Source organism: Rhodococcus sp. NPDC058639, assembly GCF_042717545.1.
Lineage (GTDB): Bacteria > Actinomycetota > Actinomycetes > Mycobacteriales > Mycobacteriaceae > Rhodococcus.
In genome coordinates this window covers 113,706-170,769 of the sequence record NZ_JBHXRF010000002.1, presented here as the reverse complement: position 1 = coordinate 170,769, position 57,064 = coordinate 113,706, and the positions used below count along the sequence as shown (strand labels likewise).

Here is a 57,064-nt window from a genome sequence, read left to right as displayed (position 1 = left end):
GCGTACGAGTCCCATGAACTCGGTCATGACGTTGCGGTGGAAATGCGGTGGCCGGAAGGTACGCTCCGCGACCACCCACCGGTCGGGGAAGACACAGAAATCGACGTTCGCCTGACCGGGTATCGGCGTCGGGGAAGTGAGCACGGTGAAGATCGACGGGTCGGGATGGTCCCAGCCCGCGGTGGTCATCGCATTGAACATGCCGAGGTCGTACTTGTAGGCACCGTGCGTGCCGTGCCAGGCGACCACGTCGAGTGGGGAATGATCCAGCTCGGTCGCCCAGAGCTGCCCACCGAACTTGTTCACGAGTTCGACAGGTCCGTTCCGATCCTCGTACCAGGCGGTGGGATAGAGGAAGTCGCGTGCGTGTGCGAGACCGTTCGCTCCGATGGGGCCGAGTTCGGGCAGCGCATAGGCAGACCCGTAATTCTCACAGACGTATCCCGACGCCCGTTCCCCCAGCAGCTCGACGCGGAACCGCACGCCACGACCGATCACCGCGATCTCACCGGGGCCGACCGCGAGGCGACCGAACTCAGTGCAGAGCAGCAGTTCACCGTCCTGCGGGACGAACAGCAGTTCCCCGTCGGAGTCGACGAAGTACCGGTCGGTCATCGACGACGAGATCGAATAGAGGTGTACGGCTATGCCGGTGCGGGCGTGGACGTCGCCGTTGACGGCGTAGGTCGTGATCCCCTCCACGAAATCCGTCCCGGGTGCCGGTGGAGGCAGCGGATCCCACCGAATCCGGTTGGGGGTGAGCACACCCCCGGCTGCCGGCGCCGACACCCAGCCACGATTGTCGACGCGCTCGAACGGGCCGTGCGCGGCAGACGGCATGATTCGGTATGTCCATGTTCTGCGGTTGTGTTCGCGCGGTTCGGTGAACGCGGTCGCCGAGTGCTGCTCGGCGTACAAACCGTACGGCGCGCGTTGGGGGGAATTCTGCCCCCACGGCAGCGCCCCCTCGACGGCCTCACTGTGATGCTCGTTGCCGAATCCCCGCAGATAGGAAAGACCGAGCGGATCATCGACCTCCACGCGACCGTCACTGCCTCCACTCACGTGAGCGCGACCATCTCGTGCAGTGTGGTCCCCGTACGGACGTACTCCTCGCCGTCGACCGTGACCGTCATCGTGAAATCCGACCGGAATCGGAAGTACCCCGGGCGGCCGATGAGTCGATTGACGATCGGCTTCACCAGCGCGCTCGAGGCGAGCGGTACGTCTTCGAGAAGATTGTGGGCGTGCACGATGTCGCGGACGGTGAGCTTCAGATCGAGTGAGCCCGGAACACGGATCTGCAGCCACGACGGATAGGTGCGATCGGCGACCGGGTCGAAGACCGCGGGACCCTCGGTCATCTCGACCTCGCCGTTACTGAGCACGATCCGGTCGTCCCGGGCGATCATCACCGGCTGTGACCAATGCGCTCCGTATTTCTTCTGGGTGTGCACCATCGCGTACACCAGGGAGAAGTCGTCGGTGTACAACCGGCCCCAGTACCACTTGTCGATGACGTGCTTCATGTCACCGACACCCCAGTTGTGGTCGTGGTAGCCGCGACCGGTGACCTCGGTGGTGACGCCGTCGACCGTGACGGTGCCGGCAACAGAGGCGCGAGGCGCCCCCACGACCCAGGCGAAGAACTCGCGGTCGTTGTAGCTCGTCCGGCCCCTTCCCGGCATCCACGGCGGAATCAGGGCGGTGAACGTCAGATCGAATCCGAGGCCGCCTTCGGAGACGGCGACACGGTAGATCGGCTTGCCGTCGTCCTCTCCGACGAGACGTGCCGTGTTGTGGGCGACCCGCACGTCGCAGTGTTCCTCCGACACCGTGAGGTCCGAGTCACGGTACTGCCGGATCTCCTCCCTGCGCTGTCCGTCGGGCGAGTAGACGTGGATCTCCACTCCGGGTCTGCGGTGCACCAGTTCCCGCGTCTGCACCATCGCGACGACGATCCGGCCGTCGTCGAGATGCGCGTCGAAATACCAGTGTTCGAAGGCGTGCTTCTCGCTGGAAGGATGAGCGGCATTGTCTTTCGGTCCGACGACGGTGATCTCACCGTCGCGGCGTCCCGGTCCGTTCCAGGCTTCGACGATCTGTAGAGCGGGCATGGGTTGTCTCCAAGAGTTCGAGTGTCGGCGGCGTACTTGTCACACTGTGCGATCGAGCCGCCCGCTCGATCGCATTTCCGATCAACGACGCAGCGCGCCGCTGGCGTCGAATTGCGCTTCGCGGCCGTCCATTTGGGCTCGGTACCAGTTCTCCCGATGGACGACCATGATCTTCTCGTGCAGCGTGCTCACCCCCGGCACGAACCGCCGGGCGAGTTCCATGAGCGTGATCAGCGGGAACCGCACGACCGGGATGAGCATCCACGGCAATACCTTCGGCATCGAGTATTTCCGCCGGGTGCCGGGTGACATGAACATCGCGGAGTACACCGAGTTGATGCGGAAATTATATTTCGCACGGAGCAGGGCGAGACCGCGTTGCCCGTCTCGCGGAGCGAACGCCTGCGGGTACGACTCGATGAGTTCCTTGCCGTACTCCCCCGAGTCGTACGACCGCGACACAACGGTGGTGAGCAGCGTCCGCACGCTGTCGCCGATCGTCTCGGGGTACCAGGTCGTCCGCACGCCGAGGAGATAGCCCATGTATTTCTGGAAGTGGATGAGCGCCCGTATTTCTCGCGGTGTTGTGTGGTAGCCGAGAGTCCACAGTGCCAGGCCCGGAGTCACGCTGCCCGCGATGAGTGTGAGCAGCATGTAGGTCTGGCTGATGGGAAGTCCCCATTTGGCGGCGTCCCACTCGGGGTGCCCGGCCACGCGGGCACGTACGGAGACATGCATGATCCGCACCTTCAGCGCCGTAGCCCGGCCGCGCGATCCGGGGGTGAGAAGCGCGCCGGGCTCGGACACGTCGATCCAGAACCGCGAGGTTTCGAGGAATCGGCGCAGGGCGTTGTCGCCCGCGTAACCGCCCGCGAGCGAGAGCGGTGTCGCGACAGCGGATTCCGTATAGATTTCGAGAGTTTCCGCACCGGCGAAGCTGAACAGCATCGTGCCCCAGCGCCGCCAGATTTCGGCGCCCTGTTCCACGAGTTCCGGTTGCACCCATTCGGGGACCGTCTCGAACTCGTCGAACAACGCCTTCATCGCGTCGGGTGCCTCGGGAACGGAGTCGATGCCCTCCGCCAGGGCCCGATCGAGCAGTGCGCGGGCCTCCTGTGGGCCGAGGTCACCGTGGTAGACCTCAGCGACGAAGCGCTCCGCGGTGGGGTCGCCACTGTAGAGGTCGTTGCACAGTGCGCGGGCCTGCTCGTCGGTGGGAAGGATGTCGAAACCCGTCACCGAACGGATCAAGCCCCGTACCCGCCGGACACCGGGCCGGGCCTTCGCGTTCCAGTAGGGGAACGCGCTCGGGCAGCGGTCCGGGGTATCCGATTTCCCGGATGCGAGTGTTTCCAGTGTTCCGGTCATGCCGATGCCTCCTCGGCTCGGTCGTCTGTCACCGTGCGGCGGATCCATCCGGTCAGACGGCTCACGACATCGTGAAGGCCCCCCGGTTGGTCCACCAGGTAATGGTTGAGGTTGCGCATCTCGATCAGTTCCGCCTCGCCCGGCAGGGCATCGCGCATCAGCCGGGAGTCCTCGGCGAAAGCGGCCTGGTCGCCGAGCAGGCTCATCACCAGAGTCGGTGCGGTGACGTTGTTCAGATCGGTCAGTGCGTCGGCGTTGGTGTGGTCCACGCTCCACGTGCTGAGCCAACTGCGCACCGTCACGAATCGGGCGAGCCCTCCGGCGGCGGTGTTCGCCGCAGCCGGATCGCCGTACATGCTGCCGGCTTCCCGGTCCGAGGGGTCGAGGGTGGTATCCACGAACCGCGGATCTCCGACGGTGCGATGCACCACGAACCCACGGTCGGACGCGCCCACCCGGTTCAGCTCGTCGAGTTGCCCGAGAGCCCACGCGTCGATGCGGCGCATCCGGGCGAGTTGCGCGTCGCGGTAGCGGGCGACCCACTCCCGGTCGAGCGGTACCGTCCGGCCCGGCGCGTACAGGTCGAGGTCGGGATCGGTCGCATACGGGTCGGCCTCGTCGACGACGGCGCCGTCGATCCAGTGCCGCAGCACCCGCGCGCGTCCCGGATGCGCTCCGACGAGTAGCAGCGCATCGGCCGGGCGCAGATTCGCGTCGGCGAACGGGGCGGGATCCCCGGCGGGGGTCTGCGTGACCGTGGGGTTCTCCGCCTGCGACTGGTAGAACGATGCCAGCGAACCCCCGCCGCTGAACCCGAGCAACACCACCTTCTCGAAACCGAGTTCGTCCGTCATCCATCGCACGCCGGTACCGAGGTCGAACGCGGCGCGCTCCATGATGAGCGCGGGTTCGTTGGACGCATACCGGGTGTTGAGGCCCATCGCCGGGATGCCGGCGCCGGCGAACGCGCGGAGCAGGAAGTGGCTGAGGAAGTTCGACGCCGGATGACACATGATCACGCCGACCTCGCGTGAGTATCCGGGTGCCGCTACGAGGTTGCCGTGCAGCGTCGGATAGTGGCGGCTGAGACCGGAGTGCATCTCGATGCGGCCGTCCGTCGCCGGTTGGTAGGGAATGCGCTGGAAGTGGTCGCGCGGTTCATTGCCTGTCGTGGGGTTCATCGCACCGTCCGATACTGGAGCATCATGTCGTGGTCTTCGTGGTCGAGGACGTGGCAGTGCCACACGTAGCCCTGCAAGCGGTGGGCGTCCTGGTGCCCGGTGTGCCCGTGGTGACCGGCACTCTCGGTCGCAGCGGTGCCGACTGCCGCCGGGAACGTCGCGTCGGGATCGAAACCCAGTTCGTCGGCGGTCGGGAAGTACGCGACGATGCGGGTCACCGAATTCGGATCACAGATCACGGTGTCCTTGTATCCGGTCTCCCACGGCTCGGGACCGCGCAGCGGTTCCACGACGAACGGATCGGCGTCGGGGGTCCACTTGGTGCCGATCGGCGGCTGTGGTTGCCGCGCGCACATCGCGAGGGTGTCGATCGCTTGGCGTCCCACGACTCGAAAGTGCACGAGGTGCAGGTGAATCGGGTGCGGGTCGGGTGTGGCGTTGACGATGTTCCACTGCTCGACGGTGCCCTGCCGGGGCATCTCGATGTCCTCGCTGTGGAACCTGAGATTGTTGAGCGACATGATCGATGGGGGTAGCCGCACGTCCGACGGCTGACTCAGCGACACGTGGCGAATGTGCGCAGGTTCCGGGGTGGCTCCCACGATCGGGGGTTGCCCGGTACCGCCGCGCAGTCGGTCCGGTACCGGTCCGGTGAAGCCGCGCGCGGCCTCGGCCCGGAAACGCAGGAACACCGGCATGTGCACAGCACCGATCTGCGCGGCTTGCGGTGCGGCCGATTCGGTATTGCGGAGTTCGACGGTGGCGCCGGGCTCGAGAGTGCCGAAGTCGACCAGGAGGTCCACACGTTCGCCCGGTGCGAGCCGTACGTGGGTGGTCGGTGCGGGAGCGTCGAGCAGTCCGCCTTCCATCCCGATGACCCAGAACGGCATGCCGTTGGAAAAACGCAGATCCCACACGCTGAAGGACGCGGCATTGAACAGCCGAATTCGGTAGAGGCCCCGTGCTACCCGGGCCTCGGGCCAGATCTTGCCGTTGACGACGCCAACGTCGCCGACCGCGCCGCCTTCCCATCTGCCCTGGGGAACGATCGGGGTGGAGCGGATGCTCTGCCGTCCGTCTCCGTGGACGATCTTCTCTTGCAGCACCAGTTCGAGTTCGAACTCCCCGGCCGGCAATCCGAGCGGGTTGCCGCGTTCTCCGGTGTCGTAGTCGTCGCGGAGCAGGTACACACCTGCGAGCCCGGCATAGACGTTCAGGCGCGTAACGGCCATGGCGTGGTCGTGGTACCACAGCCCGGCGGCATCCTGCCTGTTCGGGAACCGGTACGTCGATCCCTCTCCCGGTCGCGCGATCTTCTGAGGGTGACCGTCGAATTCGGGTGGCGTCACGCCGCCGTGCAGGTGCATCGATGTGGGTACGTCGGTGCGGTCCCGCTCGCTCAGTCCGTGCAGGGTGGTGTCGACGTCGGCAGCGAACGGATGCACCGTGATCCGGTTCCGGTATTCGATCGTCGTTTCCTGTCCGCGGTGCGCGGTGATCACCGGACCGAGATACGTGCTGTTTCCGTAGGCCAGGGTCGGACCGGGCGCGAGGTCGCGATGGAAGCTGTGGGTCGCGCTCACCGCATCGATCCTCAGCGACGAGCCCTCGAGCCTCGGGAGGACGGGGAGGTCGTCGACGAAGGGCGTCAGCCGGGGCGACGGGAAAAGCATGGGACGGGGCAGGTCGGGGCTGTCGGCGAACGCGCGCCCGCCGACCAGCGCACTTGCGCCGGCGCCGGCCGCGATTCCGGCGAGAAGAGTTCTGCGACTGATATTCCGCATGGACCAGGCTTCCGTTTCACGCGACCGCAGCCGAAGTGGGAGCACATTCCGTGATCGCCATCACAATACCATACGGTATGGTGTGGTCGAACGTTCCACCCTCGCCGCGATCGCTTAGTAGACATGATGATCTGTATTGCATTGTGCTGGAACGCTGTTCGATCCCCGCTCGCGTTCCGCGGTATCGCCGGCCCACATTCTCGTATCCGGTGACATGTAGGCTCGACGCGTACAGCGAGAGACAAGAGGTGACGACCCCGTGGCGCAGCAACCTACGAAGGACGGCTCGCGGTCCGGCCGGCGCCCCCGGCTTTCCCTCGACGACTGGACCGCGGCCGGGTTGCAGTTGCTCGTCACCGAAGGCCGCAATGCCGTCAAGATCTCCCGCTTGTGCGACGAACTCGGTGTCACCAAGGGCAGTTTCTATTGGCACTTCACCGACATCGACGACCTGATGAAGGCCATCGCCACCCGGTACACCTCACAAGACAACGACGCCGCCCGCGGCCTGACGAGCGTGGAAGAACTACCCGTCCGGGAACGGCTGACACGCATGGGCACGATGCTCGTCGACGACCGCGCGTGGGAGGCCGAGGTGGCGGTACGCGAGTGGGCGCGGAGCGACCCGCAGGTCGCCGAATCCGTGCGCGCCCTCGACCAGAGAATCATGACGGTGATCGAGAACGCATTCCTCGAACTCGGTTTCGACAAGGACGAGGCCCGGGTCCGGGCCGGGACACTGGTGTACGCGGGCATCGGATTCGTGTACGGCCGCGACGGATTGCCCTCCCCCACGGTCGAGCAGATTCAGGCACTGCTCACGATTCTGGTCCGCAAGTAGACGACTGTACCCGGGAGGATTCACCTCCCGGGCACAGTGCCACCCCCCGGACTATCGGGCTTCGTTCAGACGATCGACCGCCTGGTCGTAGCCGGTGACAAGTTCGTTCATGATGTCGGCGACGGGACGGATGTCGTTCATCCGGCCCACCACCTGGCCCACCGGCATTGCGACGACCTCGGGATCGTCCGCGGCCGAAATACGCTGGTGCGCTTCGCTGACGAGAATGTTCTGCAGCGGCATGGGCAGAGGCGCCGGTGCGTCCGGTCGGGACCACGCCTCCGTCCATTTGGTCTTGAGCAGTCGCGCCGGCTTGCCCGAATAGATGCGCGACCGCACCGTGTCGGACGACGTCGCACCGAGCAGTGCCCGCTGGATCGACGACGGGCCGTCGGCCGCGGAACCGAGTTTGTATTCCGCGGCGGTGAGCCAGTACGAGCCCATCCAGACTCCTTCGGCACCCAGCGCCAGTGCGGCCGCAACCTGCCTGCCGGACCCGACGCCTCCCGCGGCAAGTACCGATGCGGAATCACCGACGGCGTCGACGATTTCGGGCCAGAGCACCATCGACGCCACCTCGCCGGTGTGTCCCCCGGCCTCGTATCCCTGGGCGATCACGATGTCGACACCGTTCTCGACGTGCCGGCGCGCGTGCTCCACCGCCCCCGCCAGTGCCGCGACCGGCACCCCCTTCTCATGAGCGAGGTCGATGACATCCTTCGGGGGCGAACCCAGAGCATTCGCGATCAGCGAAATCCTGTGCCCCAGAGCGATGTCGACATGGGAGCGCGCCACCGAGTGCAGCCAGCCGAGTACACCGCTCGCCTGCTCGACGTCATCGGACAGCGGAGGAACACCGAGTTCGGCGAGGGTCCGGTCGACGAACGCACGGTGTTCCGCCGGGATCAGTTTGTCGAGATCGAGCGCGGTGCCCTCGGTGGGCACCTTGGCCGGCATCACGATGTCCACGCCGTACGGCTTGCCGTCGGTGTTCTCGTCCATCCAGGTCAGGACGGCGTCGAGTTCGTCCGCGTCGTTGAAGCGCACGCATCCGAGGACACCGAGTCCGCCGGCGCGGCTGATGGCCGCGGCGACGTGTTCGGAGGGAGTGAACCCGAAGATCGGATAGTCGATTCCGAACTTCCGGCCGAGGCTGGTCTGCATGTCCCTGCCTCTCAGCCCACCGCGCCGGAAGCGCTCGTGGTGAAATGCTCGTCGGCGGGGCGCGCTTCGGTCTGCTCGTGGGCCCACCGGTAGTCCGGCTTGCCCGCCGGCGAGCGCTTGATCTCGTCGACGAACCATGCGCTGCGCGGCACCTTGTATCCCGCGATCTTGGTGCGGGCGCTCGCGACCAGTTCCTCGAGAGTCGCGGTGTGGCCCTCCCGAAGTGCCATCACCGCGGCGACCCGTTCGCCGAATCGCTCGTCGGGCACGCCGACCACGAGCACGTCGAACACCGCCGGGTGCAGCTTGAGCGCGCCCTCGACCTCTTCCGGATAGATCTTCTCGCCGCCGCTGTTGATCGAGACCGAACCGCGCCCGAGCATCGTGACCGTGCCGTCCTCCTCGACCCGGGCGTAGTCACCGGGGATCGAGTACCGGACGCCGTTGTACTCGCGGAACGTCGCCTTCGTCTTCTCTTCGTCCTTGTAGTAGCCCAAGGGGATGTTTCCCTTGCGCGCGATCAGCCCGACCTGCCCCGAACCCGGAGCGATGGGGTTGCCGTCTTCGTCGAGCACCGTGGTCGACTCGTCGATCTTCACCGTCGGGCCGCCGCCGCGGGTCTTGCCCTTCTCCACGATTCCGAGACCGCCGAACCCGCTCTCGGACGAGCCGATCGAGTCGGTGAGCACCTTGCCGGGAAGCAGTTCCAGGAAGCGGTCCTTGAGGGAAGGCGAGAACAGCGCGGCACTCGACGCCATCGCGTAGAGGGTCGAAAGGTCGTACGGCCGACCGGTCTTCGGGTTGCCCTCTTCGAGTGCGTCCAGCATGGGGCGGCCCATCGCGTCACCGGTGATGAAGATGACGTTGACCTTGTGTTCGTCGATGATCCGCCATACTTCGTGGCCCGAGAACTCGGGGTGCATGATGACCTTGCCGCCGCTGAACAGCGACTGGAACAGCGCCCACTGCGCGCCGCCGTGGATCATGGGGGGAATCGGATACCGCACGAGCCCGGGGTTCTCGGCACCCTGCCTCGCGAGTTCCCATTCGTCTTTCACCCACTCGCCGGTCATGAAATTGATGCCGCCACCGAGCACGCGCCAGACATCCTCGTGGCGCCACATGACGCCCTTGGGATGGCCGGTGGTGCCACCGGTGTAGAGCATGTACAGGTCGTCGGGGCTGCGCTCACCGAAGTTGCGCTCGGCCGAACTCCCGGCGAGCGCGGTCTCGTAGTCGACCCCTCCGTACGACGAGAAGTCGCCGTCGGTGCCGTCCTCGATCACCACGACGGTCTGGACCAGCGGAGTGGAGGGCAGAACGTTGGCGACCTTGTCCGAGTAACGGCGCTCGTGAATGAGCGCGACCGTATCGGAATTGTCGAACAAGTACTGCAACTCGTTCTCGACATACCGGTAATTGATGTTGACCATGACGGCCCGGATCTTGAACACCGCAACCATCGCCTCGACGGCCTCGATGGTGTTACGGGAGTAGATCCCGACTTTGTCACCTGGCTTCACACCCTGTTCGGCCAGGTAGTTGGCGAGTCGGTTGGCTCGTTCCTCCAATTGTCCGTAGGTGACCTCTCTCCCGTCCGAGGCCAGTGCGACACGGTCGGGAACGAGGTCGATTGCGTGCTCGACGAGGTCTGCGATGTTAAGGGGCACGCCACAAAAGTAGAACGTGTTACCGTTATTGACAAGGCTTTACTGAGACCTATTTCACAACACCCGCCAGGAGTCCTCCAGTGTCCTCTCCCGCAGCCCCCGGCGCAGCCGATTCGGACATTTCGTCCCGCGCTCCCCACTGCCTCGTGGAGCAACGCGGTCACGTTCTCATCGTGACGCTCAACAGGCCGGAGGCACGCAACGCGTTGTCGGGCGAAATGATGGCGATCATGTCCGACGCCTGGGATCGAGTCGACAACGATCCCGAGATCCGCGTCGCGATCCTCACCGGCGCCGGCGGCGCGTTCTGCGCAGGCGCCGACCTCAAGGCCATGAACCAGTCGGCACCGGGCGACAAGTTCGAAGGCGGCGGCTGGGACCTGTCCCGCTTGCCCGCCCTCCTCAAAGGCCGGCGACTGACCAAGCCTCTCATTGCCGCGATCGAAGGCGCGGCCATCGCGGGTGGCACCGAAATCCTGCAGGGCACCGACATCCGGGTCGCCGGGGAAAGCGCCAAATTCGGTGTTTCCGAAGCGAAGTGGGGACTGTTCCCCCTCGGCGGCTCCGCGGTGCGTCTCGTCCGCCAGATTCCGTACACGATCGCAGCGGACATTCTGCTCACCGGCCGGCACATCAAGGCGGCCGAAGCCAAGGAGATCGGACTCATCGGTTACGTGGTCCCCGACGGCACCGCACTCGACAAGGCACTCGAGATCGCGGAGACCATCGCGAACAACGGGCCGGTCGCCGTCCAGGCCATCCTGCGCACGATTCGCGACTCCGAGGGCCTCCACGAGGAAGAGGCGTTCCGGATCGACGCCGAACTCGGTGCCGCGGTCTTCAAGAGTGCCGACGCAAAAGAAGGTCCCCGTGCCTTCGCCGAGAAGCGCCCCCCGAAGTTCACCGGAGCCTGACTCCCGCACCGACCCAGCGACGCGCCCGCGCACCCGTGCGCGGGCGCGCCCATGCGTGCAGCACTACACACCTGTGAGACCTGGGCCACATCGAAACCCCAGGCTCTGTTACCTTCCGTTGTGATCCAGGACACAGACCTGCACTGTTGGTGCAGGCGGTAAGGAGCCCCATGTACCCCGGCGTCCACGCGCGCACCACACCCGACAAAGTCGCTGTCGTTCTCGCCGACAGCGACCGCAGCCTGACCTATCGCGAATTGGACGACCATTCGGCGGCACTGGCACGGGTACTGCACGACGCGGGACTCCGGCCGGGCGACGTCGTCGCATTGCTCACGGACAACCGGGTCGAAGCCTTCGAGGTCTTCTGGGCAGCGCTGCGTTCGGGGCTCTACATCACGGCGGTCAACAGCCATCTCACTGCCGGTGAAGTCGCCTACATCGTCGAGGACAGCGGCGCGAAGGCGCTCGTCGTCTCGGCGACTCTCGGCGACCTGGCCGAACACGTCGGAGATACGGTTGCCGCCCGGTCGGCCCGGCTCGCCTTCGGCGGCGCGGTCCGCGGCTTCGAGTCGTACGAGGATGCGATCGCGAGCGCCGGACCACGACTCGACGAAGAACCGTCCGGCGCGATCATGCTCTACTCGTCGGGCACCACCGGATTCCCCAAGGGGATCCAGCCGCCGTTGCCCGACCGCCGCGTGGACGAACCCGGTGAATCGCTGGTGATGGTGGCGCAGTACATGTTCGGTATCAGCGACGCCGACGTCTACTACTCCCCCGCACCGATCTACCATGCCGCGCCCCTACGTTGGGGTGCGGCGGTCCACGCACTCGGCGGAACAGTGGTGCTCGCGGCGAAGTTCGACCCCGAGACCGCGCTGCGCCATATCGAGGAGTACTCCGTGACCGCGGGCCAGATGGTCCCGACGATGTTCGTGCGCATGCTCAAACTCGACCCGCAGATCCGAGCCCGCCACGACCTCTCGAGCCTGCGGGTGCTCATCCATGCCGCAGCGCCGTGCCCACCCGACGTCAAGCGCGCCATGATCGACTGGCTCGGCCCCGTGATCTACGAGTACTACAGCTCGACCGAAGCGAACGGCATCACGTTCATCAACAGCCAGGAATGGCTCGACCATCCCGGCTCGGTGGGCAAGAGCGTCATCGGCCCTGCCCACATCTGCGACGATGCCGGCACGGTGCTGTCAGCCGGGGAGATCGGAACGATCTATTTCGAAGCCGATCACGTGCCCTTCACCTATCACAACGATCCCGAGAAGACCTCGACCGCACAGCATCCCGAGCATCCCACGTGGACGACGGTGGGCGATCTCGGGTACCTCGACGAGGACGGGTTCCTGTACCTGACCGACCGCAAGTCCTTCACCATCATCTCCGGCGGCGTGAACATCTATCCGCAGGAGATCGAGAACGTCCTCGCGCTCCACCCGGCCATCGACGACGTCGCCGTCATCGGCGTCCCGCACCCGGAGATGGGCGAGGAGGTCAAGGCGGTGGTGGAACTGTCGCCGGAGGCCACCGGATCCCCGGAGCTCGCCGAGGAACTGCTCTCCTACGTTCGAGAGCGGGTCGCGCACTTCAAGGTGCCGAGGTCGGTGGACTTCGTCGACCGGCTTCCCCGCACTCCCACGGGCAAGCTCGTGAAAGGGAAGCTGAAGGCGGCCTACACCTCCTGAGGTGCGAGCGACAGCCGCCCGGTCACTGCAGCACGGCCGAGGCCAGCTCCTTGATCTGGGCGGCGTCGCGGCACGAGACGAGCAACATGGTGACGCCGGCGTCCTCCCACCTGCGCACCCCGTCGCGCACCTCCGCCAGGTCACCGACAATCATCGTCTCGGTCACCATCTCGTCCGGAATCGCCGCGGCTGCTTCGTCTTTGCGGCCGGCACGGAAGAGTTCGGTGACCTCGTCGACGACGTCGCCGTACCCCATGCGCCGGTACACCTGCGCGTGAAAGTTCAGCTCGGGTGCTCCCATCCCTCCGACATACAACGCCGTCACCGGTTTCATCGCGGCGACCGTGCCCTCACGGTCGTCGGTCACCACGACCTGGCACGTCGCGGCGATCTCGAAGTCCTCGCGCGTGTGACGTGCCCCGGCACGGGCGAACCCTTCGTCGAGCCATTCGTTGTACATCGGCGCGAGCCGCGGCGTGTAGTAGATGGCGAGCCACCCGTCGGCGATCTCCGCGGTGAGTGCGACATTCTTGGGACCCTCGGCGCCCAGCCAGATGGGTATGTCCGAACGCAGCGGGTGGGTGATGGGCTTGAGCGGTTTCCCGAGTCCGGTGGCACCGGCTCCGGTGTACGGGAGCGGATAGTGCGGCCCCGGGCTCGTGACCGGCGCTTCACGGGCCAGCACCTGACGGATGACCGAGACGTACTCCCTGGTTCTCGCGAGCGGCTTCTCGAACGGCGCGCCGTACCAGCCTTCGACGACCTGCGGACCGGATACACCGAGACCGAGGATGTGCCGGCCGCCCGACAGGTGATCGAGGGTCAGCGCGTGCATCGCGCAACTGGTCGGCGTGCGTGCCGAGATCTGGACGACGGAGGTGCCCAGCCGCACCCGGTCGGTCGACGACCCCCACCACGCGAGCGGGGTGAACGCATCCGAACCCCACGACTCGGCCGCGAACACCGCATCGAACCCCTCGGCTTCGGCTGCTGCAACGAGTTCCGGTCCGTTGCCCGGGGGTTGCGCACCCCAGTATCCCAGTTGCAGTCCCAGTTTCATTGCACGCCTTTCGGGTCGAACCAAGCGCGGCAAGGTGCAGATCACACGGTACCCTTGCCAGCAACACTAGAACCTGTTCTACTCGAACTTGTGAGCCTGGGAAAGAGTGCGGTCGCCGAGCCACCGCTGAATGCACCGCTGAATCTGAAGTTCGACTACACACGATCCACCGGGCCGACCGTCGGCGCGTTCGTCACCGGACTGCGCGACGGACGCATCGTCGGTGCGCGCGGATCCGACGGCAGGATCTTCGTCCCGCCCCCGGAATACGACCCCGTTACTCATGAACCGCTCACCGATTTCGTCGAGGTGGGCCTGACGGGAACCGTCGTCAGCTGGACGTGGAACGCGGACCCGCTGCCGGGCCAACCCTTCGACCGGCCTTTCGCATGGGCCCTCATCCGCCTCGACGGTGCCGATACCTCGATGCTCCACGCAGTGGACGTCGCGTCCCCCGACGACATCGACACCGGAATGCGCGTCCGGGTCCGCTGGGCGTCCGAGCGCACCGGCGGAATCCACGACATCGCGGCCTTCGAGCCCGGAGAAGCGACCACGGACACACCGTCAGAGCCCGGCGAGCCCGTCTCGATGATCACCACTCCCGTCGACCTGCACTACCGGCACAGCGCGTCGCCCGAAGAATCCTGGTACCTCCGAGGATTGAAGGAAGGCAAGATCATCGGTGGCCGCACGGGCCCCGGTGAGAAGGTGTACGTGCCGCCGCGCGGTGCGAGCCCCACCGACGGCGTCCCCACCAAGGAACCGGTCGAGTTGCCCGACAAGGGCACCGTGACGACGTTCTGCATCGTCAACGTGCCGTTCATGGGCCAGCAGATCAAGCCTCCCTACGTCGCCGCATATGTGCTGCTCGACGGTGCCGACATCCCGTTCCTCCACCTCATCCTCGAGTGCGACGCCTCCGAAGTGCGCATGGGAATGCGGGTCGAGGCCAAGTGGCGCCCGCGGGAAGAGTGGGACCACACCCTGCGCAACATCGAATACTTCCGCCCGACCGGCGAGCCCGACGCCGAGTTCGACACCTTCAAACACCACCTCTAGGAGCGTCGAGCACCATGACAGACATTGCAGTCGTCGGCTTCACGCACGCCCCCCACGTGCGCGAGACATTCGGCACCACCAACGGTGTGGAAATGCTCGTCCCCTGTTTCCAGGAGCTCTACGACACGCTCGGCATCACGAAGTCCGACATCGGCTTCTGGTGCTCCGGTTCGTCGGATTACCTGGCCGGGCGCGCCTTCTCGTTCATTTCGGCCATCGACGCCATCGGCGCCGTCCCGCCCATCAACGAGTCGCACGTCGAGATGGACGCCGCATGGGCGCTCTACGAGGCGTGGGTCAAACTCATCACCGGCGAAGTGGACACCGCCCTGGTCTACGGCTTCGGCAAGTCGTCGGCCGGCACGCTGCGGCGGACACTCTCGCTGCAACTCGATCCTTATCTGGTCGCGCCGCTCGGCGTCGACTCCGTCTCTCTCGCCGGACTGCAGGCCCGGATGGGTCTCGAATCCGGGAAGTGGACCGATCGGGAGATGGCCGAAGTTGCCGTGCGCTCTCTCGCCGCAGCGAAGAACAACCCGAAGGCCCAGCTCTCCGGAGACCTCGACATCGACGAACTCCTGTCCCGCCCGTACATCGCCGACCCGCTCCGGAAGCACGACTGCGCTCCCGTCACCGACGGTGCCGCCGCGATCGTTCTGGCAACGGGAGACCGCGCACGCGAACTGTGTGAGAACCCCGCCTGGATCACCGGAATCGAGCATCGGATCGACTCGCCGAACTTCGGCGCCGCCGACCTCACCACCGCACCGTCCGCGCGTGCCGCGGCGCGCGCCGTGACGGGCGGCGACACCGCGTTCGACGTCGCGGAACTGCACGCCCCGTTCACCCACCAGGAACTGATCCTGCGTGAGGAGATCGGACTCGGCGACGACACCGTCGTCAATCCGTCGGGCGGTCCGCTCAGCGGCAACGCGATGTTCTCCGGCGGCCTCGAGCGAATCGGTTACGCCGCACAAACGATCATGAACGGGACAGCGGGTCGTGCGCTGGCCCACGCGACGAGTGGCGCACTGCTGCAACAGAATCTGGTAGCTGTTCTGGAGGGACGTAACTGATGGCCAAGCAACCCGCAGCTGTCCTGGGCACCGGGCAGACCCATTACGTCGCCAAGCGTCACGACGTATCGATGTCCGGCCTGGTGCGCGAGGCGATCGACCGCGCCATGCTCGACGCCCAGGTGGGCTGGGACGACATCGACGCCGTCATCATCGGCAAGGCGCCCGACCTGTTCGAGGGCGTCATGATGCCCGAGTTGTCGATGGTCGACGCGATCGGCGCCACCGGCAAACCGATGCTGCGCGTACACACGGCGGGATCGGTGGGAGGGTCCACCGCCAACGTCGCGGCGAGCATGGTGCAGTCCGGCGTCCACCGCCGAGTTCTCGCGGTGGCGTGGGAGAAGCAGTCCGAATCCAACGCGATGTGGGCGCTGTCGACACCGGTGCCGTTCACGATGCCGGTCGGTGCGGGCGCGGGCGGTTACTTCGCCCCACACGTCCGCTCCTACATCCGCAGGTCCGGCGCCCCTGAGCACGTGGGTGCGATGGTGGCGGTCAAAGACCGGCTCAACGGTGCGAAGAACCCCTACGCACACCTCAAACAGCCCGACATCACGCTGGAGAAGGTCCAGGCATCGCAGATGCTGTGGGACCCCATTCGTTACGACGAAACCTGCCCGTCGTCGGACGGCGCGTGTGCCGTGGTGATCGGTGACGCCGACAGCGCCGCTGCGGCAGAGGCCGCCGGGCGCCCTGTGGCATGGATCCACGCCACCGCGATGCGGACCGAACCCACGACGTACGCGGGCCGCGACCAGGTCGACCCCCAGGCGGGCCGGGACGCAGCAGCAGCATTGTGGAAGCAGGCGGGCATCACCGATCCGCTCACCGAAATCGACTGCGCCGAAATCTACGTCCCCTTTTCCTGGTTCGAGCCGATGTGGCTCGAGAACCTCGGCTTCACGCCGCAGGGATCGGGATGGAAGCTGACCGAGTCCGGCGAAACCGCCATCGGGGGACAACTGCCGATCAACATGTCCGGCGGGGTCCTGTGCTCCAACCCCATCGGCGCGTCCGGCATGATCCGTTTCGCCGAGGCCGCGATCCAGGTGATGGGCAAGGCCGGCGACCACCAGGTCGACGGTGCCCGCAAAGCACTCGGCCACGCCTACGGCGGTGGTTCGCAGTACTTCTCGATGTGGGTGGTCTCTTCCGATCGGCCGACGAACTAGGAGCGTCACATGGTGGATTTCACCGTCGGGGTCGCGATGACGCCGCTCGATCAGTTGAGCGGTATCGCGCGCACCGCCGAGGAGTGCGGGTTCTCGTCGATCGCCCTTCCCGACTCACTGTTCTTCATGGAGAAGCAGACCGTCGACTATCCGTACACCCCGGACGGGTCTCGGATGTGGACAGCGGACACGCCGTGGGTGGATCCGCTGATCGCCGCCGCCGCGATGGGCGCGGCGACCTCGACCATCCGGTTCTATACCCAGGTGTTGAAGTTGGGGTCGCGCAACCCTGTACTGCTGGCTCGCCAAGTCGGCTCCGTCGCCAATCTGACGGGAGACCGGTTCGGTCTCGGAGTCGGCATCGGCTGGGCACCGGAAGAATTCGAGTGGTGCGGCGTCCCGTACGCCCGGCGCGGCAAGCGCGTCGACGAGATGATCGATGTGCTGAAGCTGATTCTCGGTGGGGGCATGGTCGAGCATCACGGGGAGTTCTTCGATTTCGACCGGCTCCAGATGAGTCCGGCTCCGACTACCCCGGTGCCGCTCTACGTCGGTGGACACACCGATGTCGCGCTGCGTCGGGCCGCACGGGTCGGTGACGGCTGGACGTCGGCCATGATCGGGTTCGACGACCTGGTGGCGGTCATCGACCGACTGCGGGTCCTGCGCGACGAATACGGGCGGGCCGACGTGCCGTTCGAGATCCAGGCTGTGTGCGTCGATCGGTTCGGTTCGTCCGGTTACGCCGAGCTCGCCGACGCGGGCGTCACCGACATCATCGTGGTGCCGTGGATCTTCGACGGCCACGGGTTCGACTCGCCCCTCGAGGCGAAACAGGAGTCGCTGCGGAAGTTCGCAGACAAGTACATCCACGGAAAGGATGCGGCATGAGCGAGGAACACCCCGCACGGGTGGCGGCGCGCGCGTCGCAAACGGCCGCCAGCGGCAAACGCAAGGACGAGTGGCTCGCAGTCTTCGCGGAGGACGCGTGCGTCGAAGACCCCGTGGGACCCTCGGGATTCGACCCGGAAGGCAAGGGGCACACGGGCCGCGATGCCATCGCCGCGTTCTACGACATGACGATCGCCAACACCGACAAGCTCGAATTCCTCATCGACGACGTGCTGGTGTGCGGTGACGAGTGCGTCAATATCGGCACCATTCGCACCACGATGGCCGGGAACATCATCGATGCCGAGGGGGCCTTCGTCTACCGGGTGAACGGCGACGGCAAGATCGTGTCCCTGCGGGCATTCTGGGAGATGGACCGAGCCATGAAGACGGTACGTCCGGCCCCGTAGGGCCGGTCCCTCGTAGAGTCGGGGGATGAGCACCGCCGGAATCGTTCTCGCAGCAGGGGACGGCTCGCGATTGGGTGGGCGCGCGAAAGCGCTCCTGCGCCACCGCGGCCGTCCCCTGCTGCATACCGTGACCACCGCGCTCGCCGACGGCGGGTGCGACGAGGTGATCGTGGTGCTCGGCGCCTACGCAGACGAGGTCGCCGCAGCGTGTCCGCCGGACGTCACCGTGGTGGTCAATCCGGAGTGGATCGCTGGGATGTCGACCTCGTTGCGCAGTGGCGTCGATGCTGCTGTCGGTCACGCCACGGTGGCGCTCACCGTCGTGGATTTTCCCGGCATCACCGCCGAACTGGTCCGGCACGTACTGGCCGAACACCACGGCGGAACGGTGACGGTGCCGGTGTTCGGCGACCGGCCCGGTCATCCGGTCGTGTTCGACCACGCCGACGCCATCGCTGCGGCCCAGCAGGCCACCGCAGACGAGGGCGCCCGCAGTTACCTTGCAGACCATCGGGACCGGGTGCGGCGTCTGGACTGCACCGCCCTCGCGGATGCGGCAGACGTCGACACGGTGGACGATCTGCGCCGGCTCGAGCCCTGAACACCCGACGGCCGCTGGACATTCCCGTCTCCGACCACCGCGCCCTGACCATCCCGCCAGGTGTCCCGAACGACGCTGACCCCCGCACCCGAAGGTGCGGGGGTCAGCGATACTGCCGTGCGTCAGTGCTTCACCGGGCATCCACCCGACGTCTTGTAGTCCACCTCGAAGTCCTTGATTCCGTTGAGCCACCCGGACCGCAGGCGACGCGGATCACCGATCTTCGTGATGTCGGGGATGTGGTCGGCGATCGCTCCGAAGATCAGATCGACCTCCATGCGTGCGAGGTTCGCGCCGAGGCAGTAGTGGGCGCCTGTGCCACCGAACGCGAGATGCGGGTTGGGGTCACGCAGAATATCGAACTCACGCGGCTTCTCGAAGACTTCTTCGTCGTTGTTGGCCGACGCGTACAGCATCACGACGCGGTCGCCCTTACGGATCGCCTGGCCGCCGAGTTCGGTGTCCTCGAGCGCGGTGCGCTGGAAGGACGTCACCGGCGTAGCCCAGCGAATGATCTCGTCGGCAGCGGTCTTCGGGCGGTCGCGCTTGAAGATCTCCCACTGCTCGGGATGGTCGAGGAAAGCCGCCATGCCGTGCGTGATCGCGTTGCGGGTGGTCTCGTTGCCGGCCACAGCAAGCACGATGAAGAAGAAGCCGAACTCCTCGGGAGCGAGTTCGTCGCCGTCGATGTCGGCCTCGATCAAGGCGGTGACGATGTCGTCCGCCGGGTTCGCCTTGCGGTCGGCCGCCATCTGGTAGGCGTAGCCGAGCACCTCCATCGACGCCGCCGCCGGGTCTGCGGTGTTGTCGGGATCGTCGTAGCCCGTCATCTGGTTGGACCATTCGAAGATCTTCGAGCGGTCCTCCTGCGGCACACCGATGAGGTCGGCGATGGCCTGGAGCGGCAGTTCCGCTGCGATCTGGGTGACGAAGTCGCCCTGGCCGGCCGTGCACGCATCCTGGACGATGGACTTCGCCCGGCGGTCGAGTTCGTCGCGCAGACCGTTGATGGCGCGCGGGGTGAAACCACGGGCGACGAGTTTGCGGAGCTTGGTGTGCTCGGGCGCGTCCTTGTTCAGCAGGACGTGACGCTGCAGTTCGATAGCCTCTCGGGGCATGTCGTCGCTGAACCGCGGAATCGCGGTGTTCTCCCAGTTGGAGAACACGTCGCTCCGGCGGGAGACCTCACGGACCTCCTCGTGCCGGGAAACCACCCAGAAACCGTCGTCGTGGAATCCCCCCTTGTCGGGCGACTTCTTGTTCCACCACACCGGTGCCGTCTTCCGGAGTTCGGCGAACTCTTCGAACGGCATGCGGTCTGCATACAAATCGGGATCGGTGAAGTCGATGCCTTCGGGGATGTTCGGCTGCGCCACTTATCTCTCCTGCCTGGCGAGTACCGCTCGCGTGATGTGTAACACGTTCTAAATCCATTCAAACACAGGCTCGGCTCGTGACCAAGAGAGCAGCACGTCCCGACCGATTCGCACGCTTGCCGCCACCGACGGAAACCTGTTCTACTTTGCAGAGGTCATTAGAGTGCAGTGAACTGCAGAGAAAGGAGCCCGCCGTGGGCACCCCAGTCATCGTCGAGGCCGTCCGCACCCCGATCGGAAAGCGGGGTGGATGGCTCGCGGGCCTGCACGCTGCAGAAATCCTCGGTGCCGCCCAGAGCGGGCTCGTCGAGCGCGCCGGGATCGATCCGACCCTCGTCGAACAGGTCATCGGCGGTTGCGTCACCCAGGCCGGCGCCCAATCCAACAACATCACGCGCACCGCATGGCTGAACGCCGGCCTGCCCTGGCAGGTGGGCGCCACGACCATCGACTGCCAGTGCGGCTCGGCGCAGCAGGCCAACCACCTCATCGCCGGTCTCATCGCCACCGGCGCCATCGATGCCGGGATCGCGTGCGGCATCGAGGCCATGAGCCAGGTCCCCCTCGGCGCCAATGTGGGCGACCAGGCCGGCCCGCGACGGCCCGAATCGTGGAACATCGACATGCCCAACCAGTTCGAGGCTGCCGAGCGCATCGCGCGGCGGCGCGGCATCACGCGCGAGGACGTCGATGCCCTCGGCCTCCGGTCGCAGGCACTCGCGAAGCAGGCCTGGGACGAAGGCCGTTTCGACCGTGAGGTGCTGCAGGTGGTCGCGCCGGTCGTCGACAAGCAGGGAAACCTCACCGGTGAGAAGCAGACCGTCACCCGCGACCAGGGCCTGCGCGATACGGCGCCCGAGACGCTGGCGAAGCTGAAGCCGGTGCTCGAGGGCGGGATCCACACCGCCGGCACGTCGTCGCAGATCTCCGACGGCGCAGCCGCCGTTCTTCTGATGGACGAGGACCGCGCGAAGGCCCTCGGTCTGAAGCCCCGTGCCCGTATCGTCGCGCAGGCACTGGTCGGTGCAGAACCCGAATTCCACCTCGACGGCCCCGTCCAGGCCACCACGAAGGTGCTCGAGAAGTCCGGCATGAGCATCGGCGATCTCGACCTGTTCGAGGTCAACGAGGCATTCGCGTCGGTCCTGCTGTCGTGGGCGAACGTGCACGGCCCCGACATGGACAAGGTCAACGTCAACGGTGGAGCCATCGCGCTCGGGCACCCGGTCGGGTCCACGGGTTCGCGTTTGCTGACCACCGCGCTGCACGAACTGGAACGGCGGGACGGCTCGACCGCGTTGATCACCATGTGCGCGGGTGGCGCGCTCGCCACCGGAACCGTCATCGAGCGGATCTGACGTGGGAACGGACGCCGCTCCCAAGGGACTGAACTCGAAGGCGACCATCCCGATCATGAAGTGGATGTCGCGCGTGAACGTCGCCGCCTACCGGGCCACCGGCGGTCGCGTCGGTGGTAAGTGGCGCGTCGGCAGTGCGTTCCCCTGGGGAATCCCGGTCTGTCTGGTCACCACGACCGGACGCAAGACAGGACAGCCTCGCACCGCTCCCCTGCTGTTCCTCGAGGACGGCGACAAGGTGGTGCTGGTCGCCTCGCAGGGCGGAATGGCCAAACACCCGTTGTGGTTCCGCAACATCCAGGCGAATCCGGAGGTCACCGTCCAGATCAAGTCGCGGGTGCGGAAGATGCACGCGCGGGTCGCGACGGACGCCGAGCGCGCGGAGTACTGGCCCCGGCTGGTCGCGATGTACCCGGATTTCGACAATTACCAGTCGTGGACGGACCGCGTCATCCCCGCGGTGGTCTGTGAGTAGGACGGCGACCCACGGAGACACCGGAATGCGGGAATACTGGCACCGGTAGTTACACGCTTTCGAGAAGGGATGTCGCGATGGCAACCACGAACCACGACCAAGTCCTCGACCGACGGGAGATCGCAGCGGCGCTGCTGCGTGCTCTGGAACAACGTCACGAGGTACTCGATGCCATCGTCGAGAGCGCCGACCGAGCGGAGGCGGTGACCGCAATCGCCGCACTGCTCGAGACGAGTGAGTTCTGCGCGGAGGCAGTGCTCAACCTCCCGTTCCGCCGCTTGACCAAGGCCGAGCGCAAGAAGATCCGGGAAGAACTCGAAGATCTCGACGCCGTACTGCACTGGACGACGGCAGCACGGCCTTACGCGACGGGCGCGCATTTCCGCGTGCGTCCGGTCTCGGACACCGCGACCGACCTGGAGTTGCTCGAGGCCAGGTGTGCCGACCAGCTGGGTGATGACAGCGCCGAACGCGTCGCCGCCGAGCAGGCGCGCGGGAACGCCTTGATGAAGGACGAATCCGGGATGTGGCTCGTCGCCGAAGATCTTTCCGGCGACGAGCCCACAGCGGTCGGGTTCGCGTTCGGTGAGCTCGTCGGCAACGACGTGGAAGTGCGCATCTGGGTTCGCCCCGAACTTCGCAAGCAGGGTTACGGCACAGCCGTTCTCAAGCAGGCACGCACCGAATTGGCGGCCTACTTCCCCGGTTCGACCCTGATCGTGCGCACACCGGCCTGATCTGGCGCCGCGCTGGGATGCGCGCTTCCGGTAGCCCCGCTACCGGAAGCGCGCATCTTTTCTGTCAGGCTCCGTATACCGGTGTCGGTGCCTCGGTGGACGCGAGGAGCTTGTCCACCACCGGTCCGAGTTCCTTGGGATCCCAGCGGTCGCCCTTGTCGACGACCTCACCGTGACGCCAGCCGTCCGCGATGGACACCTTTCCGCCCTCGACCTCGAATACGCGGCCGGTGACGTCCTTCGATTCGGTGCTGCCGAGCCACACGACGATCGGCGAGATGTTCTCTGCCGCCATCGCATCGAATCCTTCTTCCGGCGCGGCCATCATCTCGGCCATCGCGCCGCCGGCGCCGACCGTCATGCGGGTGCGCGCGGAGGGTGCGATGGCGTTGACGGTGACACCGTAACGACCGAACTCGGCCGCGGCCTGGATCGTGAGTGCGGCGATACCCGCCTTCGCAGCGGCGTAGTTGCCCTGGCCGATGCTGCCCATCAGGCCCGCGCCCGAACTCGTGTTGATGATGCGCGCGTCGACCGGGTTGCCGGCCTTGGACTCGGCGCGCCAGTACGACATGGCGTGACGCATGGGCGCGAAATGCCCCTTGAGGTGTACGCGGATCACCGCGTCCCACTCTTCCTCGCTCATGTTCGCGAGCATGCGGTCACGCAGGAAGCCGGCGTTGTTGACCAGTACGTCGAGCCGGCCGAAGTTCTCCAGCGCCGTCTTGACGAGATTCTCCGCACCGGCCCAGTCGGCCACGTCGTCACCGTTGACGACGGCCTCGCCACCGAGAGAACGGATTTCCTCGACGACCTGCTCCGCGGGTGATTCTCCGGTCGCGGCGCCGTCGATGCCGGCACCGATGTCGTTGACGACGACCTTCGCGCCTTCCGCGGCGAGGGCCAGCGCGTGGGCGCGACCGATTCCCCGGCCCGCGCCCGTCACGATCGCGACGCGTCCGTCCAGCAGTCCACTCACTTTGTCTCCTTCGTTCGGGCCGCTGCCATGTAGGCAGGGCGTTCGCCGCCGCCGTGGACGGTCAGTGTCGATCCGCTGACGTATGCCGCCAGCGGGGATGCCAGAAATGCTGCGCAGTGACCGATGTCGTCGGGAGTGGAGAGGCGACCGAGCGGCACCGTGGCGCCGACGGCGGCAACGCCCTCGTCGTCACCGTAGAACAGGTGCGACTGCTCCGTGTCGACCAGCCCGACGACCACCGAATTCACTCGCACCTTCGGTGCCCATTCCACCGCGAGGGATTGGCCGAGACTGTCGATTCCGGCTTTCGCGGCACCGTAGGCCGCGGTACCCGGTGACGGCCTGGACCCGCTCACGCTGGAGATGTTGACGATGGAGCCACCCTCGTCCTGGGTCTGCATCACCGCGTTCGCGGCCTGCGCGACGAGCAACGGCGCAAGCAGGTTGAGCTCGACGATCTTGGCGTGGAACTTCGGGCTCGCGTCTGCGGCGAGCGCGTAGGGCGAACCGCCGGCGTTGTTGACGAGAGTGTCGAGCCTGCCGTGCCTCGCGACGATCTCGTCGATCAACCGGCCCACCCGATCCGGGTCGCGCACGTCGCAGGCGAGAAACTCCGCGGTCCGGCCGTCCGCTTCCACGGGGTGCTCGCCCTCGTTGCGTGCGCACGTCACCACGGTCGCTCCGGCGCGGAGAAACGTTCGGGTGATGCCCGCACCGACGCCTCGGACGCCTCCGGTCACCAGCACGACCGTGCCGTCCAGTCCCAGATCCATTCGCTGCCTCCGCGTCCGTGTGGTCGCCCGGGGCGACCGAGGTCGATTCGTCCGGCCCACCGGCGGGCCGCCCGCCCAACTTACCAAGCAATCGCTTGGTTTGGTATCCGTCGGCGGGCTCGACCACCCCCGGCTCCTGCTCAGTGGGAATCGGGCGATACCGGCTCGGGACCGCACTTAGCGTGGCGTCCGAGTGGGGTGTGCCGAAGAGAAGGTGATTGGGGCCATGCAGACGGTCGAGCATGATTACGAGAAGTACGTCGGCCAGGTGGCCGAGCCGCCCCGGGTCGCCCGGTACGCGGTCGACGAGGCGATGATCCGCAACTGGGTCGAAGCCCACGACGACTTCAATCCGATCTATGTCGACGCCGACGCGGCCCGCGCCACAGGTCGCGACTCCGTGGTGTGCCCACCCGCGATGATCTCCACCTGGGTGATGGCGGGGTACCGCCGGTGGCGTGAAGTGCACCGCAAGCGTGCCGCAGGAATCGTGGAGGACTTCGCGTACTCGAGGATGCTTGCCGAACTCGACAGCGAGGGCCTCACGTCCGTCGTGGCCACGAACGTCGAACAGGAATACCACCGCGAACTCGTTCCCGGGGACCGCGTCACCGCCCACCTGACCATCGAATCCGTATCTCCCGTCAAGCGAACGGGTCTCGGCGACGGCCGCTTCTTCACGTTGTACAAGCGCTACGAGGACCAGCACGGCGAACTCGTCGCCGAGGAGCGTTTCCGGATGCTCCGGTTCAATCCGAACACCCCCAAGGAGGCGTGATGACCACCGTCCCCAGGCTCACCATCACTCAGGACAACGAGTTCTGGTTCAACGCGGTCCGCGAAGGCAGGCTCGAGATCCAGCGGTGCAGCGACTGCGAAACCCTCCGGCACCCGCCCGGCCCGGCATGCCCCGTGTGCCGGTCGTTCGAGTGGGACACCGTCGAATCATCGCGCCGTGGAACCCTTCACAGCTGGACCATCATTCATCACCCGCAGGACCCGGCGTTCGAATACCCCCTTGCCGTCGGACTGATCGACCTCGACGAAGGCATCCGCATCGTGGCCGACATCGCGGGCGTGGAACACGACAGCCTCGAACTCGGTATGGAACTCGAGGTGGGTTTCGCCGAACACGCTCACGGCGAGATCCTCCCGCAGCTGCGCAAGGTCGGAGGCGCGTCGTGAACCTCGCCGAATGCACTGTCGGGCAGGCACTTCCCGGACTCGAGCTGCCCCTCGACCGCTCCACCATCGCCGCGACCGCGATCGCATCGCAGGACTTCGAGGACGTGCACCACGATGCGGGGGCCGCGCACCGGCGCGGCACACCCGATGTCTTCATGAGCATCAATGCGACGAACGGTTTCGTCGACCGTTACATCACCGACTGGACCGGGCCGGGGGCGCGCATTCGCCGCGCCTCGCTGCGTCTGGGCGTCCCCGCCTTCCCGGGCGACCCGCTGCACATGAGCGGCGAGGTGGTCGCGGTCGAGGACCGCGCAGTCACCGTGAAGGTGCAGGGCCGCAACAGCAAGGGCGTCCACGTCACCGCGGAGGTCGTCGTGGAGCCGTACGAGAGGAATACTCCATGACCGTGCAGGGCTTTTCCGGGGCAGCCGCTATCGTCGGCATCGGAGCCACGGAGTTCTCGAAGAACTCCGGTCGCAGCGAGTGGCAACTCGCGTGCGAGGCCGTGGTGGCTGCGCTCGCAGACGCGCAGATCGGCGTCGAAGAAGTCGACGGCTTCGCGCTCTTCACCATGGAGACGAATCCCGAAATCGCCGTAGCCCGCGCGCTCGGCATCCCGGAACTGAAGTTCTTCAGCCGTATCCCCCACGGTGGTGGCGGTGCCTGCGCCCCCGTCCAGCAGGCCGCGATGGCCGTCGCGACCGGCGTCGCCGAGGTCGTCGTGGTCTACCGTGCGTTCAACGAGCGCTCGGGTCACCGCTTCGGATCCGGCCCGCCGCCGTTCGCCTACAACTCGAGTACCGACCAGGAATACCGCAACTGGATCAACCCGTACGGTCTGCTCACTCCTGCCCAGCAGGAGGCATTCCTGGCGCGCCGGTACATGCAGCGCTACGGCGCGACCAGCGCGGACTTCGGGCGTGTCTCGGTGCTGTCGCGCAAGCACGCCGCCACCAACCCGAAGGCATGGTTCTACGAGCGGCCCATCACCCTCGACGACCACCAGAATTCGAGAATGCTCGCCGACCCGCTGCGACTGCTGGACTGCTGCCAGGAGAGCGACGGCGGGCAGGCCCTGGTCATCGTGAGCGCCGAACGCGCACGCAATCTTCCGCATCCGCCGGCCCTCATCACCGGCGCCGCGCAGGGTGTCGGCCCGCAACAGATCTCGATGAGCAGTTACTACCGTGACGACATCGACGTGATGCCCGAGGTCGAACTGGTCGCCAAGCAGATGTGGGCACAGGCCGGTATCGGCCCGGACGACATCGACGCCGCGATCCTGTACGACGCGTTCACTCCCATGGTGCTGCTGCAACTGGAGGAGTACGGCTTCTGCGGTCGCGGCGAGGCCAAGGACTTCGTCGCCGAAGGCAACCTCGAGGTGGACGGCCGCCTGCCGGTCAACACCCACGGAGGACAGCTCGGCGAAGGCTACATCCACGGCGTCAACGGAATCGCCGAAGGCGTGCGGCTCATCCGCGGCACCTCGGTCAACCAGCCCACCAAGGTGCTGAACAACGTCCTCGTCACGGGTGGCTCGCCGGTTCCGCACAGCGCGATCGTGCTGTCGACCAATCGCTGAACCGCGCCGCTCCCACGCCATCCGACCACTTCTCAGGAGACCACATGCATCCCGAGCTGTCCGACAAGTCACGGCGGCTACGCACCGAACTGCGGGAGTACTTCGCCCGCATCATCAACGACGAGGATCGCAGGGCCTTGGTCGACCAGACCGAGGGCGGCCCGGTCTTCGACCGGATCTACCGGCAGATGGGCAGCGACGGCTGGCTCGGCCTCGGCTGGCCCGAGGAGTACGGCGGCCGCGGTGAGGATCCCGAGGCTCTGTATGTCTTCTACGACGAGACGATCCGGGCCGGCGCTCCGGTCTCGCTGGTCACGCTCAACACCGTCGCGCCGGCCCTGATGAAGTACGGGAGCCAGGAGCAGAAGGACTACTTCCTTCCCAGGATCCTCACCGGTGAGCTGAAATTCGCCATCGGGTACACCGAGCCCGGCGCCGGGACCGACCTCGCGGCGCTGCAGACACGTGCGCGCATCGACGGCGACGAACTCGTGATCAACGGCACCAAGCTCTTCACCAGCTCCGCGATCTTCGCGGACTGGATCTGGCTTGCCGTGCGTACCGATCCCGACGCACCGCGCCACAAGGGGATCTCGGTCGTATTGGTGCCCACGTCGTCCCCGGGATTCTCGGCCACCGAGATCAAGACCGTCGGCGGCATCAGCACCGCGGTCACGTACTACGAGGACATCCGGGTACCGATGAGCAATATCGTCGGCGGAGTGAACCAGGGATGGACGCTGATCACCAGTCAGCTCAACCACGAGCGGGTCGCCCTGGCTGCGCGCGGCGGTATCGCCAACGAGATGTACGACGAAGTACTCGCGTGGGCCAAGCAGGAGCCCGTCGGACCGGGTGTGCTGTTCGACGTCCCGTGGGTCCGCAAGACACTGGCGGAGGTCTACGCACTGCTGTCGGCCGCGGATCTCGTGAACCTGCGTTTGGTGTCGGATATCGCTGCAAACACCCTCGGTGGCGGCGATTCGGCGGCAGCGAAGATCTTCGGCACCGAAGGCGTCGTCACCGCGTACGGCATGTTGCAGGAAGTGCTCGGTGCCCGCGGTCTGCTGCGTCCGGGCAGCCACGGTGCGGTCGTTGAAGGCCGCGTCGAGTCGCTCGCTCGTCGCGCGCAGAACAACACCTTCGGTGGCGGCACCAACGAGGTCCTGCGCGAGATCGTGGCGGCCAAGACACTCGGTATGACCCTGGGCGCCCGGCGGCGGCCCGAAGCGAAAGCACCGGAGCCGGCGGTGGCATCAGCAACCACTGCCGCGACGCCTTCAGAGACGAGGAGCTGACATGGAATTCGAGCTCGATGACGACCTGATCGCCGTCGAGGACCTTGCCTCGCAGGTCTTCGGTGCGCTGGCAGCGGTCGAACGCGTCGTGGCGGTGGAACGGACCGAGGGTGGCTTCGACGCCACCCTGTGGAAGGCACTCGCCGACTCCGGGCTGCTGGGCCTCGCCCTCCCCGAATCCGCCGGAGGCGCGGGAATGGGCATGCTCGGCTTGACGACGATCCTGCAGCAGCAGGGCCGCCGCGTCGCACCGGTGCCGGTGTGGTCCGTCGTCGCCGGCGCTGCTCTCCCCCTCGCTCAGTTCGGCACACCCGAACAGATCGAGCGTTACGTCCCCGGAATCGTCGACGGGTCGATCGTTCTCACCGGCGCATTCGACGGCAACCCGGGCGAGAACGCAGTGCTGACCGCGATCCGCAAGGGCGAGGATCTGGTGATCAGCGGCGAGATCCCGTCCGTCCCGTGGGCGCCCGGCGCAGCCGGAGTGGTGGTCCCCGTCCTGTGCGACGACGAGTCCGTCGCCGTCGTCGTGGCATCCGCCGACGCGGCCGGCGTGACGGTCACGCCCGTGGCCGTGACCGGACAAGCTGCCGACGCGGCCATTGGCTTCGACGACGTCGTCATCGCGGCCGCGGACGTGCTTCCCGGTGACGGCACAGAGATCGCCGAGTGGACACGGCGGCGGATCCGTCTCGCCATCGCGGCGCTCCAACTCGGCGTGTGTGAGGAATCGCTGCGCATGACCGCGGCCTACACCTCCGAGCGCATGCAGTTCGGGCGGCCGTTGTCGACGAACCAGGCCGTCGCGGTGCGCGCAGCGGACGCCTACATCGACACCGAAGCCATTCGCCTGACGATGCGCCGCGCCGCGTGGCTCATCGACACGGGGCGCGAAGACGAGGCGGACGCCGCAGTGCTCGTCGCAAAGTGGTGGGCGGCGCGCGGCGGCATTCGTGTCGGCCTGACGGCTCAGCATCTGCACGGCGGAATCGGTGCCGACATCGACTACCCCATCCACCGCTACTTCCTGTGGGGCCGCCAGCTGTCCTTCACGCTCGGTGGCGCGGATGCCAGCGCCGCCGCACTCGGCGACATCCTCGATCGCGCGCCGTCGATCGGCGCCGCCGGATAGACCTGCCCGGTCACGTCGCATCTCAGCACGCCGAAGCCCCGCCCACCGCATCCGCGGCCGGCGGGGCTTCGGCGTTGTCACACCGGTCCGGGTGCCGTATCCGCCATGTGGACGAGAAGCAGATCGCAGGCGCGCCGGATGTCGGTCTCCGTCTCCTCGATCGACACTCTGCCGTTCAAGAGCACCAGGATCAGGCCGAACCACACCATCGACAGCAGGCGCACCGCGTCGCGATCTCTGTCCGTGGGGTGTTCGATGCCGCCCTGTGCGAGCACGATGCCCTGGAAGACGCGCTCCACCTCGACCGAATCCGGCACCACCGATGCGGAGGCGGTGCTGTTGGACACGAGCATGGCGGACGCGAGGCGGGGCCGCGCGACGATCGCGCGGGTCATGACGACGAGCGCGTCACAGATCGCCTGAGGTGGGGCCACGCCCGACGGTGGATCGGGCAGTCGTTCCCTCGCGCGTTCGAGTTGGCTCAGGAGCAACGCCACGAAGAGGTGCGTCTTCGACGGGAAATATCGGTACAGCGTGCCGATCGCGACCCCGGCGTCCTTCGCGACCTCCGCCATCTGCACCCGGGCGAGTTCGTGTTCGGCCCCGAGACGGGCCGCAGCGGTGAGAATCCGCACCTGACGTTCGCGTTGCACGTCCGATGTCGGTTCGGCGCCCTCCCGCGCCTTGGCAATCCTCGGCATCGCCGGCCCCCTTCCTGCAATTCGACGTGCAGATTGTCCCATCGTGCCCGCATCCACCCGGGCGAGGGAGCCGGGTCGCCGGAATCCACAGTTCGTCTCGCTCAGTAGGACGGCGCCGACGGCGCAGACATCGGAGCCACGATCTCGCGCGAACGTCCGCTGAGCGAGAATCCGTTCAGGCGTGGCGCAGGTCACCCATACTCTCGGATTCGTGGACGTCGCCGAACCCAGGCGACCCGGGATCGAATCGGAGTGAGGCACATGCAGATTCAGTCGCTGACCCAGGAACGTGCGTTCGACGGTGACGTACCCACTCCCGACGAGATGCGCAAGGCGATGGGACGTTTCGCTTCGGGTGTCACCGTGGTGACCGGACTCGACGACGACGGCCCCGTCGGTTTCGCCTGCCAGTCGTTCGCATCCGTCTCGCTCGAACCGCCGCTGGTGCTGTTCTGCGCGGATCACCGGGGCCGGGCCTGGCCACGCATCCGTCGTGCCGGCCGGTTCACCGTCAACGTGCTGGGCGCCGAGCAGACGGACCTGTGCGGACGGTTCGGTTCGAGCCGGGGGCTCAAGTTCGACGGTCTCGACTGGGAACTGTCCCGATGGGGCACGCCCACCTTGCCGGGCGTGCTCATGCGGGTCCACGCCGAGATCCACGACGTGCACGTCGCCGGTGATCACGACATCGTCGTCGGCCGCGTGACCGAACTCGAATGCCCGGCAGAAGACCGTCCGATGGTCTTCTACCGTGGCGCGTTCGGCCTCGACGGCTGACCGACCCGGGGATTACCCGGTGGTGGCGGCGCTGATCCCGGCCCGACGCCCGAAGAAGCTCCCGTCACCGAGCGAGATCCCGCTGCAATATCCTCCGGCAGACAACCCGGAGGTGCAGCGGCCCGCCGCGTACAGGCCCGGAATCGGATCGCCGTCGACGTGCAGGACCTCCGACTCCACCGATGTCCGGAGACCGCCGAGCGTGAAACCACCGGTCATGCCGCGCAAGTCGATCGCTGCGATCGGCGACCCGATCGGCTTGACCCATTCGGCCTTCTTCCCGAGCACAGGATCGGTGCCGGCGGCGGCGTGCCGGTTGTACAACTCCACGGTGGCGGTCAGAGCCCCTTCGGGCAGACCCATCTCCGCTTCGAGTTCGGCGACGCTCTCGCACACCCAGGTCGGCTGCCTGCGAAGCTGCGGGCTCGAACTCGGCGCTGCCATCCCCTCCTCGTACGCTGCCTCGTCGAGAACGAGAAACGCCTGGTTGTCGTTCTGGTACATCGTGAGCTGACCGACGCGACCCGGATAGGTGTCCTCGGGGACGTACCGCTGCCCTCGCCCGTTGACGAGGATGCCGCGGGCCATCAGTTGGGGGTCGCAGAAGAAGGCGACCTCGCACGCGTCCATGTGCGCCAGTCCCGCACCGAGCGCCTGCGCCATGAGGATGGCGCGGCCGTCGTGTTCCTCGACGGTCGCGGCGGGCCGCTTGTAGAGACGCGGTGCGTAGGCCTGCATCATCTCGTCGTTGTAGGCGAACGAGCCGGTCGCGAGCACCACACCGCCGTGCGCGCGGACGGTGATCTCCTGTCCGAAACGGGTCGCGGCGACACCGACGACACGTCCGGTGCCGTCGACGACCAGGCGCTGCACCCGGATATCGGACTCCACGCGGACACCGAGGTCGTTCGCCTTTCCGATCAGCGTGGTCATCAGGACGTGCCCGGCTCCCTGCTCGCCGGTGCGCGGCATCGGGACCTGGGCGAGATGCCCGCGCGGTGCCGGCGGCACGAGCGTGTGGAACGGTGCGGCGTTCTCTCCCCCGCTGTACATCAGAGAGTCGTCGACGGGGCACTCCCAGCCGGGCTGCGACCAGAAACTCTCCTTGTACCGGACCCCGCACGCTTCGAGCCACTCGAAATGCTGCACGCTGCCGTCGCAGTAGACATCCAGCTTGTCCTCGTCGACGCCCGGTCCCAGCGCCTCGGCGAGAAAGGTCTTCATGTTCTCGGGGGTGTCGTCGAATCCGCACGCCTTCTGCACACGGGTGCCGCCACCGAGGTACACGATGCCCCCGGACAACGCGGCCGCTCCACCGCCGCCGCCGGTGCGCTCGAGCACCAGCACGTCGGCACCGCTCTCTGCAGCACCGATGGCTGCGGACACCCCGGCGATGCCGTATCCCGCAATCACGACGTCGGCCTCGAAATCCCAGGTGCCGACGGTCTCGGAGGATATCGGGCGAATCGGTGAACTACTCATGGGCACAGCCCCTTCCGCATCACAGCACAGTGGTCTCCTGCGGACCGTAAGCGGACCCGGACGGGTAGGCCCCGAGTATCCCGCTGGCCGGGAGCACGCCCACGCACAACGCCGCACATGCGCTTGCGTAGGTGCGACACACACCACAACCGAGAGGACAACTCCCGTGCAGGACAACACCAGTGAATTCGACGTCATCGTCGTCGGATCGGGCGGCGGAGCGCTGGCAGGCGCATATTCCGCCGCTGCGGCCGGTCTGCGCACCGTCGTTCTGGAGAAGACCGGGCTGTTCGGCGGCACCTCGTCGTACTCCGGCGGGGCGATGTGGCTGCCCGGCACCACAGTCCAGGAACGCGCGGGCCTCGGTGACTCCACCGACGCGGCACGTACCTATCTCACGGCCGTACTGGGCGACGCGGAGAAGGACCGTCAGGAAGCGTTCCTGACCACTGCCCCGGTCCTCGTCGACTTCCTCGAGCGCGACCCGCACCTCGAATTCGAGTGGCGCCCCTTCCCCGACTACTACCCCGCACCGGGGCGTGTGGACGTGGGACGCGCGATCAATGCCCTGGACCTGCCGAGCGCCCAGGTCGGCGCTCTCCGTGAGCGCATCCGCCCCGAACCGGGCCTCGATCGCAACGGTGAACCGCACCCCGACGAAACCCTCATCGCGGGACGCGCCCTGATCGGACGGCTGCTCCTCGCCCTGCAGGGCACCGGCAACGCGGACCTGCGTACCGGCACCGCCGTGCGGTCGCTGATCATCGAGAACGACCGGGTCGTGGGCGTGGAAGCACTCACCGAAGGCGGGGAGACGGTGCGATTCCGCGCGACCCGCGGCGTGCTGCTCGCCGCCGGCGGGATCGAGGGCAACCAGGACATGCGCAGCGAGCACGGGACTCCCGGCGCCGCAGCGTGGAGCATGGGGCCGCGCGGTGCCAACACCGGCGATCTGCACGTCGCGGCTGCCGACGCAGGTGCCGCGATCGCGTTGACGGACGAGGCCTGGTGGTGCCCCGGCGTCGAGATGCCGGACGGATCCGGCGCATTCATGGTGTGCGTGCGCGGCGGCGTCCTCGTCGACGCGGACGGCAAGCGCTACCTCAACGAAATGCAGCCGTACGACCGGTTCGGGCGGGCGATGCTCGCACACGGCGTGTCGCGGTCGGTGCCGTCGTACCTGATCTTCGATTCGCGTGAAGGTGGTCCGGTGCTGCCGGCCATGTCGATTCCCGAGGCGAGCGCGGACGATCATTTCGCCGCCGGAACATGGGTGCGCGCCGACAGCATCGAAGAACTCGCCGCACAACTCGGCATGGACGCGGACGCGCTGCGATCGACCGTCGACCGCTTCAACGGCTCGGCGGTCACCGGAGTCGACGAGGACTTCGCGCGCGGTGAGGACCCGTACGACGTGTTCTTCTGCCCGCCGAGCGAGAACCCCAACCGCGCTCTCACGGCCCTGACCGAAGCACCGTTCTACGCGGCGCGGATCGTTCTCAGCGATCTCGGCACGAAGGGCGGGGTGCGCACCGATACCGATGCGCGGGTGCTCCGTGAGGACGGTTCGGCGATCGCCGGGTTGTATGCGGCCGGCAATACCGCCGCGTCACTCAGCGGCCGCTTCTATCCCGCACCCGGAACTCCGCTGGGAACAGCGATGGTGTTCGCCTATCGCGCGGCCCAGCACATGGCGCAGGCGGACTCGGTGCTCCCCGGCGCTGCCGTGACCGAGAGCTAGACGAGGTTGTCTTCGACGGGCAGCCCGAAGGCGTCCTTCCCGTAGAGGGCGAAGGCGCGTTCCGGCTCGTTCGCGACGTGCATGCTCCCGGCATGCGCGTCGCGCCACGCCCGTTCGATGACGTTCCCGAGAAACAGGGACGTTCCACCGGCGGTCTTGAACAGCAGATCGATTGCTTCGACGGCCCGTTCGGTGGCTCGTACCTGATCGCGCCTGGTTCGTAGCCGCAGGGAAAACGGGATCTCGTCCCCCGCCTTGGCGAGTCGCCACAGCTCCCGGATGTTCCGTTCGAGTTGCAGTATCGCAGCGTCGATTTCCGACGACGCGCGTCCCACCGCGACCTGCGCGAACGGGTCGTCGGCGAACCGTCCGCCACCGAGGCTCAACCGCACCCGTTCCCGCATCGCCGCCAGGTACTCGTCGTAGCAACCCTCGACCACGCCGACGACAGGCACGGCGACGGTGGTCGCGAAGAGCGACGCGAACGGAAGCCGGTACAGGGGACCGCTATTGACTTTCTGACCGGGTCCGCGAAGGTTCGCGGTGTCGAAGTTGCGCACGACCCGGTACGAAGGAACGAACACGTCGTCGACGGTGATTTCGTTACTGCTCGTTCCCCGCATGCCGACGACGTTCCACACGTCGCGAATCGAATAGTCGTCACGCGGAACGAGTGCGGTGACGAAATCCAGCGGCCTGCCGTCCGCGCCGACGACCATCCCGCCCAGCAGTGCCCACGACGCGTACTCGCATCCGGACGAGAACATCCACGTCCCCGACAACCGGTATCCGTCGCCGACCTGACGGAGCCTGCCGACCGGCGCATACGCGGACGACACGAGCGTCGACTCGTCGCGGCCCCAGACGTCGTGCTGTGCGCGGTCGTCGAACAGTGCGAGATGCCAGGGGTGCACACCGACGACCGATGCAATCCATCCCGTCGACCCGCATGCCGCCGACAGCGCCCGCACCACCTCGTAGAACCGCATGGGGTCGGTTTCGTCCCCGCCGTAACGCCGCGGCTGCAGCATCCGGAAGACGCCGGCGGCAACCAGTTCCGCGATCGTCTCGTCGGGGATCCTGCGCGACTCGTCGATGTGCGCGGCCCGGGCCGCCAATCCGGGTGCAAGTTCCCGTACCGCGTCGAGCACGTGGCAAGACGTCATCGAGTGCGCTCCTGTCCCACTACCCCGTCAGTGCGACGGCGGAGTGAACGCCGCGAGGGGTTCGGACGCCGACCAGTCGTGTCCCCAGTAACTGTCTGCGGTGATTTCCTCTGCCGTGTAGAAGGCCTCGTCCACGAGCATGCCTTCGGTGCCGAATTCGATGTCCCAGCCGCCCGGTGCCCGCACATAGAACGAGACCATCTTGTCGTTGGTGTGCCGGCCGAGCGTCGATGAGATCGAGAAGCCCAGCTTGCCGATCCGGTCGAGTGCCTGACCCACCGCGTCGAGAGTGTCCACCTCGAGCATGAGATGCACCAGACCCGGGTCGCCGAGCGGCGGCGCGGGGCACAACGCCAGGCTGTGGTGCCGCCGGTTGACGCCGAGGAAACGCACGCGCCGGACGGGAGGCGGCGAGGACAGACCACCGAGGCGGGTCGCACCCCGGGGAAGGAAACCCAGTACCTCGGTGTAGAACTCGTACGATTCGGCGAACACCGCGGAGGGAAGCACCACGTGTCCGAGGCCCTCCGGCCCGGTGTGGAACGTGCCGCCGAACGGGGTCACGAGCGGGCTGTGGTCGAGCACGGGGCCGAAGAACACCTCGGTACGGGTGCCACCCGGATCGTCGAAGGCGATGACCTGTTCGGCGTCGCGGTAGCCGGACTCCTCCTCCGTCAGCACGTCGACTGCGATACCGGCTTTCTCGACCGCCTCCCGCACCCGCCGCAGCGCGAATTCGTCCCGCACCTCCCAGCCCACCGCCAGCGCTCGATCGGTGTCGCCCGGAAGCACGATCAGGCGTGAGCGCCGCTCGTCGATTCGCAGGTAGAGCCCGTCGCTCTCCGGTCCGGTACCCACGGCCATCCCCAGCCCGTCGACGACGAGTTCGCGCCAGCGAGCCACGTCGCGGGTCTGAATCCTGACATAGCCGAGTCCACGGATATCCGTCATGTCCGTCCTTCCTTGCCTGGGGTGGAACTAGATCATCGAGCGCATCATGCCCTGCGGTTCCTCACCGAGTTGGGTGAGCGTCGCCGCGTGGAAGATCGATCCGGGCACGTGGATGGCGTGGCTCAGACCGGCGTGGGCGTCGCGCCAGAAACGCTGGAGCGGGTTGCTCAACTGCAGGGCGCCGCCGCCCGCGCGGCCGAAGATCTCGTCGACAGCGGCCACCGCGCGCCACGCGGCAGCGGTCTGCGTCCGCCTGCCGACAGCACGCATCTCGAAGGTGACCTCCTTGCCCCGCTCGGTGAGATCCCAGAACCGGTCGACGGTCTCGAGGACGGCGGCACGCGAGGCGGCGATCTCCGCGGCCGCGTTGCCGAGCGCGGACAGCACGTACGGATCCTGCTTGATCGCGGTTCCGGAGACGGTGACCCGTTCACGCTGCGTCTCGATGTAGCAGTTGAGGGCACCCTCGGCGATACCGATGAGCGACGAGGTGATGCCCAGCGGGAAGATGCACGAGAAGGGGAACTTGTAGAGCGTCTCCTCGCGTCCGGCGTCCTGCCACGCCACGCCGCCCATCACTCGTTCCGCCGCCAGCGTGCGGTACGCCGGGAGAAAGGCGTTCTCGACGATGAGGTCCTTGGAGCCGGTGCCACGCAGCCCGACGACGTTCCAGCTCTCGTGGTCGATCCGGTAGTCGGATCTCGGCACCAGCACGTGCAGGCTCTTCGGCGGAGACACCCGCTTTCCGTCCTTGTCGCCGACTGCCGCACCGATCATCACCCAATCGCAGTGATCGGTGCCCGACGAGAACGACCAGCGGCCGTTGAGGATGTATCCGCCGTCGACGGGAGTCGCCACGCCCATCGGCGCGTAGGGCGAGGCAATCCAGGTGTCGGGGTTCTCGCCCCACACTTCCTGCTGCGCCTTCGGGTCGAAGAACGCCATCTCCCAAGGATGTACACCCACGATGCCGCTGACCCACCCCGTCGCGCCGTCCATCGCGCCGATAGCCATCGCCGTCTCCGCGAACTCCCGCGGGTGGGCCTCCAGGCCGCCGAATTCCTTGGGCTGCAACATCCGGATGACGCCCGCGTCGCGGAGCCGTCCGGCACTGCGGTCGGTCAGACGCATGAGCGTGTCACCCTCGGCGCCGTCCGCTCGGATTTCGTCTGCAAACTCTGCGAGGGAGTCGAGGACCTGTCCCATGATGTCTCCAGCTTTCTGATGGCGACGCCCGGTCACCGTGCGAACGTGCTGCCGGCGGCGTCGGAATTCCGGTGGTGGCTACGGTCTCAGGAGATCGCAGCCGTGCTCCGGAAATGTTCCACTGAGCGGGATCGACCGGGCCCGAAGGCGTTCAGGCGGTCACGACGCCGTCGCGTCGTCCCGCTTCAGGAACGCCAGGACGGTCGCGAGCCAGGCGTCGCGCGCCTCGATCATCGTCCAGTGCCCACAGTTGGGGAACACATGCAGTTCGCCGCGGCGCAGGTCCCGCATCGGGAGCATCGCCATGTCGACCGGGCTGACCCGGTCGTCACGGCCCCAGGTGAGCAGGGTCGGTGCGGTGATCCGGCCGAGCTGCGCCCAGTAGGGGGTGGCGTCGGAGGCGAGGGCTGCCCGCCCGGCCGCGGCGAATGCCGCGCTGCTGTACATGCGACGCGCGATTTCCAGGGTCTTGGGCTCGGTGGCCAGTGCCCACCGCTCCTCGATCAGCTGTTCGGTGATGATCGCCGGGTCGTACACCATGGAATGCAGCCAGCGGACGAGCTTTTCGCGCGTCGGATCGTCCGTGAACTCCATCAGAAGCTTGATGCCCTCGCCCGGCGACGGCGCGAAGACCGAACGCCCTGCGCCGCCGATGGTGACGAGCTTGCTCACCCGGTCGGGCTGTGCGATCGCGAACTGGGTAGCGACGATGCCGCCCATCGAGTTACCGATGATCGCTGTCCGATCGAGCCCCAGTCCGTCGAGGAAATCGGCGACCGCTACCGACGCCATCGCCATCGGGTGACCCTCGCAGGGGTCACTGACTCCGAATCCGGGAAACTCCAGGACGAGGCACCGAAAGTGCTCGGAAAGGTCGGCAAGCACGCCGCGATAGTTGCGCCATCCGGTGACTCCGGGGCCGGATCCGTGCAGAAGAACGAGTGGCTCTCCGGCACCTGCCTCGTGGTAGCGGAGGGTGCCCCGGTCGGTCTGGAGCGCCCTGGCAGTCTCGTCGTAATTCAATTCGGTCGTCATATCCGAGACGTTCCCAGTGACGGCCCTCACGCCGCGCGCGACCTCCCGGTCACCGGGACGTGCCGGGCGGTCATCGGTCGTGGCGGGTTATATCCACTCTCCCGATTGGGTGGCGAGCAGTCGCTCCATGGCGTGCGAGGACCACGACTCCGCGGGGACCCGCGTCGTGCGGGTGCCCCGCCGAGGAACACTCAGTTCGGGATACAACGCGCGCGAGACGTCGCGGGCCGCCGCCGCGACGAGCGGCGCAGTCCGTTCGAGAAGACCCGCGCGGGTGGGACCGCACAGGGAGATCGAGGCGATGGGCCCCTCGGGTCCGCGGATCGCGGCACCGACACATGCCATCCCGACCGCGGACTCACCGGTTTCGAATGCCAGACCGCGCCGGCTGCGGATGCGGTTGAGTTCGAGATGCAGCGTCGACAGATCGTGGATGGTGCGGTCGGTACGACGGGCGAGCCGCTCGTCGTACAGGTCGTCGACCTGCTCGGGTTCGAGGCCTGCGAGCAATGCTTTCCCGCACGCGCTGGCGTAGGCGGGCACCCGGCCGCCGACACGGGACGGCAGTGCCGCGGCGAGCTGACCGCCGATCTTGTCGAGATAGACGCAGTCACCGCCGTCGAGCACCGCGAGGTGCGCGACCATACCCGTGGTCATGTGAAGTTCGTAGAGCAGCGGTGCAGCGGCTTCCCGGATCCGGATGTGGCCGTTGTCGCCTTCGGTCATGGCCTTCGCCCGCCGGCCCAGGCAGTAACCGAACGACGCGTGGTCGATCCAGTCGAGCCGAACCATCTGGTCGAGGATGCGGTGAACGGTCGAGCGTGGGAGTCGCGTGCGGCACGCGACCTCTTCGAGGGTGAGACGAGACGAGCGATCGTCGAAGGCGTCGAGGATCAGGGTCATGCGTTCCACCATCGACGCGGGAAGCTCCCGCTTCGCGGTCTCGGCCGGTTTCGCGTAGTCGGACTCTGACATCGGCACCCTTTCGTTCACCTGCACAGAACCCACAGAACGAAACAACTGAAATTCATTCTTGTGGTCTGCACCAAGACTACTACGCAAGGTGACGAAGTACACATACCACCCTCGCATCCCACTGACCAGGAAGAACCTGTCCACCGGTCCGCGACGCCGGTACAACCGGAGAGCAAGGTGCCCGATCGACCTGCAGTCGTCACGGCAATCGCGTGACCACCGACGAAAGTGCCGAAACAGTCATGACCGAAGCCCACTCCGCCCTCTTCCGCCCGCTCGCCGTCCGCTCCCTTCGGCTGCGCAACCGCATCGTGATGTCGCCGATGACACGGTCGCACTCGCCGGGTGGAGTACCGGGGCCGGACGTGGCCGAGTACTACCGGCGCCGTGCCGCCGGCGGCACGGCACTCATCGTCACCGAGGGAGTGGCGATCGACCACCCGACCGCCGTCGACAACCCCCGCGTGCCTCACATGTACGGCGAGGCCGCACTCGACGGGTGGCGCCGCGTCGTCGACACGGTCCATGCCGAAGGTGGCCGGATCATCCCGCAGCTGTGGCACGTCGGGCCGCTGTGGGGAGCCATGACCGCAGACGTCGATCCCGCCCTGACCCCGATGCGGCCGTCGGGAGTGTGGGGAGAACCCGGCGTCACCTCGTACGGAGCCGACTACGTCGCCCGCGCGTCGAAGCCCACGCGCGCCATGACCGAAGAGGACATCGTGCAGGTCGTCGACGCATACTCCCGTGCCGCAGCGGCTGCGAAGGAAGTCGGATTCGACGGCGTCGCGCTGCACGGCGGTCACGGTTACCTGCTCGACTCGTTCCTCTGGGAAGGAACCAACCTGCGCGAGGACCGCTGGGGCGGCGACCTCCGAGACCGGACCCGATTCCCCGCGGCAGTCGTGGCAGCGATTCGCGCGACCATCGGTGAGGACCTGCCGATTTTCTATCGGTTCTCGCAGCACAAGCAACAGGACTACGAGGCGAAGATCGCGTACACGCCGGACGAGCTGAAGGCCGTTCTCTCGCCGCTGGCTGCCGCCGGCGTGGACGTGTTCGACGCAAGCATCCGCCGCTTCGATCTGCCCGCGTTCGAGGGCAGCGACCTCACCCTCGCCGGATGGGCCAAGAAGGTCACGGGCGCTGTGTCGATGGCGGTCGGAAGCGTCGGCATCGGAGCCACCCTGCGCGAGAGCCGCACCCAGGGCAGCGCACCCGTGCGCGACAACCTTCCGGAACTCGAAAGCCGGATGAGCAGAGATGAATTCGATCTGATCGCCATCGGGCGCCTTCATCTCGCCGATCCGACACTCGCGACGACGCTGCGCAACGGCGCGACGCTGCCGGAATTCGACCGCACCATCCACGAGGCGGCACTGCTCTGATCTCGGTGCACCGGAGACGTCGGCAGTCTCGATGAGCGGGAACACATCTCGGAGAGTTTGTTACCTCATCTAGAAAGTGATGCGCACCACTCCCGACTGGAGTGAGGAAACCCCGCGGGCCACGACGGGCCGCCGAGAGTCTGGATGCGCAGTGACGTCATACGCTAACGAGCTATCCCACCAGGAGCCCGAACATACTTCCGGCCGAGGACGATTCGACCGCAGGCAACCCGTCTGGGTAATCGTGGCGGTGTTGATCGCCGTCGAGATCATCAGCGCTTTCGAAACTTCCATGATGTTCGCAGCGATCCCCACGCTCATCACGGATTTCGACAGCGACGCGTCGACCGTCGGATGGGCCGTCACCTCGTTCCTTCTCGTCGCGGCCGCATCTGCCGCAGTCTGTGGCCGCCTCGGCGACATGTACGGACGTGAACGAGTATTGATCGTTCTTCTCGTCGTCGCAGCGGTGGGTTCCATCATCAGCGCCGCAGGCGACAGTCTCACCAGCATCATCGTCGGCCGCACCATCCAGGGTGTTGCCGGCGCGATCCTTCCGTTGTGCATCGGCCTCGCACGTGAGCACCTTCCGTCGGGCCGGGTTCCCGTTGCCGTCGCGCTGATCTCGGGATCCGCCGTTGCGGCGGGTTCGGCGTCACTGCTGGTCGCGGGGCTGCTCATCGACTACGCCAGCTGGCACATGATCTTCGTCGTCGCTGCCGCGTACTCGGTGTTCGCGATTCTGCTCGTGTGGTTCGTCCTGCCGTGGCGGCCGCCGACCGGCTCGAAGGAGAAAATCGACTACGTCGGAGCGGTGACGTTTGCGGCATCCGTCGCTGCGATCCTCCTCGGCGTCAACAAGTCGCAGGCATGGGGCTGGGCAGACGGCCGGACCCTCGGCCTGATCGTCGGCGGCGCCGTCGTACTCGTTCTGCTCGTGCGGTGGGAGTTGCGCGTGCCGTCACCGATCATCAATGTGCGCCTCTTCGCCGGACGAAAGTTCTCGCTGACGATGCTCGCGACGGTCGCGATCGCCGCAGGGCCGATGGGCGTCGCCACCATGATCATCCCGATCATCATGCAGACGCCCACGTCGGACGGCTTCGGCCTGGGCCTGAGCGCGACGCACGCGGGCTGGTTGTCCTTCATCGGGTCGATGTTCGGTTTCGCGTGCACGCCCCTCAGCGGCCGCATCTCCGCGGCGGTCGGATCCCGCGTATCGATGTTGATCGGCAGCATTCTCTTCATCGCCAGCACCGTGACCATGATGACCGCTCACAATTCGGTCGTTGCGATGACCGCGATGGTCGTGGTGGTGTCGGTGGCCACCGCATTCGCCTACACCGCCTTGCCGAACCTCATCGTCGAGGCCGTGCCCGAACGCAACACGAGCGAGGCGACCGGCACAAATGCGGTGCTGCGTACCGCAGGACAGGGCGTCGGCACGTCCGTCGCCACCATGTTGCTCGCGTTCGCGGCCACTCCGATCGGTGGCCTGAACATGATCGGCGTCATGTTCCTGGTACTGGCGTTCATCGCGATCGCACTCACCGTGATGATTCCCCGTGGCGTCCCGGACACAGTCGCCGGCTGATCCATCCGACATCTTCTCGTTTCCTCCCGACATCTGGAGGCACCCTGCGCGCCCGGGTTCCCGCCCGGGCGCGCAGGGCGTTCACCTAACGGCCGGCCGACTGTGTCTGCTCGGGCGTTCCATGTATGTCGGACCGTAGGCGCGAAAGCCGAACCGGGAGTAGAGCGGCTGCGCGTCTGCCGTATGCAGCATCCACCGGAAGTCTGCTGCCTCGGTATCCGACAGCAGGCACTCGAGCACGGCGCTTCCGACGCCATCGCCCCGATGCTCGGGGAAGACGAACCCGTCTGCGATGTACCCGTAGCCGACACCGTCGGAGGACACCCGGACCGCGCCGAGCAGTTGCCCGGAGTCCGACTCCCTCGCAGCGTAGATCTTCCAGGCGCTCTCGAATTGTCGCCGAATCTGATCGCGCGACCGCCACCTGTTCCAATAGGCGTCGCCTGTCAGGAAATCCAGGATGCGGGACAGTTCGGCTTCCGACAGTCGATTGTCGACGACGATGCTCATGGCACGACCCCCCACCTTCCAGCACAGTGCTCACGACTACAGTGCCGCACGGCGAAAGCCCCGTCCAGCCCTGTGATCAGGGCGGGACGGGGCAGTGATCCCTGTTGAGGGAGTCGACAGTTCGCCTCAGCGGTTCATCAGGGCACGCATCGCTTTCGCTGCTCCTTCGACGAGCTCGCGACGAGGGAATCCGCTGCGGTTCACCGCTGCGTCGTAGTTTCCGCCCGCGATCCACACCGGACCGTCCTGGAGATGTTCGAGGCCTTCGCGTGCAACATCTTCCGACTCCGAGACACGCATGCCGGGAACATCGAAGTTCAGTCCGGCGCGCACCATCGCCGGGGTGCGCGTGACACCGAGGACGAGTTCGACGACGTGGACACCGTGAGGTGCGAGTTCGAGCCACAGGCTCTCCGCGAACACCCGGCTGAACGCCTTCGACGCCGAGTAGATGCTCTGGTGTTCCGAGCCCATGTACCCCGCGAGGGAACCGAGCAGCATGATGCCGCCGCGGCCCCGCTCCTTCATCGGCGCACCGAACAGTTGCGCGAGTTCCACCTGACGGTGCACGTTGAGGTCGATCACCCCACGGAACCCCTCGAGGTCGCCGGTGACGAATTCGTGTCCGTAGCTGTTGGCGCCCGCATTGAAGATGAACAGCCCCACCTCGAGATCTGCTGTCGCGGCGCGGATCTCGTCGACGGCATCAGCGGCGAGCAGATCCAGTGCGAGCGTGCGTACCTGTACGCCGTTGTCCCGGGCGCGGTCCGCGGTCTCCTCGAGCGGTCCGGGCTTCCGTGCGATGAGCACGAGATCGAATCCGGCACGGCTCAATTCGTCAGCAAAGGCGGCGCCGACACCCTCCGATCCTCCGGCGATCACGGCCCACGGGCCGTACTGTGCACGATCGAGGTTGAGGGGTTCGGTCATCGCGGATCCTCCGGAGTGGTCGGGTCGAAGCTTCATTGGACAACAGGTGCTGGCACGGGCGCGTCGTCGTAGACGTCGAGGACGCCCGACGCCGCCGCACGTGTGATGGTTTCCGCGAGCCGGGTGCACGCCATGAGCGGCGCACCCGGGCGCCCGTCGCGGCCGGCGTCGTCCTGCACCTGAGGACAGCGCCGGCGCGCGTCGGCGTTCCACTGGATGGAGGTGTGCTCCCAGCTGTTCTTCTGAACCAGCACCTGCGCCGAGCACTCGGCACACCGCAGCGGTTCCATCCGGTTCTCCATCGTTACTACTCCTACCCCGCGCTGGTGGGTTGTTCCTCGAGTGCCTTGCGGGCGATGTTCGCTTCGACTTCCTTCATCCACGCAGCGACCGGGCGCGTCGTGTCCATCTCGAACTCGAAGCGGTCGGTCATCTCCGGCTTCACCTCGTCCACGTCGACGTAGAACTGCTCGTACCAGCGGCGCAGCTGGTACACCGGGCCGTCCTCTTCGCACAGCAGCGGGTTGTCGATACGGGTCTTGTTGCGCCAGATCTCGATGTCCTGCTCGAAGCCCTTGGCGATGAAGTTGCCGAACTGCTGCGCGACCTTCAGCGCCTCGTCGCCCTCGAAGCGATCGGACTTCTTGACGATCATCCCGTACATCAGCACGAACTTGTTCTCGGAGACCGGGTAGTGGCAGTTGATGAGGGTCGACTCGATGTCATAGCCCTCGTACTCGTAGACCAGGTCGTCGATCATGAACGACGGGCCGAAGTAGCTCGCATCCGAGCGGCTGCCGAGCATCCGCGGCTGGCCCGCGGCATGGGGACGGGCGTCCTCACGCGCCTTGCCGCGCATGAACTGACTGGCCACATGGCCTTCGAAGACGTTCTTGAAGTACGTCGGGAAGGAGTAGTGCACGTAGAAGAAGTGCGCCATATCGACGATGTTGTCGATGAGTTCGCGGCAGTTGGTGTCGACCTCGGTCCGGTACCAGACCCAGTCGGTCCACTCGTCGCTCAGCGCGCCCTCGATCCGGGGGATCGTGACGTCCGCCGGCGGCGGGTTGCCCTGCGGGTCGTTCCACACGAACAGCAGACCGTCCTGCTGGAGCGTGTGCCACGCGCGCGTCTTCGCGATGGGCGGAACCCGGCGGGCGTACGGAATGTTGGTGCAGCGGCCGTTGCCACCCCAGCGCCAGTCGTGGAACGGACACGCGACCTGGTCGCCCTTGACGGTGCCCTGGCTCAGATCGCCACCCATGTGACGGCAGTAGCCGTCGAGGATCTTGAGGTCGCCTGCGGTGTCCGCCCAGACGACGAGCTTGGTGCCGAAAGCCTCGACCGAATGCGGCTTACCGTCCTTGAAGCCCTCGGCAAGGCCGAGGCAGTGCCAGCCGCGCGCGAAACGGGTAGGAGCAGAGCCCGCGACGATCTCGCGGACCTCGGTGGTGTCGGAAGTGCCCAGGCTCACGGTCGTCCGTCCTTTCGGGAGGAATGGGAAGTACGGGGTTACACCGGCGGAATGTCGGCACGTGTGGTGCCGGTCGGGGTCTCGCCGCGTTGATGATCCTGACGCTAGGTGATCACCGTCACGCCCAATCCCGTCGTCTCACTGGGCGGGACTCACGAACTCCGGGTGTCGGACGCCGACCAGAACGCGCGCATCGACGCGATCCGGCCGTCGTCGGCGAAGGTCATGACATCGATCGGTTCGAAGACGTATTCGGTCCCGTCCACCTCCGAGGTCACCCGGAAGTGGAAGGCCGCTTCGTTGCCCGCGATCCGCAGGGTGAGCAGTTGCGTCGAGTTGCGGGAGTGCTCGAGTCCCGCATACAGCGGGAGGATCTCGTCGCGCCCTGTGCGCACGTCGCTGCCGACGGGGTCCTCGACGGTCGCGGTGTCGGTGTAGAGGTCGGCTATGCCGGCTGCGGACGACGCCTCGATCCGCCGTAGGTACTCGGCGACGGTGGCGCGAATGCGGTCGGGGCCCGGGATCTCGTTGTTCACGGCGGCCTCAGACGGTCCGTGCGGGCGCCGGCGCGGGAAGCAGCGCAGCCCTGCCGTTCGCGGCGAACTCGGCCTCGAGACGCGCGCGTGCGTCGTCGTCGAACGGCACGTACTCCGCCGTGCGCGCGACCCGCACGTACACCGTGTCGTCGGTGTTCCAGGCGGCCGCACGCAACGGCGCCTTGTTCACCTTGTTGCTGCCGGTCAGCGGGATGTGGTCGGTCACCCGGACGAAGCGTGGCCACCACTTGTCACCCATATCCGGCTGCTCGGCGAGAAACGCGCCGAATGCTGCCGGGTCGAACACCGATCCGGGGTCCAGTTCGACAGCGCACATCACCTGGTCCCCGGTAGAGGGGTCCGGAACAGCGAAGACAGGCGCGGAGAGGATTCCGGGGCACCGATGCAGAACCCGCTCGACCGGAGCGGCCGAGAAGTTCTCGCTGTCGACCCGCAGCCAGTCCGACGACCGGCCCGCGAAGTAGAAGAACCCGTCGGCGTCGCGATAACCGAGGTCACCGGACCAGAAGTCGTTGCCCTTGATCCGGTCCGCCATCGCACCGGGATTCTTGTAATAGCCCTCGAAGGTATGGGCTGTGTTGCGGGCGACGATCTCCCCGACAGCTTCACCGTTGATCAGGCGGCCCGTGTCGTCGAACTCGGCCGGCGGGCATTCCTCGCCGGTGACCTCGTCGAGGATCCGCACGTCGACACCGCCCACCGCGACCCCGAGCGAACCGGTCGGGGTATCGGGAGTGCGGTTGATACGGAAGACCCCTTCGCTCGAGCCGTACCCCTCGATGACGGTGCAGCCGAAGCGCTCGGAGAACCGGGCGACGTCGACTTCGGAGGCTTCGGTCCCGAACGCCACTTCGAGTGTTCCGTCCCGGTCGCGCGGGTCTTCGGGACGGCTGAGGACGTATGCGAGCGCACGCCCGACGTAGTTCACGAAGGTCGCACCGTAGCGATGGATGTCGTCGGCGAAGCGGCTCGCGGAGAACTTCCGGATCATGCTGACGGTCGCGCCCACGCTCATCGCGGTGCCGAGGTTGAGCATCAGGGCGTTGCCGTGGAACAGGGGCATGCACAGGTACGTGACCGAGTCGCGGCGCATGTGTGTGCGTTCCGAGAGCGGCCCGAACAGCCGCGCGAGCCGGCCCTGACTGACGACGACCGCCTTGGGAGCGCCGGTCGAACCCGAACTGAACAACAGCAGCGCCATGTCGTCCGGCGACGGCCGGGTCTCGGGAAGCGGGGCACCACGGAAGGGTTCGAGGAACTCGCGGTATCGCGGGCTGTCGATGTCGAGGATCTTGTCGGCGGGCAAGCCGTGGTCGTTGCCGTCGACGAGGTGCGCCAGGCGCGACTCGGTGATGATCAGATCCACGTCGGCGTGCCGGACGTCCCGGGCGATCTCCGGGCCGCTTCGGCTGGCATTGATCCCCACCACCACCGCGCCGGCGAGCGCTCCCGCACCGATCCAGAACACGAAGTCCGGAACGTTCTCGAGAAGCACGCCGATGTGGCGTTGCCGTCCCTCGGGCAGTGGCACGGTCGACACGAGCGCCGAGGCACGATCGGCGCTTTCCTGGACAACTTCGTCCCAGGTCCAGCGCTGGTCCTCGAAGCGCAGTCCCACCTTGGCGTCGCCGCGGCGAGCTCGCACTACTTCGGCGAACGTGTCCAACTCATACCTCCAGATAGTCACGAGCGATGGGGCCATCACGGGCAGTCCGATCACAACAGACGCTTACGCGGCACCGCGTCGGATTCCCGGCCAGCGGGAGCGCCCGCGAGGGCCTCTAGCTCTGGGCGAAGACCGCGTGTCCTCCCGACAGCACTGCTCCTGCCTCGGTGGTGACGTCGAACCGGACATCGGAGGAGTCGCCCCACACGCGGATCTCGGCGGTGTCGCCAGGGAAGACCGGGGCCGCGAACCGACCGGACAACGCGACGAGATCCGCAGGGTGCGATCCGAGCTTTTGCGCGAGCGGCAGAGTCGTCGCGGCCAGCGTGCACAGTCCGTGGAGGATCGGCCGAGGCTGTCCGATCCCGGTGGCAGCGTCCGGATCTATGTGGATGTGGTGACGATCGCCGGTGAGCCGGTACAGCGCAGCCTGTTCCGCGTGGGTGGTAAGGAGTGCGGTCGAGTCGGGTTCGCCTTCGGGTTTCCCGGGCGCGGACGGGCCGCGGTCACCGCCGAATCCACCCGCACCCGGCGCGAACAGCGACCATGTGGCGACGAAGTACTCGCTCTCCACCACGACCTCGAAGACTGCGGCACGGCCCTTGTCCCACACTTCCCCGACGCGGGCCGTCATCGTGATACTGCCGGATCTCGGGAGCGGGCTGAGAACGTCCAGGTGCTGGGAGCCGTGGAGCGCGGTCTTCGTATCGAATGCACCGAGCGACCCCAACGCATCCGGCGCCCACTGCGCCAGAGTCAGAGCGAAGGTCGGCAGCACCCGTAGGCGGTCCTCGAACACGAGGTCGAGATCTGTGGCACGAGCCCCCACAGCGAGCGCATACAGAATCGCGTCGCGCTCGTCATAGGTGACCGTGCGGGTGCCGAGTTCGGCGCCGCGCCAGGTCGCCGGGGTCGGCGTATCGGTGGTGGGTGCAGCGTGTGCGGGCATCGTTTGGTGTCCTTTCCGAGCGTGCTGATCGCACGCTAGGCACCCCGTGTAGCGGGGGTCACCGAGCATCCCACTGACCGGTACATTCGAACAGGGTGTTCATCGGCGTGAGAGATTCTTGCGATCCGATCCACGAGGAGGGGCATTCGTGCAGCGTGCAGGATCACCGACGACTCGCCGGTCGTCGGGGACGACCGGTCCTAGCCGGGCCGCCCTGCGATCCGGGCTCGGCGGTGCACGATGAGCATTCCGTCGAATCCTTTCCCCTTCCTGGATCAACTCATCTCCCGGCTCACCGGGCCGGGCGGGGAGTTCGAGATCGTGATGGACGAGGTCCTCGGTACCTCGATGCCGGTCATGCGCAAGCGGAACCGCGCGGTGGCGGATCTGCTGTCGCAGTCGCTCGTCTGGGGTGATCGCGAGTATCTCGTCACGGCCGACCGCCGCGTCACCTTCGCCGAGAACGCGAGGGAGTCCTATGCCCTCGCCGCCGCGCTCCACCTGCGGTACGGCGTGCGTGCGGGCGACCGGGTAGCCATCCTGTCGGCCAACAGACCCGAGTGGGTCACCGTGTTCTGGGCGACCCAGGCTCTCGGCGCCATCACGGTCGGGCTCAACGCATGGTGGGTGCAACCGGAACTGGAGTTCGGTATCCGCCATTCCCGCCCGCGCATCGTCTTCGTCGACGGTCCGCGTGCCGAGGCGGTCGCGAAGATCGCCCCGAGCGACACGGTGGTGCTGTCGGTCGAGACGGATCTGCCCGAACTGACCGCCGAGTTCGACGGCCGCCAGCCTCCGCCTCCGCGGATCGACGAGGACGACCCGGCAGTCCTGCTGTACACCTCCGGTACGAGCGGAGACCCCAAGGGGGCGTTGCACTCTCAGCGCAACCTCTTGGCCGTCGTCGATTATCAGCGCTACACCGAAGCGATCCACACGATCTGGACAGGCGAAACGTACGACCGTTCGGCCCCGTCCGATGCCCGCTACCTGCTCACGTCGTCGATGTTCCACATCACGAGCCTGCACAACACGATCGTGCCGAGGCTGGCGATGGGAAGCACCGTGGTCATGAACCAGGGATGGTTCGACGTCCACCGTGTTCTGGAGTTCATCGAACGCGAACAGGTGACGCATTGGCTGGCCGTGCCGTCGATGGCGGCACGCATGCTCGAAGACGAGGACCTCGACCGGTACGACCTGACGTCGCTGACACGGTTCACCCTGTCCTCGGAACCGTCGACACCGGAGTTCAAACAGCGCCTGCGCGAGCAACTCCCGTTCGGACGACACGCGATGGTCGACAGTTACTCCATCACCGAATGCAGCACGTCGATCGCAGTGGCCAGCGCACAGGAACTCGAGAAGCACCCGGGTACCGTCGGCGTCCCGATCATCACCGTCAGCCTCGAGATCCGCGATCAGTACGGCGAATGGCTGCCCGACGGCCACGTCGGCGAGGTGTGCGTCCGCAGTCCCTTCGTCATGATCGGGTACTGGGACGACGAGCAGGCCACCGCCGAGGCGATCACGCCGGACCGCTGGCTTCGGACCGGCGATTTCGGGGTCGTCGAGAACGGCCGGCTTCGGCTGGTCGGCCGACGTGCGGATCTGATCCATCAGAACGGTGAGAACATCTACCCCTCCGAGGTCGAACGGGTGCTTGCGCAGCATCCCGCCGTGCGCGAGTGCGTGGTGACGGGAGCACCGCACGCCGACTGGGGCCAGGAAGTCGTCGCTGTGGTCGTGCTCGTCGCGGGGGCGACGGTGACCGAGGAGGATCTGACCAGGTTCGCCGCCGAGCACCTCGCCTATTTCAAGGTGCCCACCCGGTGGCGCCTGACCCATGATCTGTTGCCCCGCAACTCCACCGGAAAGATCGTCCGTAAGGGCTGGCGCGGTACGCACGGTCCGGAAATGTGAACGGACGGGTGGCTCCTGCTGCGGCGTGCGCAGGCAGAGCCACCCGGCCGTTGTGTCCCCAGAGGATCAGCTCAGGCGTTCGAGCACCATCGCCATACCCTGACCACCACCGACACACATCGTCTCCACACCGAACTGCTTGTCCTGCTCACGCAGATTGTTCAGCAGCGTGTTCGTGATCCGAGCCCCCGTCATACCGAACGGATGCCCCAGCGCGATCGCACCGCCGGACACATTGAGCTTGTCCTCGTCGATCCCGAGTTCACGAGCCGACCCGAGCACCTGCACCGCGAACGCCTCGTTGATCTCGAACAGATCGATATCCGAGATGCCCATCCCGGCATTGGCCAGCGCGCGGCGAGTCGCATCGATCGGGCCCAGACCCATGATCTCCGGCGACAACCCCGACACCCCGGTCGAAACGATCCGCGCCAGCGGCGTCAACCCGAGCGCCTTCGCCTTGGTATCGGACATGATCACCAGCGCCGCCGCACCGTCGTTGAGCGGGCACGCGTTACCGGCAGTGACCGTGCCGTCCGGACGGAACACCGGCTTGAGCTGGCTGACCGCCTCGTACGTGGTGCCGGCCCGCGGGCCGTCGTCGGTGGAGACGACGGTGCCGTCGGCCAGCGTGACGGGCGTGATCTCCTTGGCGAAGAACCCCGACTTGATGGCTTCCTCGGCCCGGTTGTGTGAGCGGACGCCCCACCGGTCCTGGTCTTCGCGGGAGATTCCCGTGTGGGAGGCGACGTTCTCCGCGGTCTGCCCCATCCCCAGGTACACGTCCGGGAGCAGACCGTCCTTGCGCGGGTCCGTCCAGGCGACGCCACCCTCTGCCAGCGTGGCACTGCGCGCCTGCGCATCGTCGAACAGCGGATTCTTGGTGTCGGGCAGGCCGTCGGCGTTGCCGGTCACGAAGCTCGACACCGACTCGACACCGGCGGAGATGAACACGTCGCCCTCGCCGGCCTTGATCGCATGCAGTGCCATGCGGGTGGTCTGCAACGACGACGAGCAGTACCGGTTGACGGTCACACCGGGAAGGAAGTCGTAACCCAGCTGTACGGCGATCACGCGGGCGATGTTGAAGCCGGACTGGCCGGCGGGCTGGCCGCAGCCGACCATCAGGTCGTCGATCTCCGCCGGATCCAGATCGGGGATCTTCGCGAGCGCCGCGGCGACCATCTGTGTCGCCAGATCGTCGGGGCGGATCGACGCGAGCGAACCCTTGCGCGCACGCCCGATGGGCGATCTCACGGCCGACACGATTACTGCTTCGGTCATCTTCTCTCCTCGTATTCGTTATGTAACAGGTTGGGGCCGAACGTAGTACGCCCTCAGATTTCGAGGAAATCGCGTTTCGGCGAGAGAGCTGTGGGGCGGGCGAGCGTTCCGGGCTCCTGTGCCCCACAGGGTTCGTGTGCTAACTTACCAAGCAATCGCTTGGTTTGGTACAGACGTTAGGAACATGCCATGGGCATCACCTCGACCTCCGACAGCGCCGGTATCACCACGGTCACCGTCGACTTCCCACCCGTGAACGCCCTCCCCTCGCAGGCGTGGTTCGACCTGGCCGACGCGGTCCTCACCGCCGGAAAAGACCCGAAGACGCATGTCGTGATCCTCCGAGCCGAGGGCCGGGGCTTCAACGCGGGCGTCGACATCAAGGAAATGCAGGCCACCGAGGGTTACGACGCCCTCATCGCCGCCAACCACGGTTGTGCCGCGGCCTTCGCAGCGGTCTACGACTGCGAGGTTCCCGTCATCGTCGCCGTGAACGGCTTCTGCGTCGGCGGCGGCGTCGGCCTCGTCGGAAACGCCGACGTCATCCTCGCGTCCGACGACGCCGTCTTCGGGCTCCCCGAGGTGGACCGTGGTGCACTCGGAGCGGCGACGCACCTTGCGCGTCTCGTGCCGCAGCACCTCATGCGCACGCTGTACTACACGGCGCAGAACGTAACGGCACAGCAACTCGAGCACTTCGGATCCGTCTACAAAGTCGTCCCGCGTGACGAACTGGACGGGGCTGCCCGCGAGGTCGCCGAGATGATCGCGGCGAAAGACACCCGCGTCATCCGCCGGGCGAAAGAAGCGATCAACCGCATCGACCCCGTCGACGTCAAGACCAGCTACCGCATCGAGCAGGGCTTCACGTTCGAGCTCAACCTCGCCGGGGTCGCCGACGAGCATCGCGACGAATTCGTCGCCACCGGAAAAGCCCGGACCAACAGCTGAAGTCCCCTCTCTCACAGGAGTTCGAAACCCATGCGTGACAAGAGAATGTCGCTCGACGATGTCGTCGGCGAGCTGCGCAGCGGAATGACCATCGGCATCGGTGGCTGGGGTTCGCGCCGCAAGCCGATGGCATTGGTCCGCGCGATCCTGCGATCGGACATCACCGACCTGACGGTCGTGACCTACGGCGGCCCCGACCTCGGCCTGCTGTGCTCGGCCGGGAAGGTCAAGAAGGCGTACTACGGTTTCGTCTCCCTCGACTCGGCACCGTTCTACGACCCGTGGTTCGCCAAGGCCCGAACAGGCGGCGAGATCATCGCCCGCGAAATGGATGAGGGAATGGTCAAATGCGGCCTCGAGGCCGCCGCCGCGCGCCTTCCTTTCCTCCCGATCCGCGCCGGACTCGGTTCGGACGTCGTCGAATTCTGGGAAGGGGAGCTGAAGACCGTCACCTCCCCGTATCCGGGACCGGACGGCACCGAGACCTTGATCGCGATGCCGGCACTGAACCTCGATGCGTCGCTGGTGCATCTCAATATCGGTGATGCACACGGCAATGCGGCATACACGGGCGTCGATCCCTACTTCGACGACCTCTACTGCATGGCCGCCGAGAAGCGCTACGTCTCGGTCGAACGGATCGTCGACACCGAAGAACTCGTCAAATCCGTTCCGCTGCAGTCGATCATTCTCAACCGGATGATGGTCGACGGGGTTGTCGAAGCACCCGGCGGTGCGCACTTCACCCTCGCGGGTGACAGTTACGGACGCGACGAGAAGTTCCAGCGTCATTACGCCGAGTCGGCCAAGGACCCCGAGTCCTGGCAGAAGTTCGTCGATCGCTTCCTGTCGGGCAGCGAAGAGGACTACCAGGCCGCCGTCCAGAAGTTCGCAGCCGAATCCAAGAGTGGGGAGCAGGCATGACCACCACCGACACCGTCACTCGCGCCGAGTACTGCGCGATCGCATGCGCCGAGATCTTCTCCGGCGCAGGCGAAATCATGGCCAGCCCGATGGCCACTCTCCCCCAGATCGGCGCCCGGCTCGCCAAGCTCACCACCGAGCCCGACCTGCTGATCACCGACGGGGAAGCACTCATCCTCGCCGAGGTCCCGCCGCTCGGCGCCAAGGCCCCGATCGAGGGATGGATGCCGTTCCGCAAGGTGTTCGACGTGGTCGCGTCCGGCCGGCGCCACGTGGTCATGGGGGCCAACCAGATCGATCGCCACGGTAACCAGAACCTCTCGGCTTTCGGTCCGCTTCAGCACCCCACCCGCCAGATGTTCGGCGTGCGCGGCGCCCCGGGCAACACCATCAACCACGCCACCAGTTACTGGGTCGGCCGGCACACCGCCCGGGTGTTCACCGACAAGGTCGACATCGTCTCGGGCGTCGGATACGACAAGATCGATCCCGCGAATCCGGCGTACCGGTTCCTGAGCATCCCCCGCGTCGTCACCAATCTCGGTGTCTTCGACTTCGGCGGCCCGGGCCACACGTTCCGGGCACTGTCGCTGCACCCCGGTGTCGAGGCCGCAACTGTCGCCGAGAACACCTCCTTCGAGGTTGCCGGGCTCTACGAGGCCGGCGTGACCCGCGAACCGACCGCCGAGGAACTGCGGCTCATTCGCGAGGTGCTCGACCCGAAGAGTCTGCGCGACCGCGAGGTCTCCCTGTGACGACCCTGCGCACGCCCCTCACGGAACTGGTGGGCATCGAGCATCCCATCGTCCAGACGGGCATGGGATGGGTTTCCGGCCCCCGTTTGACCGCTGCGACGTCGAACGCGGGCGGTCTCGGCATCCTCGCGTCGGCAACGATGACGTACGCCGAACTCGAGGCCGCGGTTGCGAAAACCAAGTCCCTCACCGAGAAGCCGTTCGGCGTCAACATGCGCGCCGACGCCTCGGATGCGGCAGAGCGTATCGATCTGCTGATCCGGGAGAACGTCAAGGTCGCCTCGTTCGCGCTGGCTCCCAAGAAGGAACTGATCGCCAAGCTCAAGGACCACGGCATCGTCGTGATCCCGTCGATCGGCGCCGCCAAGCATGCCGTGAAGGTCGCGTCGTGGGGCGCGGACGCCGTGATCGTGCAGGGTGGCGAGGGCGGTGGGCACACCGGTCCGGTCGCAACGACGCTGTTGCTGCCGAGCGTGCTCGACGCAGTCGATATCCCCGTGATCGCCGCGGGCGGTTTCTTCGACGGACGCGGGCTCGCCGCTGCCCTCTCGTACGGCGCCGCCGGCGTCGCGATGGGCACCCGGTTCCTCCTCACGAGCGACAGCGCGGTACCGGACTCCGTCAAGCAGCAGTATCTTGCGCGGGGCCTCCAGGACACGACCGTCTCGCTCAAGGTGGACGGTATGCCGCATCGCGTGCTCAACACCGATCTCGTGGACAGCCTCGAACGGTCCAGCTACGCGAAGGGCTTGATCGCGGCGGCACGCAATGCGACCAAGTTCAAGTCCATGACCGGGATGAAATGGTCCACCCTCGTCCGGGACGGCCTCGCGATGAAGAAGGCGAGCGACCGCACCTGGCAGCAGATCATCATGGCCGCCAACACTCCGATGCTTCTCAAAGCCGGTCTGGTCGACGGTAATACGGAGGCCGGTGTCCTCGCCTCCGGTCAGGTCGTCGGCATGGTCGACGACCTGCCGAGTTGCCAGGAACTCATCGATCGAATCGTGGCCGAGGCGGTCGAGCGGATAGACGCTCTCGGCGCCCTGCGCGAGTCGGGACGATCCGCAGCCTGAATCACGCCCTCACAGCACAGCAGCACCCGGTCGCATGCGGCCAGGTGCTGCTGCCTTTCATCCATCGGAGAGACGCGCTGACGGGCGCTGAGCGGCCGACGACCGGCACGCAGGGAGAGTTCGTCCTCAACGCGTCGAACTCGGCTTGTCTGCGCCGAGTTTCGTCACTTGCCGACGGTGTGCTGACGCTCCTGGAAGAATGATCGTCACCACCGCTCCGGTTGTCGCCCAGCCGCACCGCGGTGTGCAGCGCGCGGCCGCCAGTGCGAAGGGTGCCCTCTATGCCGAAACTGACCCCGTTCTACGAGAACGTGCAGTCCCATTACGACCTCTCCGACGACTTCTTCGACCTGTTCCTGGACCCGACGCGCACCTACAGCTGTGCGTTCTTCGAGACCGACGACATGTCGCTCGAGGATGCCCAGAAAGCGAAGATCGATCTCTCCCTCGGTAAATGCGACCTCCGGCCGGGCATGACGCTGCTCGACATCGGGTGCGGGTGGGGGTCGACGATGCGGCGGGCGATCGAGCGTTACGACGTCAATGTCATCGGCCTGACCCTGAGCCGAAACCAGTACGAGCACGTCTCCGAGATGATCTCCGGGCTCGCGCTGGGGCGCCGCTCCGCCGAAGTCCGACTACAGGGCTGGGAGGATTTCGACGAGCCGGTGGACCGCATCGTGAGCATCGGCGCTTTCGAGCATTTCCGCCGGCGGCGCTACGACGCATTCTTCGAGCGCACCTCGCGCATCCTGCCCCCCGACGGCCGGATGCTGCTGCATACCATCGTCGGCCACTCGCGGCAGTTGCTCGAGGACATGGACGTGGAGGTGAACCGGGACGACGCGCTGTTCCTCCGCTTCATCCTGAGAGAGATTTTTCCGGGCGGGCAGCTTCCCGAACGGGACATGATCATCACCGGTGCCCAGCGCCACGGCTATTGGGTGCAGAACATCGAATCGCTGCAACCGCACTACGCACACACGCTGGATCTGTGGGCACGCGCACTGGAAGCACGCCATGAGGAGGCAGTCGAACTGGCCTCCGAAGAGGTCTATCAGCGGTACATGCGATACCTCACCGGTTGCGCGGAGAATTTCCGGCGGGGCCTGATCGACCTCCAACAGTTCACCC

Annotated in this window: 54 protein-coding genes (2 of these 54 only partly in view); 28 read left to right on the top strand and 26 right to left on the bottom strand. The window is 66.5% G+C overall.

Going from position 1 to position 57,064, the window contains the following annotated elements:
* The 5 genes from hmgA to ACFWU2_RS03760 all read right to left on the bottom strand — a co-directional run.
* On the bottom strand, positions 1-1,065 hold the 5' portion of the coding sequence (gene hmgA / locus ACFWU2_RS03780) for a homogentisate 1,2-dioxygenase (protein ID WP_378600999.1). 273 nt of this gene lie to the left of the window's left edge; the window shows 1,065 of its 1,338 coding nt (coding positions 1-1,065); its start codon is at positions 1,063-1,065; its stop codon lies beyond the left edge, outside the window.
* Entirely contained in the window at positions 1,062-2,117 is a 1,056-nt protein-coding gene (locus ACFWU2_RS03775; protein ID WP_378600996.1) for a lipocalin-like domain-containing protein, read from the bottom strand. The genes hmgA and ACFWU2_RS03775 overlap by 4 nt, the downstream gene beginning before the upstream one ends.
* An 81-nt stretch (positions 2,118-2,198) precedes the next feature.
* On the bottom strand, positions 2,199-3,485 hold the full coding sequence (locus tag ACFWU2_RS03770) for an oxygenase MpaB family protein (protein ID WP_378600993.1): 1,287 nt from the start codon (positions 3,483-3,485) through the stop codon (positions 2,199-2,201).
* Positions 3,482-4,666 (bottom strand): alpha/beta hydrolase, encoded by a 1,185-nt coding sequence (locus ACFWU2_RS03765; protein WP_378600990.1) that lies wholly within the window; start codon positions 4,664-4,666, stop codon positions 3,482-3,484. Before ACFWU2_RS03765 ends, ACFWU2_RS03770 begins: the two co-directional genes overlap by 4 nt.
* Positions 4,663-6,450 (bottom strand): multicopper oxidase family protein, encoded by a 1,788-nt coding sequence (locus ACFWU2_RS03760; RefSeq protein WP_378600987.1) that lies wholly within the window; start codon positions 6,448-6,450, stop codon positions 4,663-4,665. The genes ACFWU2_RS03765 and ACFWU2_RS03760 overlap by 4 nt, the downstream gene beginning before the upstream one ends.
* A gap of 259 nt (positions 6,451-6,709) precedes the next feature.
* Here ACFWU2_RS03760 and ACFWU2_RS03755 point away from each other — a divergent pair, with 259 nt between their 5' ends.
* Positions 6,710-7,291, top strand: coding sequence for a TetR/AcrR family transcriptional regulator (locus ACFWU2_RS03755; RefSeq protein WP_378600984.1), 582 nt, complete (start codon positions 6,710-6,712; stop codon positions 7,289-7,291).
* Between the two features lie 51 nt (positions 7,292-7,342).
* Here the strand turns inward: ACFWU2_RS03755 and ACFWU2_RS03750 are convergent, their stop codons facing one another.
* Together ACFWU2_RS03750 and ACFWU2_RS03745 are read right to left on the bottom strand one after the other, a co-directional pair.
* Positions 7,343-8,455 (bottom strand): NAD(P)H-dependent flavin oxidoreductase, encoded by a 1,113-nt coding sequence (locus ACFWU2_RS03750; RefSeq protein WP_378600981.1) that lies wholly within the window; start codon positions 8,453-8,455, stop codon positions 7,343-7,345.
* 11 nt (positions 8,456-8,466) lie between these two features.
* Entirely contained in the window at positions 8,467-10,125 is a 1,659-nt protein-coding gene (locus ACFWU2_RS03745; RefSeq protein WP_378600978.1) for an acyl-CoA synthetase, read from the bottom strand.
* Between the two features lie 80 nt (positions 10,126-10,205).
* Here ACFWU2_RS03745 and ACFWU2_RS03740 point away from each other — a divergent pair, with 80 nt between their 5' ends.
* Positions 10,206-11,039 carry a crotonase/enoyl-CoA hydratase family protein gene (locus ACFWU2_RS03740; RefSeq protein ID WP_378600975.1) on the top strand — a complete coding sequence of 278 codons (834 nt, stop codon included), beginning with the start codon at positions 10,206-10,208 and terminating at the stop codon, positions 11,037-11,039.
* 170 nt (positions 11,040-11,209) lie between these two features.
* On the top strand, positions 11,210-12,739 hold the full coding sequence (locus ACFWU2_RS03735) for an AMP-binding protein (protein WP_378600972.1): 1,530 nt from the start codon (positions 11,210-11,212) through the stop codon (positions 12,737-12,739).
* Positions 12,740-12,761: 22 nt separating this feature from the next.
* Here the strand turns inward: ACFWU2_RS03735 and ACFWU2_RS03730 are convergent, their stop codons facing one another.
* Positions 12,762-13,799: an LLM class F420-dependent oxidoreductase gene (locus ACFWU2_RS03730; RefSeq protein ID WP_378600969.1), complete on the bottom strand. Its 1,038-nt coding sequence runs from the start codon at positions 13,797-13,799 to the stop codon at positions 12,762-12,764.
* Between the two features lie 90 nt (positions 13,800-13,889).
* Between ACFWU2_RS03730 and ACFWU2_RS03725 the strand changes: the two genes are divergently transcribed.
* From ACFWU2_RS03725 to ACFWU2_RS03700, 6 genes are read left to right on the top strand one after another with little or no spacing between them, the layout of a single operon-like run.
* Positions 13,890-14,861 carry a Zn-ribbon domain-containing OB-fold protein gene (locus ACFWU2_RS03725; protein ID WP_378600966.1) on the top strand — a complete coding sequence of 324 codons (972 nt, stop codon included), beginning with the start codon at positions 13,890-13,892 and terminating at the stop codon, positions 14,859-14,861.
* A gap of 14 nt (positions 14,862-14,875) precedes the next feature.
* Positions 14,876-15,937 carry a thiolase domain-containing protein gene (locus tag ACFWU2_RS03720; protein ID WP_378600963.1) on the top strand — a complete coding sequence of 354 codons (1,062 nt, stop codon included), beginning with the start codon at positions 14,876-14,878 and terminating at the stop codon, positions 15,935-15,937.
* Positions 15,937-17,112 carry a thiolase domain-containing protein gene (locus ACFWU2_RS03715; RefSeq protein ID WP_378600960.1) on the top strand — a complete coding sequence of 392 codons (1,176 nt, stop codon included), beginning with the start codon at positions 15,937-15,939 and terminating at the stop codon, positions 17,110-17,112. Before ACFWU2_RS03720 ends, ACFWU2_RS03715 begins: the two co-directional genes overlap by 1 nt.
* Before the next feature lie 12 nt (positions 17,113-17,124).
* Positions 17,125-18,003 (top strand): TIGR03619 family F420-dependent LLM class oxidoreductase, encoded by an 879-nt coding sequence (locus ACFWU2_RS03710; RefSeq protein WP_378602282.1) that lies wholly within the window; start codon positions 17,125-17,127, stop codon positions 18,001-18,003.
* Complete coding sequence (locus ACFWU2_RS03705) at positions 18,000-18,413, top strand: nuclear transport factor 2 family protein (RefSeq protein ID WP_378600957.1); 414 nt, start codon at positions 18,000-18,002, stop codon at positions 18,411-18,413. The genes ACFWU2_RS03710 and ACFWU2_RS03705 overlap by 4 nt, the downstream gene beginning before the upstream one ends.
* A 25-nt stretch (positions 18,414-18,438) precedes the next feature.
* Complete coding sequence (locus ACFWU2_RS03700) at positions 18,439-19,014, top strand: NTP transferase domain-containing protein (protein ID WP_378600954.1); 576 nt, start codon at positions 18,439-18,441, stop codon at positions 19,012-19,014.
* Positions 19,015-19,136: 122 nt separating this feature from the next.
* Here ACFWU2_RS03700 and ACFWU2_RS03695 read toward each other — a convergent pair whose 3' ends face one another.
* On the bottom strand, positions 19,137-20,390 hold the full coding sequence (locus ACFWU2_RS03695; RefSeq protein ID WP_378600951.1) for a cytochrome P450: 1,254 nt from the start codon (positions 20,388-20,390) through the stop codon (positions 19,137-19,139).
* A gap of 194 nt (positions 20,391-20,584) precedes the next feature.
* Here ACFWU2_RS03695 and ACFWU2_RS03690 point away from each other — a divergent pair, with 194 nt between their 5' ends.
* The 3 genes from ACFWU2_RS03690 (at position 20,585) to ACFWU2_RS03680 (ending at position 22,960) form a co-directional block, all read left to right on the top strand.
* Positions 20,585-21,748: a steroid 3-ketoacyl-CoA thiolase gene (locus tag ACFWU2_RS03690; protein WP_378600948.1), complete on the top strand. Its 1,164-nt coding sequence runs from the start codon at positions 20,585-20,587 to the stop codon at positions 21,746-21,748.
* Between the two features lies 1 nt (position 21,749).
* Complete coding sequence (locus ACFWU2_RS03685; RefSeq protein ID WP_378600945.1) at positions 21,750-22,223, top strand: nitroreductase family deazaflavin-dependent oxidoreductase; 474 nt, start codon at positions 21,750-21,752, stop codon at positions 22,221-22,223.
* A gap of 77 nt (positions 22,224-22,300) precedes the next feature.
* Positions 22,301-22,960 (top strand): GNAT family N-acetyltransferase, encoded by a 660-nt coding sequence (locus ACFWU2_RS03680; protein WP_378600942.1) that lies wholly within the window; start codon positions 22,301-22,303, stop codon positions 22,958-22,960.
* 64 nt (positions 22,961-23,024) lie between these two features.
* On the opposite strand, the gene ACFWU2_RS03675 is transcribed toward ACFWU2_RS03680, so the two are convergent.
* Complete coding sequence (locus ACFWU2_RS03675) at positions 23,025-23,939, bottom strand: SDR family oxidoreductase (protein ID WP_378600939.1); 915 nt, start codon at positions 23,937-23,939, stop codon at positions 23,025-23,027.
* Entirely contained in the window at positions 23,936-24,712 is a 777-nt protein-coding gene (locus ACFWU2_RS03670) for an SDR family oxidoreductase (protein ID WP_378600936.1), read from the bottom strand. The genes ACFWU2_RS03675 and ACFWU2_RS03670 overlap by 4 nt, the downstream gene beginning before the upstream one ends.
* A gap of 226 nt (positions 24,713-24,938) precedes the next feature.
* On the opposite strand from ACFWU2_RS03670, the gene ACFWU2_RS03665 reads away from it, so the two are divergent.
* From ACFWU2_RS03665 to ACFWU2_RS03640, 6 genes are read left to right on the top strand one after another with little or no spacing between them, the layout of a single operon-like run.
* Positions 24,939-25,490, top strand: coding sequence for a MaoC family dehydratase (locus ACFWU2_RS03665; protein ID WP_378600933.1), 552 nt, complete (start codon positions 24,939-24,941; stop codon positions 25,488-25,490).
* Entirely contained in the window at positions 25,490-25,897 is a 408-nt protein-coding gene (locus ACFWU2_RS03660) for a Zn-ribbon domain-containing OB-fold protein (protein WP_378600930.1), read from the top strand. The genes ACFWU2_RS03665 and ACFWU2_RS03660 overlap by 1 nt, the downstream gene beginning before the upstream one ends.
* Entirely contained in the window at positions 25,894-26,304 is a 411-nt protein-coding gene (locus ACFWU2_RS03655) for an acyl dehydratase (RefSeq protein WP_378600927.1), read from the top strand. Before ACFWU2_RS03660 ends, ACFWU2_RS03655 begins: the two co-directional genes overlap by 4 nt.
* Complete coding sequence (locus tag ACFWU2_RS03650) at positions 26,301-27,485, top strand: lipid-transfer protein (protein ID WP_378600924.1); 1,185 nt, start codon at positions 26,301-26,303, stop codon at positions 27,483-27,485. Before ACFWU2_RS03655 ends, ACFWU2_RS03650 begins: the two co-directional genes overlap by 4 nt.
* 44 nt (positions 27,486-27,529) lie before the next feature.
* Positions 27,530-28,783 carry an acyl-CoA dehydrogenase family protein gene (locus ACFWU2_RS03645; protein WP_378600922.1) on the top strand — a complete coding sequence of 418 codons (1,254 nt, stop codon included), beginning with the start codon at positions 27,530-27,532 and terminating at the stop codon, positions 28,781-28,783.
* A gap of 1 nt (position 28,784) precedes the next feature.
* A complete protein-coding gene (locus ACFWU2_RS03640; protein ID WP_378600919.1) occupies positions 28,785-29,915 on the top strand; it encodes an acyl-CoA dehydrogenase family protein in 1,131 nt (376 codons plus the stop codon).
* A gap of 77 nt (positions 29,916-29,992) precedes the next feature.
* On the opposite strand, the gene ACFWU2_RS03635 is transcribed toward ACFWU2_RS03640, so the two are convergent.
* Complete coding sequence (locus tag ACFWU2_RS03635; protein WP_378600916.1) at positions 29,993-30,616, bottom strand: TetR family transcriptional regulator; 624 nt, start codon at positions 30,614-30,616, stop codon at positions 29,993-29,995.
* A gap of 261 nt (positions 30,617-30,877) precedes the next feature.
* Here ACFWU2_RS03635 and ACFWU2_RS03630 point away from each other — a divergent pair, with 261 nt between their 5' ends.
* Positions 30,878-31,393 (top strand): flavin reductase family protein, encoded by a 516-nt coding sequence (locus ACFWU2_RS03630; RefSeq protein WP_378600913.1) that lies wholly within the window; start codon positions 30,878-30,880, stop codon positions 31,391-31,393.
* Between the two features lie 12 nt (positions 31,394-31,405).
* On the opposite strand, the gene ACFWU2_RS03625 is transcribed toward ACFWU2_RS03630, so the two are convergent.
* Positions 31,406-32,875, bottom strand: coding sequence for an FAD-dependent oxidoreductase (locus ACFWU2_RS03625; protein ID WP_378600910.1), 1,470 nt, complete (start codon positions 32,873-32,875; stop codon positions 31,406-31,408).
* A gap of 166 nt (positions 32,876-33,041) precedes the next feature.
* On the opposite strand from ACFWU2_RS03625, the gene ACFWU2_RS03620 reads away from it, so the two are divergent.
* Positions 33,042-34,616, top strand: coding sequence for an FAD-dependent oxidoreductase (locus ACFWU2_RS03620; protein ID WP_378600907.1), 1,575 nt, complete (start codon positions 33,042-33,044; stop codon positions 34,614-34,616).
* Here the strand turns inward: ACFWU2_RS03620 and hsaA are convergent.
* The 5 genes from hsaA to ACFWU2_RS03595 form a co-directional block, all read right to left on the bottom strand.
* Positions 34,613-35,782: a 3-hydroxy-9,10-secoandrosta-1,3,5(10)-triene-9,17-dione monooxygenase oxygenase subunit gene (gene hsaA, locus ACFWU2_RS03615; RefSeq protein ID WP_378600904.1), complete on the bottom strand. Its 1,170-nt coding sequence runs from the start codon at positions 35,780-35,782 to the stop codon at positions 34,613-34,615. The two genes, ACFWU2_RS03620 and hsaA, sit on opposite strands and share 4 nt — an antisense overlap.
* Positions 35,783-35,809: 27 nt before the next feature.
* Positions 35,810-36,733 carry a VOC family protein gene (locus ACFWU2_RS03610; RefSeq protein WP_378600901.1) on the bottom strand — a complete coding sequence of 308 codons (924 nt, stop codon included), beginning with the start codon at positions 36,731-36,733 and terminating at the stop codon, positions 35,810-35,812.
* A 27-nt stretch (positions 36,734-36,760) separates the two neighbouring features.
* Positions 36,761-37,939, bottom strand: a complete 1,179-nt coding sequence (locus ACFWU2_RS03605; RefSeq protein ID WP_169623110.1) for an acyl-CoA dehydrogenase family protein — start codon at positions 37,937-37,939, stop codon at positions 36,761-36,763.
* Positions 37,940-38,098: 159 nt separating this feature from the next.
* Positions 38,099-38,974 carry an alpha/beta fold hydrolase gene (locus ACFWU2_RS03600; RefSeq protein ID WP_378600889.1) on the bottom strand — a complete coding sequence of 292 codons (876 nt, stop codon included), beginning with the start codon at positions 38,972-38,974 and terminating at the stop codon, positions 38,099-38,101.
* Positions 38,975-39,061: 87 nt separating this feature from the next.
* The gene (locus tag ACFWU2_RS03595) at positions 39,062-39,949 is read right to left on the bottom strand and encodes an IclR family transcriptional regulator (protein WP_378600886.1); all 888 of its coding nucleotides are present in this window, start codon (positions 39,947-39,949) and stop codon (positions 39,062-39,064) included.
* A 242-nt stretch (positions 39,950-40,191) separates the two neighbouring features.
* Between ACFWU2_RS03595 and ACFWU2_RS03590 the strand changes: the two genes are divergently transcribed.
* Together ACFWU2_RS03590 and ACFWU2_RS03585 are read left to right on the top strand one after the other, a co-directional pair.
* Positions 40,192-41,337: a 12-oxophytodienoate reductase gene (locus ACFWU2_RS03590; RefSeq protein WP_378602279.1), complete on the top strand. Its 1,146-nt coding sequence runs from the start codon at positions 40,192-40,194 to the stop codon at positions 41,335-41,337.
* Positions 41,338-41,581: 244 nt separating this feature from the next.
* On the top strand, positions 41,582-42,931 hold the full coding sequence (locus tag ACFWU2_RS03585; protein ID WP_378600883.1) for an MFS transporter: 1,350 nt from the start codon (positions 41,582-41,584) through the stop codon (positions 42,929-42,931).
* Between the two features lie 81 nt (positions 42,932-43,012).
* Here the strand turns inward: ACFWU2_RS03585 and ACFWU2_RS03580 are convergent, their stop codons facing one another.
* From ACFWU2_RS03580 to ACFWU2_RS03550, 7 genes are all read right to left on the bottom strand, one after another.
* Entirely contained in the window at positions 43,013-43,441 is a 429-nt protein-coding gene (locus ACFWU2_RS03580; RefSeq protein WP_378600880.1) for a GNAT family N-acetyltransferase, read from the bottom strand.
* A 126-nt stretch (positions 43,442-43,567) separates the two neighbouring features.
* On the bottom strand, positions 43,568-44,371 hold the full coding sequence (locus ACFWU2_RS03575) for an SDR family NAD(P)-dependent oxidoreductase (protein WP_378600877.1): 804 nt from the start codon (positions 44,369-44,371) through the stop codon (positions 43,568-43,570).
* Between the two features lie 32 nt (positions 44,372-44,403).
* Positions 44,404-44,661: a hypothetical protein gene (locus ACFWU2_RS03570; RefSeq protein ID WP_378602276.1), complete on the bottom strand. Its 258-nt coding sequence runs from the start codon at positions 44,659-44,661 to the stop codon at positions 44,404-44,406.
* Between the two features lie 23 nt (positions 44,662-44,684).
* Positions 44,685-45,845, bottom strand: a complete 1,161-nt coding sequence (locus ACFWU2_RS03565; RefSeq protein WP_378600874.1) for a Rieske 2Fe-2S domain-containing protein — start codon at positions 45,843-45,845, stop codon at positions 44,685-44,687.
* Positions 45,846-45,997: 152 nt separating this feature from the next.
* On the bottom strand, positions 45,998-46,381 hold the full coding sequence (locus ACFWU2_RS03560) for a nuclear transport factor 2 family protein (RefSeq protein ID WP_378600871.1): 384 nt from the start codon (positions 46,379-46,381) through the stop codon (positions 45,998-46,000).
* Between the two features lie 7 nt (positions 46,382-46,388).
* Positions 46,389-48,068, bottom strand: a complete 1,680-nt coding sequence (locus tag ACFWU2_RS03555) for an AMP-binding protein (protein ID WP_378600868.1) — start codon at positions 48,066-48,068, stop codon at positions 46,389-46,391.
* 115 nt (positions 48,069-48,183) lie between these two features.
* Positions 48,184-49,017, bottom strand: a complete 834-nt coding sequence (locus tag ACFWU2_RS03550; protein WP_378600865.1) for a MaoC/PaaZ C-terminal domain-containing protein — start codon at positions 49,015-49,017, stop codon at positions 48,184-48,186.
* A 240-nt stretch (positions 49,018-49,257) separates the two neighbouring features.
* Between ACFWU2_RS03550 and ACFWU2_RS03545 the strand changes: the two genes are divergently transcribed.
* Positions 49,258-50,940, top strand: a complete 1,683-nt coding sequence (locus ACFWU2_RS03545; RefSeq protein ID WP_378600862.1) for a class I adenylate-forming enzyme family protein — start codon at positions 49,258-49,260, stop codon at positions 50,938-50,940.
* Between the two features lie 66 nt (positions 50,941-51,006).
* Here ACFWU2_RS03545 and ACFWU2_RS03540 read toward each other — a convergent pair whose 3' ends face one another.
* Positions 51,007-52,224, bottom strand: a complete 1,218-nt coding sequence (locus ACFWU2_RS03540; protein WP_378600859.1) for an acetyl-CoA C-acetyltransferase — start codon at positions 52,222-52,224, stop codon at positions 51,007-51,009.
* Positions 52,225-52,413: 189 nt separating this feature from the next.
* On the opposite strand from ACFWU2_RS03540, the gene echA20 reads away from it, so the two are divergent.
* From echA20 to ACFWU2_RS03515, 5 genes are all read left to right on the top strand, one after another.
* Positions 52,414-53,175 (top strand): (7aS)-7a-methyl-1,5-dioxo-2,3,5,6,7,7a-hexahydro-1H-indene-carboxyl-CoA hydrolase, encoded by a 762-nt coding sequence (gene echA20, locus ACFWU2_RS03535; RefSeq protein WP_378600856.1) that lies wholly within the window; start codon positions 52,414-52,416, stop codon positions 53,173-53,175.
* A gap of 30 nt (positions 53,176-53,205) precedes the next feature.
* Complete coding sequence (gene ipdA / locus ACFWU2_RS03530) at positions 53,206-54,099, top strand: cholesterol ring-cleaving hydrolase subunit IpdA (protein ID WP_378600853.1); 894 nt, start codon at positions 53,206-53,208, stop codon at positions 54,097-54,099.
* Entirely contained in the window at positions 54,096-54,854 is a 759-nt protein-coding gene (ipdB, locus tag ACFWU2_RS03525; RefSeq protein ID WP_378600850.1) for a cholesterol ring-cleaving hydrolase subunit IpdB, read from the top strand. The genes ipdA and ipdB overlap by 4 nt, the downstream gene beginning before the upstream one ends.
* The gene (locus ACFWU2_RS03520) at positions 54,851-55,930 is read left to right on the top strand and encodes an NAD(P)H-dependent flavin oxidoreductase (RefSeq protein ID WP_378600847.1); all 1,080 of its coding nucleotides are present in this window, start codon (positions 54,851-54,853) and stop codon (positions 55,928-55,930) included. Before ipdB ends, ACFWU2_RS03520 begins: the two co-directional genes overlap by 4 nt.
* Before the next feature lie 281 nt (positions 55,931-56,211).
* A protein-coding gene (locus ACFWU2_RS03515) for a cyclopropane mycolic acid synthase family methyltransferase (RefSeq protein WP_378600845.1) crosses the window boundary here: on the top strand, positions 56,212-57,064 show its 5' portion. 47 nt of this gene lie beyond the right edge of the window; only the first 853 of its 900 coding nucleotides appear in the window; it begins with the start codon at positions 56,212-56,214; its stop codon lies off the right edge, out of view.

What these genes read in the sequence shown, in the direction of transcription:
- ACFWU2_RS03700 (WP_378600954.1), top strand. Translation starts at nt 18,439, where the DNA reads ATGAGCACCGCCGGAATCGTTCTCGCAGCAGGGGACGGCTCGCGATTG.
- ACFWU2_RS03735 (WP_378600972.1), top strand. Translation starts at nt 11,210, where the DNA reads ATGTACCCCGGCGTCCACGCGCGCACCACACCCGACAAAGTCGCTGTC.
- ACFWU2_RS03625 (WP_378600910.1), bottom strand. Translation starts at nt 32,875, where the DNA reads ATGAGTAGTTCACCGATTCGCCCGATATCCTCCGAGACCGTCGGCACC.
- ACFWU2_RS03605 (WP_169623110.1), bottom strand. Translation starts at nt 37,939, where the DNA reads ATGGGACAGGTCCTCGACTCCCTCGCAGAGTTTGCAGACGAAATCCGA.
- ACFWU2_RS03630 (WP_378600913.1), top strand. Translation starts at nt 30,878, where the DNA reads ATGCAGATTCAGTCGCTGACCCAGGAACGTGCGTTCGACGGTGACGTA.
- ACFWU2_RS03665 (WP_378600933.1), top strand. Translation starts at nt 24,939, where the DNA reads ATGCAGACGGTCGAGCATGATTACGAGAAGTACGTCGGCCAGGTGGCC.
- ACFWU2_RS03715 (WP_378600960.1), top strand. Translation starts at nt 15,937, where the DNA reads ATGGCCAAGCAACCCGCAGCTGTCCTGGGCACCGGGCAGACCCATTAC.
- ipdB (WP_378600850.1), top strand. Translation starts at nt 54,096, where the DNA reads ATGACCACCACCGACACCGTCACTCGCGCCGAGTACTGCGCGATCGCA.
- ACFWU2_RS03570 (WP_378602276.1), bottom strand. Translation starts at nt 44,661, where the DNA reads ATGGAACCGCTGCGGTGTGCCGAGTGCTCGGCGCAGGTGCTGGTTCAG.
- ACFWU2_RS03640 (WP_378600919.1), top strand. Translation starts at nt 28,785, where the DNA reads ATGGAATTCGAGCTCGATGACGACCTGATCGCCGTCGAGGACCTTGCC.
- ACFWU2_RS03660 (WP_378600930.1), top strand. Translation starts at nt 25,490, where the DNA reads ATGACCACCGTCCCCAGGCTCACCATCACTCAGGACAACGAGTTCTGG.
- ACFWU2_RS03540 (WP_378600859.1), bottom strand. Translation starts at nt 52,224, where the DNA reads ATGACCGAAGCAGTAATCGTGTCGGCCGTGAGATCGCCCATCGGGCGT.
- ACFWU2_RS03680 (WP_378600942.1), top strand. Translation starts at nt 22,301, where the DNA reads ATGGCAACCACGAACCACGACCAAGTCCTCGACCGACGGGAGATCGCA.
- ACFWU2_RS03545 (WP_378600862.1), top strand. Translation starts at nt 49,258, where the DNA reads ATGAGCATTCCGTCGAATCCTTTCCCCTTCCTGGATCAACTCATCTCC.
- ACFWU2_RS03650 (WP_378600924.1), top strand. Translation starts at nt 26,301, where the DNA reads ATGACCGTGCAGGGCTTTTCCGGGGCAGCCGCTATCGTCGGCATCGGA.
- ACFWU2_RS03590 (WP_378602279.1), top strand. Translation starts at nt 40,192, where the DNA reads ATGACCGAAGCCCACTCCGCCCTCTTCCGCCCGCTCGCCGTCCGCTCC.
- ACFWU2_RS03705 (WP_378600957.1), top strand. Translation starts at nt 18,000, where the DNA reads ATGAGCGAGGAACACCCCGCACGGGTGGCGGCGCGCGCGTCGCAAACG.
- ACFWU2_RS03550 (WP_378600865.1), bottom strand. Translation starts at nt 49,017, where the DNA reads ATGCCCGCACACGCTGCACCCACCACCGATACGCCGACCCCGGCGACC.
- ACFWU2_RS03720 (WP_378600963.1), top strand. Translation starts at nt 14,876, where the DNA reads ATGACAGACATTGCAGTCGTCGGCTTCACGCACGCCCCCCACGTGCGC.
- ACFWU2_RS03595 (WP_378600886.1), bottom strand. Translation starts at nt 39,949, where the DNA reads ATGTCAGAGTCCGACTACGCGAAACCGGCCGAGACCGCGAAGCGGGAG.
- hsaA (WP_378600904.1), bottom strand. Translation starts at nt 35,782, where the DNA reads ATGACGTCTTGCCACGTGCTCGACGCGGTACGGGAACTTGCACCCGGA.
- ACFWU2_RS03760 (WP_378600987.1), bottom strand. Translation starts at nt 6,450, where the DNA reads ATGCGGAATATCAGTCGCAGAACTCTTCTCGCCGGAATCGCGGCCGGC.
- ACFWU2_RS03765 (WP_378600990.1), bottom strand. Translation starts at nt 4,666, where the DNA reads ATGAACCCCACGACAGGCAATGAACCGCGCGACCACTTCCAGCGCATT.
- ACFWU2_RS03730 (WP_378600969.1), bottom strand. Translation starts at nt 13,799, where the DNA reads ATGAAACTGGGACTGCAACTGGGATACTGGGGTGCGCAACCCCCGGGC.
- ACFWU2_RS03645 (WP_378600922.1), top strand. Translation starts at nt 27,530, where the DNA reads ATGCATCCCGAGCTGTCCGACAAGTCACGGCGGCTACGCACCGAACTG.
- ACFWU2_RS03750 (WP_378600981.1), bottom strand. Translation starts at nt 8,455, where the DNA reads ATGCAGACCAGCCTCGGCCGGAAGTTCGGAATCGACTATCCGATCTTC.
- ACFWU2_RS03770 (WP_378600993.1), bottom strand. Translation starts at nt 3,485, where the DNA reads ATGACCGGAACACTGGAAACACTCGCATCCGGGAAATCGGATACCCCG.
- ipdA (WP_378600853.1), top strand. Translation starts at nt 53,206, where the DNA reads ATGCGTGACAAGAGAATGTCGCTCGACGATGTCGTCGGCGAGCTGCGC.
- ACFWU2_RS03635 (WP_378600916.1), bottom strand. Translation starts at nt 30,616, where the DNA reads ATGCCGAGGATTGCCAAGGCGCGGGAGGGCGCCGAACCGACATCGGAC.
- ACFWU2_RS03600 (WP_378600889.1), bottom strand. Translation starts at nt 38,974, where the DNA reads ATGACGACCGAATTGAATTACGACGAGACTGCCAGGGCGCTCCAGACC.
- ACFWU2_RS03775 (WP_378600996.1), bottom strand. Translation starts at nt 2,117, where the DNA reads ATGCCCGCTCTACAGATCGTCGAAGCCTGGAACGGACCGGGACGCCGC.
- ACFWU2_RS03670 (WP_378600936.1), bottom strand. Translation starts at nt 24,712, where the DNA reads ATGGATCTGGGACTGGACGGCACGGTCGTGCTGGTGACCGGAGGCGTC.
- echA20 (WP_378600856.1), top strand. Translation starts at nt 52,414, where the DNA reads ATGGGCATCACCTCGACCTCCGACAGCGCCGGTATCACCACGGTCACC.
- ACFWU2_RS03610 (WP_378600901.1), bottom strand. Translation starts at nt 36,733, where the DNA reads ATGACGGATATCCGTGGACTCGGCTATGTCAGGATTCAGACCCGCGAC.
- ACFWU2_RS03580 (WP_378600880.1), bottom strand. Translation starts at nt 43,441, where the DNA reads ATGAGCATCGTCGTCGACAATCGACTGTCGGAAGCCGAACTGTCCCGC.
- ACFWU2_RS03575 (WP_378600877.1), bottom strand. Translation starts at nt 44,371, where the DNA reads ATGACCGAACCCCTCAACCTCGATCGTGCACAGTACGGCCCGTGGGCC.